The organism is Leifsonia xyli (assembly GCA_001647635.1).
GTDB lineage: Bacteria > Actinomycetota > Actinomycetes > Actinomycetales > Microbacteriaceae > Leifsonia > Leifsonia xyli_A.
In genome coordinates, this window is sequence record CP014761.1 from 2,115,856 (window position 1) to 2,171,300 (window position 55,445).

At 71.7% G+C, this 55,445-nt stretch carries 59 protein-coding genes and 4 pseudogenes (2 of these 63 only partly in view); 25 read left to right on the plus strand and 38 right to left on the minus strand.

Annotated elements, in window-relative coordinates; genetic code table 11:
• A protein-coding gene (locus A0130_10335) for an NAD(P)-dependent oxidoreductase (protein ID ANF32018.1) crosses the window boundary here: on the plus strand, positions 1–107 show its 3' end. 790 nt of this gene lie to the left of the window's left edge; the window shows 107 of its 897 coding nt (coding positions 791–897); its start codon lies beyond the left edge, outside the window; the stop codon is at positions 105–107.
• A 582-nt stretch (positions 108–689) separates the two neighbouring features.
• Positions 690–1,517, plus strand: a complete 828-nt coding sequence (locus A0130_10340; protein ANF32019.1) for a hypothetical protein — start codon at positions 690–692, stop codon at positions 1,515–1,517.
• A 4-nt stretch (positions 1,518–1,521) separates the two neighbouring features.
• On the opposite strand, the gene A0130_10345 is transcribed toward A0130_10340, so the two are convergent.
• The 10 genes and pseudogenes from A0130_10345 to A0130_10390 all read right to left on the minus strand — a co-directional run bounded on the left by A0130_10345 (position 1,522) and on the right by A0130_10390 (position 10,380).
• Entirely contained in the window at positions 1,522–2,034 is a 513-nt protein-coding gene (locus A0130_10345; GenBank protein ANF32020.1) for a sodium:proton antiporter, read from the minus strand.
• Between the two features lie 186 nt (positions 2,035–2,220).
• Entirely contained in the window at positions 2,221–2,427 is a 207-nt protein-coding gene (locus tag A0130_10350; protein ID ANF32021.1) for an iron-binding protein, read from the minus strand.
• Positions 2,424–3,431, minus strand: a complete 1,008-nt coding sequence (locus A0130_10355; GenBank protein ID ANF32022.1) for a hypothetical protein — start codon at positions 3,429–3,431, stop codon at positions 2,424–2,426. Before A0130_10355 ends, A0130_10350 begins: the two co-directional genes overlap by 4 nt.
• A gap of 85 nt (positions 3,432–3,516) precedes the next feature.
• On the minus strand, positions 3,517–4,479 hold the full coding sequence (locus tag A0130_10360) for a hypothetical protein (protein ANF32023.1): 963 nt from the start codon (positions 4,477–4,479) through the stop codon (positions 3,517–3,519).
• Positions 4,480–4,483: 4 nt separating this feature from the next.
• Positions 4,484–4,828 (minus strand): hypothetical protein, encoded by a 345-nt coding sequence (locus A0130_10365; GenBank protein ANF32024.1) that lies wholly within the window; start codon positions 4,826–4,828, stop codon positions 4,484–4,486.
• Positions 4,815–5,219 (minus strand): hypothetical protein, encoded by a 405-nt coding sequence (locus A0130_10370; GenBank protein ANF32025.1) that lies wholly within the window; start codon positions 5,217–5,219, stop codon positions 4,815–4,817. Before A0130_10370 ends, A0130_10365 begins: the two co-directional genes overlap by 14 nt.
• A complete protein-coding gene (locus A0130_10375; GenBank protein ANF32026.1) occupies positions 5,216–6,448 on the minus strand; it encodes a hypothetical protein in 1,233 nt (410 codons plus the stop codon). Before A0130_10375 ends, A0130_10370 begins: the two co-directional genes overlap by 4 nt.
• Positions 6,445–6,852 (minus strand): hypothetical protein, encoded by a 408-nt coding sequence (locus A0130_10380; protein ANF33390.1) that lies wholly within the window; start codon positions 6,850–6,852, stop codon positions 6,445–6,447. Before A0130_10380 ends, A0130_10375 begins: the two co-directional genes overlap by 4 nt.
• Before the next feature lie 123 nt (positions 6,853–6,975).
• Positions 6,976–7,281, minus strand: a complete 306-nt coding sequence (locus A0130_10385) for a hypothetical protein (GenBank protein ID ANF32027.1) — start codon at positions 7,279–7,281, stop codon at positions 6,976–6,978.
• A gap of 169 nt (positions 7,282–7,450) precedes the next feature.
• Positions 7,451–10,380, minus strand: a pseudogene (locus tag A0130_10390) (hybrid sensor histidine kinase/response regulator).
• A gap of 68 nt (positions 10,381–10,448) precedes the next feature.
• On the opposite strand from A0130_10390, the gene A0130_10395 reads away from it, so the two are divergent.
• Both A0130_10395 and A0130_10400 read left to right on the plus strand, forming a co-directional pair.
• Entirely contained in the window at positions 10,449–10,832 is a 384-nt protein-coding gene (locus A0130_10395; protein ANF32028.1) for a hypothetical protein, read from the plus strand.
• Positions 10,833–10,849: 17 nt separating this feature from the next.
• Entirely contained in the window at positions 10,850–11,497 is a 648-nt protein-coding gene (locus tag A0130_10400; protein ANF32029.1) for a hypothetical protein, read from the plus strand.
• A 4-nt stretch (positions 11,498–11,501) separates the two neighbouring features.
• Here the strand turns inward: A0130_10400 and A0130_10405 are convergent, their stop codons facing one another.
• Complete coding sequence (locus A0130_10405; GenBank protein ID ANF32030.1) at positions 11,502–11,720, minus strand: hypothetical protein; 219 nt, start codon at positions 11,718–11,720, stop codon at positions 11,502–11,504.
• A gap of 227 nt (positions 11,721–11,947) precedes the next feature.
• Between A0130_10405 and A0130_10410 the strand changes: the two genes are divergently transcribed.
• The 3 genes from A0130_10410 to A0130_10420 are packed head-to-tail and all read left to right on the plus strand — an operon-like array spanning position 11,948 to position 16,080.
• The gene (locus tag A0130_10410; GenBank protein ANF32031.1) at positions 11,948–13,123 is read left to right on the plus strand and encodes a hypothetical protein; all 1,176 of its coding nucleotides are present in this window, start codon (positions 11,948–11,950) and stop codon (positions 13,121–13,123) included.
• Positions 13,120–14,331, plus strand: coding sequence for a peroxidase (locus A0130_10415; protein ID ANF32032.1), 1,212 nt, complete (start codon positions 13,120–13,122; stop codon positions 14,329–14,331). Before A0130_10410 ends, A0130_10415 begins: the two co-directional genes overlap by 4 nt.
• A 60-nt stretch (positions 14,332–14,391) precedes the next feature.
• Positions 14,392–16,080 (plus strand): phospholipase, encoded by a 1,689-nt coding sequence (locus tag A0130_10420; GenBank protein ANF32033.1) that lies wholly within the window; start codon positions 14,392–14,394, stop codon positions 16,078–16,080.
• A 49-nt stretch (positions 16,081–16,129) separates the two neighbouring features.
• Here the strand turns inward: A0130_10420 and A0130_10425 are convergent, their stop codons facing one another.
• The 5 genes from A0130_10425 to A0130_10445 are packed head-to-tail and all read right to left on the minus strand — an operon-like array spanning position 16,130 to position 18,572.
• Positions 16,130–16,393, minus strand: coding sequence for a hypothetical protein (locus A0130_10425; GenBank protein ANF32034.1), 264 nt, complete (start codon positions 16,391–16,393; stop codon positions 16,130–16,132).
• A 40-nt stretch (positions 16,394–16,433) separates the two neighbouring features.
• A complete protein-coding gene (locus tag A0130_10430) occupies positions 16,434–17,288 on the minus strand; it encodes an NAD(P)-dependent oxidoreductase (GenBank protein ID ANF32035.1) in 855 nt (284 codons plus the stop codon).
• A gap of 1 nt (position 17,289) precedes the next feature.
• Positions 17,290–17,655, minus strand: a complete 366-nt coding sequence (locus tag A0130_10435) for a glyoxalase (GenBank protein ID ANF32036.1) — start codon at positions 17,653–17,655, stop codon at positions 17,290–17,292.
• Positions 17,656–17,691: 36 nt separating this feature from the next.
• Positions 17,692–18,096 (minus strand): NTP pyrophosphohydrolase, encoded by a 405-nt coding sequence (locus tag A0130_10440; GenBank protein ANF32037.1) that lies wholly within the window; start codon positions 18,094–18,096, stop codon positions 17,692–17,694.
• 26 nt (positions 18,097–18,122) lie between these two features.
• Positions 18,123–18,572, minus strand: a complete 450-nt coding sequence (locus A0130_10445; protein ID ANF32038.1) for a hypothetical protein — start codon at positions 18,570–18,572, stop codon at positions 18,123–18,125.
• Between the two features lie 91 nt (positions 18,573–18,663).
• Between A0130_10445 and A0130_10450 the strand changes: the two genes are divergently transcribed.
• Complete coding sequence (locus A0130_10450; protein ID ANF33391.1) at positions 18,664–19,572, plus strand: 5'-3' exonuclease; 909 nt, start codon at positions 18,664–18,666, stop codon at positions 19,570–19,572.
• Positions 19,573–19,578: 6 nt separating this feature from the next.
• On the opposite strand, the gene A0130_10455 is transcribed toward A0130_10450, so the two are convergent.
• Together A0130_10455 and A0130_10460 are read right to left on the minus strand one after the other, a co-directional pair.
• Positions 19,579–20,784, minus strand: a complete 1,206-nt coding sequence (locus A0130_10455) for a hypothetical protein (protein ANF32039.1) — start codon at positions 20,782–20,784, stop codon at positions 19,579–19,581.
• An 88-nt stretch (positions 20,785–20,872) separates the two neighbouring features.
• Entirely contained in the window at positions 20,873–21,802 is a 930-nt protein-coding gene (locus tag A0130_10460; GenBank protein ANF33392.1) for an aldo/keto reductase, read from the minus strand.
• Between the two features lie 83 nt (positions 21,803–21,885).
• Between A0130_10460 and A0130_10465 the strand changes: the two genes are divergently transcribed.
• Positions 21,886–22,158 (plus strand): TetR family transcriptional regulator, encoded by a 273-nt coding sequence (locus A0130_10465; protein ANF32040.1) that lies wholly within the window; start codon positions 21,886–21,888, stop codon positions 22,156–22,158.
• 9 nt (positions 22,159–22,167) lie between these two features.
• Complete coding sequence (locus A0130_10470; protein ANF32041.1) at positions 22,168–22,707, plus strand: hypothetical protein; 540 nt, start codon at positions 22,168–22,170, stop codon at positions 22,705–22,707.
• 9 nt (positions 22,708–22,716) lie between these two features.
• Here A0130_10470 and A0130_10475 read toward each other — a convergent pair.
• Positions 22,717–23,015: pseudogene (locus A0130_10475) on the minus strand (hypothetical protein).
• A 50-nt stretch (positions 23,016–23,065) separates the two neighbouring features.
• On the opposite strand from A0130_10475, the gene A0130_10480 reads away from it, so the two are divergent.
• Positions 23,066–23,626, plus strand: coding sequence for a hypothetical protein (locus tag A0130_10480; protein ANF32042.1), 561 nt, complete (start codon positions 23,066–23,068; stop codon positions 23,624–23,626).
• A gap of 89 nt (positions 23,627–23,715) precedes the next feature.
• The gene (locus A0130_10485) at positions 23,716–24,228 is read left to right on the plus strand and encodes a hypothetical protein (protein ANF32043.1); all 513 of its coding nucleotides are present in this window, start codon (positions 23,716–23,718) and stop codon (positions 24,226–24,228) included.
• On the opposite strand, the gene A0130_10490 is transcribed toward A0130_10485, so the two are convergent.
• Genes A0130_10490 through A0130_10500 form a run of 3 tightly spaced genes read right to left on the minus strand, consistent with a single transcriptional unit; the run spans position 24,225 to position 26,539 of the window.
• On the minus strand, positions 24,225–25,040 hold the full coding sequence (locus A0130_10490; GenBank protein ID ANF32044.1) for a hypothetical protein: 816 nt from the start codon (positions 25,038–25,040) through the stop codon (positions 24,225–24,227). The genes A0130_10485 and A0130_10490 overlap by 4 nt on opposite strands.
• A 46-nt stretch (positions 25,041–25,086) precedes the next feature.
• Positions 25,087–25,875: a methylase gene (locus tag A0130_10495; GenBank protein ANF32045.1), complete on the minus strand. Its 789-nt coding sequence runs from the start codon at positions 25,873–25,875 to the stop codon at positions 25,087–25,089.
• A 43-nt stretch (positions 25,876–25,918) separates the two neighbouring features.
• A complete protein-coding gene (locus tag A0130_10500) occupies positions 25,919–26,539 on the minus strand; it encodes a flavodoxin (GenBank protein ID ANF32046.1) in 621 nt (206 codons plus the stop codon).
• An 87-nt stretch (positions 26,540–26,626) separates the two neighbouring features.
• Here A0130_10500 and A0130_10505 point away from each other — a divergent pair, with 87 nt between their 5' ends.
• From A0130_10505 to A0130_10525, 5 genes are all read left to right on the plus strand, one after another.
• Entirely contained in the window at positions 26,627–26,965 is a 339-nt protein-coding gene (locus A0130_10505) for a hypothetical protein (GenBank protein ID ANF32047.1), read from the plus strand.
• Between the two features lie 82 nt (positions 26,966–27,047).
• Positions 27,048–27,329, plus strand: coding sequence for a hypothetical protein (locus tag A0130_10510; protein ID ANF32048.1), 282 nt, complete (start codon positions 27,048–27,050; stop codon positions 27,327–27,329).
• Positions 27,330–27,399: 70 nt separating this feature from the next.
• Positions 27,400–28,911 carry an FAD-dependent oxidoreductase gene (locus tag A0130_10515; protein ID ANF32049.1) on the plus strand — a complete coding sequence of 504 codons (1,512 nt, stop codon included), beginning with the start codon at positions 27,400–27,402 and terminating at the stop codon, positions 28,909–28,911.
• 323 nt (positions 28,912–29,234) lie between these two features.
• Positions 29,235–29,624: a hypothetical protein gene (locus A0130_10520; GenBank protein ANF33393.1), complete on the plus strand. Its 390-nt coding sequence runs from the start codon at positions 29,235–29,237 to the stop codon at positions 29,622–29,624.
• Positions 29,625–29,697: 73 nt separating this feature from the next.
• Positions 29,698–30,555, plus strand: coding sequence for a hypothetical protein (locus A0130_10525; protein ID ANF32050.1), 858 nt, complete (start codon positions 29,698–29,700; stop codon positions 30,553–30,555).
• Positions 30,556–30,564: 9 nt separating this feature from the next.
• Here the strand turns inward: A0130_10525 and A0130_10530 are convergent, their stop codons facing one another.
• The 9 genes from A0130_10530 to A0130_10570 form a co-directional block, all read right to left on the minus strand.
• Positions 30,565–31,518 carry a glycosyl transferase gene (locus A0130_10530; protein ID ANF33394.1) on the minus strand — a complete coding sequence of 318 codons (954 nt, stop codon included), beginning with the start codon at positions 31,516–31,518 and terminating at the stop codon, positions 30,565–30,567.
• A gap of 8 nt (positions 31,519–31,526) precedes the next feature.
• Positions 31,527–32,174 carry a hypothetical protein gene (locus A0130_10535; GenBank protein ID ANF32051.1) on the minus strand — a complete coding sequence of 216 codons (648 nt, stop codon included), beginning with the start codon at positions 32,172–32,174 and terminating at the stop codon, positions 31,527–31,529.
• Positions 32,167–32,616: a hypothetical protein gene (locus tag A0130_10540; protein ID ANF32052.1), complete on the minus strand. Its 450-nt coding sequence runs from the start codon at positions 32,614–32,616 to the stop codon at positions 32,167–32,169. The genes A0130_10535 and A0130_10540 overlap by 8 nt, the downstream gene beginning before the upstream one ends.
• Positions 32,597–33,079, minus strand: a complete 483-nt coding sequence (locus tag A0130_10545; GenBank protein ANF32053.1) for a hypothetical protein — start codon at positions 33,077–33,079, stop codon at positions 32,597–32,599. Before A0130_10545 ends, A0130_10540 begins: the two co-directional genes overlap by 20 nt.
• Positions 33,080–33,157: 78 nt before the next feature.
• The gene (locus A0130_10550; GenBank protein ANF32054.1) at positions 33,158–33,472 is read right to left on the minus strand and encodes a hypothetical protein; all 315 of its coding nucleotides are present in this window, start codon (positions 33,470–33,472) and stop codon (positions 33,158–33,160) included.
• Between the two features lie 74 nt (positions 33,473–33,546).
• Positions 33,547–35,100, minus strand: coding sequence for a hypothetical protein (locus tag A0130_10555; GenBank protein ANF32055.1), 1,554 nt, complete (start codon positions 35,098–35,100; stop codon positions 33,547–33,549).
• Positions 35,097–36,362, minus strand: coding sequence for a 6-phospho-beta-glucosidase (locus A0130_10560; protein ID ANF32056.1), 1,266 nt, complete (start codon positions 36,360–36,362; stop codon positions 35,097–35,099). The genes A0130_10555 and A0130_10560 overlap by 4 nt, the downstream gene beginning before the upstream one ends.
• A 35-nt stretch (positions 36,363–36,397) precedes the next feature.
• Entirely contained in the window at positions 36,398–37,330 is a 933-nt protein-coding gene (locus A0130_10565; GenBank protein ANF32057.1) for a hypothetical protein, read from the minus strand.
• 77 nt (positions 37,331–37,407) lie between these two features.
• Positions 37,408–38,442, minus strand: a complete 1,035-nt coding sequence (locus tag A0130_10570; GenBank protein ID ANF32058.1) for a hypothetical protein — start codon at positions 38,440–38,442, stop codon at positions 37,408–37,410.
• Between the two features lie 353 nt (positions 38,443–38,795).
• On the opposite strand from A0130_10570, the gene A0130_10575 reads away from it, so the two are divergent.
• The 3 genes from A0130_10575 to A0130_10585 all read left to right on the plus strand — a co-directional run bounded on the left by A0130_10575 (position 38,796) and on the right by A0130_10585 (position 42,130).
• Positions 38,796–39,764, plus strand: coding sequence for a spermidine/putrescine ABC transporter permease (locus tag A0130_10575; protein ID ANF32059.1), 969 nt, complete (start codon positions 38,796–38,798; stop codon positions 39,762–39,764).
• Positions 39,764–40,732 carry a sugar ABC transporter permease gene (locus A0130_10580; protein ID ANF32060.1) on the plus strand — a complete coding sequence of 323 codons (969 nt, stop codon included), beginning with the start codon at positions 39,764–39,766 and terminating at the stop codon, positions 40,730–40,732. Before A0130_10575 ends, A0130_10580 begins: the two co-directional genes overlap by 1 nt.
• Positions 40,733–40,864: 132 nt before the next feature.
• Positions 40,865–42,130: an MFS transporter gene (locus A0130_10585; protein ANF32061.1), complete on the plus strand. Its 1,266-nt coding sequence runs from the start codon at positions 40,865–40,867 to the stop codon at positions 42,128–42,130.
• 139 nt (positions 42,131–42,269) lie between these two features.
• Here A0130_10585 and A0130_10590 read toward each other — a convergent pair whose 3' ends face one another.
• Positions 42,270–43,640, minus strand: a complete 1,371-nt coding sequence (locus A0130_10590) for a sugar ABC transporter substrate-binding protein (protein ANF32062.1) — start codon at positions 43,638–43,640, stop codon at positions 42,270–42,272.
• A gap of 483 nt (positions 43,641–44,123) precedes the next feature.
• On the opposite strand from A0130_10590, the gene A0130_10595 reads away from it, so the two are divergent.
• From A0130_10595 to A0130_10605, 3 genes and pseudogenes are all read left to right on the plus strand, one after another.
• Complete coding sequence (locus A0130_10595; GenBank protein ANF32063.1) at positions 44,124–44,897, plus strand: ABC transporter; 774 nt, start codon at positions 44,124–44,126, stop codon at positions 44,895–44,897.
• Positions 44,879–46,449, plus strand: a pseudogene (locus A0130_10600) (transporter). Before A0130_10595 ends, A0130_10600 begins: the two are co-directional and overlap by 19 nt.
• Before the next feature lie 453 nt (positions 46,450–46,902).
• Positions 46,903–47,433, plus strand: coding sequence for a hypothetical protein (locus tag A0130_10605; protein ANF32064.1), 531 nt, complete (start codon positions 46,903–46,905; stop codon positions 47,431–47,433).
• A gap of 66 nt (positions 47,434–47,499) precedes the next feature.
• On the opposite strand, the gene A0130_10610 is transcribed toward A0130_10605, so the two are convergent.
• The 5 genes and pseudogenes from A0130_10610 to A0130_10630 form a co-directional block, all read right to left on the minus strand.
• Positions 47,500–48,057 carry a hypothetical protein gene (locus tag A0130_10610; GenBank protein ANF33395.1) on the minus strand — a complete coding sequence of 186 codons (558 nt, stop codon included), beginning with the start codon at positions 48,055–48,057 and terminating at the stop codon, positions 47,500–47,502.
• 174 nt (positions 48,058–48,231) lie between these two features.
• Positions 48,232–50,085, minus strand: coding sequence for a hypothetical protein (locus tag A0130_10615; GenBank protein ANF32065.1), 1,854 nt, complete (start codon positions 50,083–50,085; stop codon positions 48,232–48,234).
• 179 nt (positions 50,086–50,264) lie between these two features.
• Positions 50,265–52,727: pseudogene (locus A0130_10620) on the minus strand (glycoside hydrolase family 38).
• A gap of 104 nt (positions 52,728–52,831) precedes the next feature.
• The gene (locus tag A0130_10625; GenBank protein ID ANF32066.1) at positions 52,832–53,416 is read right to left on the minus strand and encodes a sugar isomerase; all 585 of its coding nucleotides are present in this window, start codon (positions 53,414–53,416) and stop codon (positions 52,832–52,834) included.
• A complete protein-coding gene (locus tag A0130_10630; protein ANF32067.1) occupies positions 53,409–54,407 on the minus strand; it encodes an ROK family protein in 999 nt (332 codons plus the stop codon). Before A0130_10630 ends, A0130_10625 begins: the two co-directional genes overlap by 8 nt.
• Before the next feature lie 143 nt (positions 54,408–54,550).
• Between A0130_10630 and A0130_10635 the strand changes: the two genes are divergently transcribed.
• Positions 54,551–54,934 (plus strand): transcriptional regulator, encoded by a 384-nt coding sequence (locus A0130_10635; GenBank protein ID ANF32068.1) that lies wholly within the window; start codon positions 54,551–54,553, stop codon positions 54,932–54,934.
• Complete coding sequence (locus A0130_10640) at positions 54,931–55,425, plus strand: polyketide cyclase (GenBank protein ANF32069.1); 495 nt, start codon at positions 54,931–54,933, stop codon at positions 55,423–55,425. Before A0130_10635 ends, A0130_10640 begins: the two co-directional genes overlap by 4 nt.
• On the opposite strand, the gene A0130_10645 is transcribed toward A0130_10640, so the two are convergent.
• Positions 55,422–55,445: the 3' end of an alpha/beta hydrolase gene (locus A0130_10645; GenBank protein ID ANF32070.1), read on the minus strand. The gene runs 738 nt beyond the window's last position; the window shows 24 of its 762 coding nt (coding positions 739–762); the start codon falls outside the window, past its right edge; its stop codon occupies positions 55,422–55,424. The genes A0130_10640 and A0130_10645 overlap by 4 nt on opposite strands.

Genomic DNA, 55,445 nt, shown 5'->3' on the forward strand with positions numbered 1-55,445 from the left:
GTCAGCCGGCGGAGCTCGCGCCCGCGTACGTCTTCCTGGCGTCGCCGGAGTCGAGCTACGTCATCGGCGAGACGCTGGCGGTGACGGGCGGTATGCCGACGCCGTAGGCGGGCGGCCCGTCGAAACGGAGGAGAAACGGTGGGTCTAACCGCCGGGTCTCCTCCGTTTCGTGCGTTTGGGCGGCGTGGCGGTGGGCGACTCCTCCGTTTCGAGCCGGTTGAGCCGCCCCGGGCGGCGGGGATGTACCGCGTTCGGAAGGGAGGAGATGAGCGCCTCCGCTGGCCTGATCGACCACAGCGGGAGGAGATTCGGGCCGGCTGGACGCCGATGTCCTCCTTTTCGAGCGCCGCGCGGGAGGAGCGGGCGAGTCGAAAGAGAGCAGCGGGTGGAGTAGAGCGGGCAGCGGTCGGGCGCGCGGCAGGGAGGATGCGCGGGAATCTGCCCTCTGCATCCCCTGCCAGCTGGCGTACAGCCCCTTCGGCCCGAGCCTGCCGTGATTGATGTGGTCGTCGGTGCGGCCGCGGATGCCGACCATCCGCCCGTCCTTCACGGCGATGTCGCAGCCGCAGCCGTTGCTGCACAGCACGCAGGCGCTGCGCACGGCGCGCGTGCGGTGGGCGAACGCGGTCTGTCACGCCGGCGCATCGCGGCATTACACTTCCGGCGCCGGGCCCAGGATTGGTGGAGCGATGAGCGAGAACGCTGCGGTGAGAACCGACATACGGAGCCGCGTGGAGCGGTGGTACGACGCCGAGGTGGTCAAGCCGCTGGCCGACTTCCAGAATCCTCGACAGGAGTGGCGGCGCCTCGTCTCGGAGGTGTTCGGCACCTTCCTGCTGGTGATCGTCGCGGCTGGCGGCGGGATGGTCGGGCACGCCTACCCCGGAACCATCAGCCGAGCCGCGGCGGTGGTCGCGCCGGGGCTCATGGTCCTGGGCATCATCCTCTTCATGGGCAAGGTGTCCGGGGCGCACCTCAACCCGGCGGTGTCGTTGGCGTTCGCGCTGCGCGGCGACTTCCCGTGGTGGCGGGTGCCGGGGTACATCATCGCCCAGCTCGGGGGTGCGGCGCTGGCCGCCTGGTTCCTCCAGGCGACGCTGAACGTCTCGGCGAAGTACGGGTCCAACTACCCTGCGAGCCAGGCCTCGGACTGGCAGGCGTTCCTGTTCGAGGCGCTGCTCACGCTCGGGCTCGTGAGCGTCATCCTGGGCACCGCATCCGGCGCGCAGAACGTCGGCGTCGTCGGCGCGATCGGCGTCGGCAGCTACATCGCCCTGGCCGGGCTGTGGAGCAGCCCCGTGTCGGGGACATCCATGAACCCGGCCCGCACCTTCGGGCCCGACCTGCTCTCGCTCGACTTCTCGTCGTACTGGGTCTACATCGTCGGACCGCTGGTGGGCGCGGTGGTCGCCGTGGGGCTGGCGTTCGTCCTCCGCGGGTACGGCGGCGGCCGCAGCGGCTCGGAAGCGGCGCAGGGCGTGCTCGAGACGGAGACGTTCCGCCCTGACAAGGCCTGACCGGTCAGCGCCCCTGGATGTGGCGGTTGTGCTGACTCCGGATCACGAGCGGCAGCACCACCCAGATGACGATCAGCACGACGAAGACACAGCCCGCCGCGATGATGCCGGCCGGCGGGACCAGCAGAAAGTCGACGATGAACAGCACGATGCCGGTGAAGAGGAGGGATGCGGCCGCCAGGCAGATGATGAGCAGCTTGCTGCCCAGCCCCACCAGCTCGGCCTTCGCCTTCTGACGGAACAGCAGCCGGTGGAGGGCGACCGGCGCCAATGCGAGCAGCGTGACCGTCACGGCCAGGAACACCAGGACCAGGTACACGACCACGTCGAACGGGTGGAGTTCCTTGAAGCGCTGCTGGAACGGCAGCGTCAGAAGGAATGCGGCGAGGATCTGCGTTCCCGTCTGGAAGACGCGGAACTCCTGCAGCAGCTCGTTCCAGTTGCGGTCCGCCCGCTGCGTCGCCGTCTCGTTGCGGCCGTCGCCCGGGTCGGCATCGACACCCTCCGCCCCGCTCATGCGATGCGCTCGCGGAGGCCGGTGGTCTCTTCCGTCATGCAGGAACCCTAGCCGTTGTCGGAGTCGCCCTCATCACCCTCGGCCTGCGACGGCTTGTCGACGATCTGCTGCTCCGCCTTCGTGTCGTCGTCGTGGCGGTCGCCTTCGGTGTTCTGGGGGTCGGACATGGTGTTCCCTCTCTCTCGGTCACGTGTCCGTGCGGAAGTGCACGGCCTTGTGGCTGCCGTCGCAGAACGGCTTGATGGTCGAGACCCCGCACCGGCACAGCGCCACCGTGCGACGGTGCTGCTCGATGGGCGTTCCGTCGGGGGTCGTCAGGTCGATGTGCCCGCGGACGAGGAGCGGTCCATCCGGGCAGGCGACGATGACCGGCTCCTCCTCGTGCGCGGTCATGCGGGCACCGCCACGGGCTGGCGCAGCGAGCTGCGGCCCGCCTCGAAGCTGTCCAGCAGATGCTGCCCGGCGAGCCCGTCGACGTAGAGGCACGCGGCCGCGCCGAAGACGATGTCGGGCAGGAGCTCGGGATGCTGCTCCGCCAGCCCGCCCGCGAGGTCGCGGCCGGCGATCTGCTCGTGCACCGCATCCGCCTCGACGTGCTCGTCGTAGTACCAGGTGACGTCCTCGCCGTAGCCGAGGCGGCGGAAGCCGTTGCCGTAGAAGCGGTTCGGGATCGACGACGTCATCTCGAACGCCGCCAGGTGGCCGGTGATCGCGCCGCGCAGGCTGCGGTTGAGGCCGAACATCGACATCATCGTGAACGACGCCAGCGTGATCGCCGGCACGTTGTCGATGTAGGCGCCGTAGGCGTCGTCCAGGCCCAGGTTGCGCATCGTGCGGCCGAAGATCTCCGCGTGGATCCGCTCCGGCCGCCCGGCGCCGTACTCGTCGGACTGCACCTCGACCAGCGCGGCCTTGGCGCGGCCGGTCAGGCGCGGGATGGCCCACGAGTGCGGGTCCGCCTCCTTACGCGTGTAGATGGAGCGGTGGATGACGAACTCGTGCGCCTGCTCCTCGGTCGCCTTCTTGGCGAGGAACCGGGACAGGCTGGGGCCGCCGTCCTCCCCGGTCAGATCGAACAGGTACGCGGCGACGGCGTCGGCGGTCGGCTCCGGGAGGTCGCCGACGGGGACGCGCTCGCGCAGCTGCCGCTCGAACTCGCGCTCGATCGTGCGGCGCGTGCGGAGCAGTTCTGGATGCCACTCCCACTCGTCGTCGGCGTCGACGGTGTCGCCGTAGTGGAGGCCGTAGAGGATGAACAGGGTCAGCTGGAGGTCCTCGTCGGTGAGGAGGTCGGGGTGGGCGTCGAGCGCCTGGGCGGTGCGGTCGGCGACGACGACGACCAGCTCGCAGGCGGCGGACGGAGCGGTTTGCAGCGCCTCCAGCAGCGCCTCGCTCACCGACCCCCTCGGGGTGATGCGTGGTGTCATATCCCGAGGCAACCGGCGCCTGAGAGGACATTCAAGTGGTTGCCAGAGGGTCGTTTCAGTGCTTGTGTCTCGCCCGACGCCGGCGCAACTCGCGGAGAGGAGTAGCCGCGCGCACGAGGCGGCCGTCGGAGTAGCGGACGCCGCCGCGCAGCCGTGCGCCGAGCGCCAGCCAGACGCAGACGGCCCGCTCCGTGAGCCACGCGGGCGCCCACAGGGCGGCGGTCGCGGGGAACAGGCGCCGGCCGCCCGCACGAAGGCGGCCCGCCTCGGCGAGCGCCACGACGGCGGCCGCGCCGGCCAGGATGCGCCCCGGCCGCCGCACGGACAGCAGCACCAGCGGAAGGATCGCCAGCTCGGCGAGCAGCCGCGCGGGCTGCGCGAAGTCGTCGTAGGCCTGCCGCACCCGTTGGCGCACGAAGTGCCGCAGCGTGGGAGGGCGCCGTGCGACGCCGATCCGGTCGGCGGTCACGACCCGGCCGCCCGCGGCGACGACGGTGCGGATGAGCTCCAGGTTCTCGAACAGGACGTCGCCGTCGTAGCCGCCCGCGTCCACCAGCAGCTGCCGCCGCACGGCGAGCGTTCCGGGGTAGTCGTGTCCGAGGGCCCGGTTCAGGAGGCTGCGGCCGGTGTCCCAGCGCGCATGCCAGGGCGCCGGCACGAACACGTTCTGCGGGCGGACGAGGTCGGCCGCGTCGAGCATCCCCACCACGGCACGGAGGGCGCCCTCGTCGTACCGAACGTCGTCGTCCGCGATCACGACGCGGTCGTGGCGCGCGGTGTGGACCCCGGTCATCACGCCCGCGACCTTGCCGTTGCGTCCAGGACGCGGTTCGACCGGGAGGTGCCGGACGCCGGCCGGGAGGGCCCGGGCATGGGCCGCGAACAGGTCGGGCTGCGACCCGTCGACCACCGTCACGTCGAGGAGCTCGCGGAGCCCGTCGAGGTAGGCGACGAGCTCGTCCAGCCCGTCATCGGACGCCCAGCGCAGGGGCAGCACGTACTCGGCGTCGATCCTCACGCGGTCACACCTCGGAGTCGTCGAGACGCGGCGAGTACACGGTCGCGCCCGGCCGGAGGCGGATGACGTCGTCGGTGAAGGAGGCGAGGTCCGTCCAGAGCACAAGGACCGACCCGCGGGCGCGCCAGCGCAGGTAGCGGGCGATGAGCGCGGGCGCATCCACGCCGGTCCGTTCGTAACCGGCGAACGAGCTGTGCGAGTGCGGGCTCACCACCAGCCCATGCAGGCGGGCCGCGGCGAGCATCCCGTCGGGCGGTCCGTCGAGGACGAAGCGGGCGTCGACCACCTGGCCGAGGCGCTCGCCGTCGGCGGCGAGCACCGGGCTGCCGAGCAGGTCACTCAGGATCATGGCGACCTCCCGGGATGCGACCGATGACGTGGTCCCGCATCCACCGCTCGGTCCAGCTCGCGTCGAGCGAATCGGCCGGGACGCCGACGCTGACGACGATGCCGCACTCGGAGACGACGCGCCACGGGATGCGGATGAACCGCGACTCGGGCAGCCGGCCGCCGAAGACCCGGGTCAGCAGGATCGGCCCGGTGAGCAGCGCCTCGATGACGGGCGGATGGTCGGGGTCGAGATGCGCGAGGTCGACAGGCGTCGTGATCTCCACGTCGTCGACGGTGCTCACCGGCACGGCCTTCGGGTCGAGGATCTGGCGGTCGAGCAGGTCCAGTCCGGCGTCGAGGATCTGCCCCGCCACCTTCGGGGGCCGCGGCAGCTCTCGGTGCTCCGTCATGCGCCCGCTCCCGTCACGATCATCAACGGGATGGCGGCGACGGAGGCGATCAGGATGATCCCGAGGAAGATCAGACCGAAGACGTTCGTGACCCGCCCGTTGACGTGGTCGCCCATGTACTTCGGATCGTTCGCCACGATGAGGATCGGCAGATACGTCAGGGGAAGGGCGATCGCCGAGAACACGACGGAGAACTCGGTCACCTGCACGGGATCCACGCCGGTGAAGAGGATGCCCAGAGCCACCACCAGGGACAGGATCATCGCCGCGTGGAAGCGCGACGCCGATGCCGGACGCCGGAACTTGCCCCACGGCCAGCCGAAGAACTGGGCGAGCGTGTAGCCGCTCGACAGCGTCACCTCGAGCGATGCGCCGAACGTCGCAGCGACGAATCCGAGGATCGCGACGATCAGCCCGATCTTGCCGAACGCCTGCGCGATCGGCAGGGCCGTCTGGTACAGCGACTCGACGGCGATCCCCTTCGGCAGCAGCACGACCGCGGCGCAGGCGGCGATGGACAGGGACAGCAGCGCCCCGAGCGGGAACCCGACCAGGACGTTGACGCGCGACTGCGCCAGGTCCTTCGGCTTCCACTTCTCCTCGACCGCGCCGGACGAGAAGAAGAACACCTCGTACGGCGTCATCGCGGCGCCGAACAGCGCGACCGCGTAGTACCAGTACGTCGCGGGCGACTCGTCGGTGTGCGGCGACGGCTGCAGCAGCGCCTGCGATCCGAGCGCCGACCAGTCGGGATGCAGCGCGAACAGGGCGACCGCGAAGACGACGAGTGCCAGGCCGAGGAGGCCCGTGACGTTCTCCATGATCGAGAACTTCACCCGCCACACCACGATCCAGACCGCGATCGCGGCAACGGGGAACCACAGTGTCGGCTCGATGCTGGAGGCGAGCTGCATCGCCAAAGCGATGCCGCCGATCTCCGCCGCGAGAGTCAGCAGGTTGATGAGGAACGAGGCGGAGAGGTTGGCGAGCGCCATCCGCGCCCCCAGCCGCTCCCGGATGATCTCGAAGGTGGCGCGCCCACTGACCGCAGCCACGCGGCCCGACATCTGGGCGAACAGGCAGATGCCGACGGTGCCGAGCACCAGCACCCAGGCCAGCGTCAGCCCGAACCGCGAGCCGACCACGCTGCTGGTGACGAGATCCCCGATGTCGACGAAGCCGCCGATCGCGGTGAGGACGCCGAGCGCGACGGCGAAGAGCGCCTTCACCGGCTCTCCAACCGCTTGGAGATCGCGTCCAGCTGCTGCGCGAGACGGTCGAGTTCGTGGCGCTGCGCCTGGAGGGCGTCGCCGGAGGCCCGGTTGGCCGCGACAGCGCGCTGCGCGGAGGCGACCTCGTCCTGCGCCGCCCGGATGTCGTGGAGCACGCGGTCGCGGCTGGCCCCGATGCCGCCCAGCGCCGTCGTCGTGGCGACGACCCGCGCCTCGGCGGCGAGCTTGTCGGCGGCGTCGGAGAGGCCGGTGTCGAGGACCGTGCCGAGGAGGCGGTCGTTCTGATTCAGCCCGAGCACGAGACCGGCGGATCGGGCGCTCGCGGCAGCCGATCCGGCCGACTGGGACAGTCTTCCGGAGGCGGCGGCGTCGGCCGAGCACCCGGCGAGGGCGCCGGCCATGACAAGGGCGACGAGCGCGGCGGAGGCCGTGCGCGCCGACGGAGGACGGTGGATCACGCCCGTGACTGTACGCGCGCTGTGAACTCGGTGACAGTGCCGCCCGGCGGGGCTCTCTGAGAAGAACTACAGATCCGACGCCGCGCTAGCCGGCTCGTCCCGCCGGAAACCTGCTGTCGCCTCCTCGTATGTCGTGTGGCGCCGGGCGGGGTGCGATTCGGCCGGCGGCGGCACGTCGGCCTTGCTCAGTGCGTGGAGCACCAGTTGTTCGACGAGCGTCGCGGCCGTGGTGTCCCGCGAGCGGGCGATCCGCACCAGCGCGGCGTACTCCCGCTCTCCGAGACGGATCGTGAGGGGCATCCCGGCCGGGGCGCGACCCGGCCCGTGTACGGACGCGGGCTCCGTCGCGTCGGGTCCGTGAGATTCCTTCATGTCTGAAGCCTCTCATAGGAGAGCGCTCTCGTGGCGCTTTTTCTTCGTTTCGCGCACAGTTCGGCGGTGTCGTCATTGCACCTCGAGCCGTGCACCCCGGATGATCGATCCCGTCGCGTGTCCGGAGCAGCCCCGTCCCCCCGGTCCCTGGCTGATCCGCCCGCGGCACTCATTCGGCGGGATCCTGGTCTTCGGGTGACCAGGATCCCGCCGTCAACAGGTCGAGGCCCTCTTGAAGCCGTCCTCTCACGTCGGCGACGGGGACCACGCCGCCTCCGAGCGCCAGCGCCATGGAGGCCGAGGAGGCCGCGCCGACGATGCGGTGGATGCGCGGCTCGCGCGCCCGCTCGCCCAGCCTCTCCAGTGCGCGCTCGGCCGCCGCGCCCAGTCGGTCGGCCAGGCCGTCGGGATCGCCGGGGACGATAGATGCGCCGGAGAGCGCCGCGATCCCCTCGCGCAGCGCCGGCTCGAGCTCCTCGCGCAGGACCGCGTCGGCGTCTGTCACGACGGCGCCTGACGCGAGGCGGCGCGTTCGTTCAGCGCCGCATCCAGTGTCGCCAGGAGCGCCGCCGGGGTGAACGGCTTCGCCAGGAAGTGCGCGCCGTCGCGCTCGACCGCCGCGCGGGCGCCGGGACCGGGCAGCAGTCCGCTCATCAGCACCACGGCGGCCCGCGGCTGTTCGGCCGTCAACCGGCGCGCGATGGCGTCGCCCGCGACACCGGGCATCATGACGTCCGTCAGCACGGCGTCGAACCGGCTCCCCTGGGCGAGCAACTCGAGCGCCTGCCGCCCCTGAGCGACCTCGGTGACGAAGCCGCGCTGATCCAGCGTCTCCCGGATGAGCTCGCAGATCGCCGGCTCGTCGTCGACGACCAGCACGCGTCGGCCGCGGCCCGGACCGGGCGCCGGCGGCTCATCACGCGGAGGCCAGGCCTCCGCCTGCGCCACCGGCGGCAGCTCGAAGGCGATCGAGGTGCCGCGACCCGGCGCCGTCTTGACCTCGAGCTCGCCGCCGTGCGCCTGCACGATCGCCGCGGAGGTCGGCAGGCCGAGGCCCGTCCCGCTCTCCTTCGTGGTGAAGAACGGCTCGAGGATGTGCCCGACCGTGGCCTCGTCCATCCCGGTCCCCGAGTCCACCACCTCGATCCGCACCTTCCCGTCATGGTCGCCGGCGCGGATCGTGAGGACGCCGCCCTCCGGCATCGCGTCGCGCGCGTTGGTGACGAGGTTGACGAGCACTTGGAACAGCTCGGTCTCGTCGCCTGACACCGCGGGCAGTCCGTCCGCCGCCTCCACCCGCAGCTCGATCGACTTCGGCAGTGTCTCGCGGCAGAACCGCGCCAGCTCCCACAGCAGCGGGCCGACCTCCACCGGCGCCCGCCGTCCCTGCGACCCGCGGGCGAACGACAGCACCTGCCGGATCATCGACGCACCGCGCTGCGCGGCCGCGTCCAGGGCGTCGAGCATGTCGCGACGGCGGGGGTCCTGCTCGTCTTGCCGCAGCAGCTGCACCGACATCAGGATGGGCGTCAGCACGTTGTTGAGGTCGTGCGCGATCCCGCCCGCGAGCGTCCCCAGGCTCTCCAGCCGCTGCGTCCGGATGCGCAGCTCCTGCTCGCGACGCTGCTCCGTGATGTCGGAGTTGACCGCGAACACGGTGACCTGGCCGTCCTCGCCGCGCGACAGCTGCCAGCGGCAGTCCACCACGATCAGCGCGCCGTCGGCCCGCCGCTGGCGCAGCTCGCCCACCCAGAACCCGTCCCGTAGCAGGGCGGCGGCCGCGAGGTCGAACTCGCGCGGGTCGTCGTAGAGCAGGTCCCGCACCGACCGGCCCACGGCCTCCGCCGCCGGGATGCCGTAGATCGTCTCCGCGCCGTGGTTCCAGTACCGGATCACGCCGCCCAGGTCGCGGACGATGATGGCGTCGCGAGCGGCGTCCAGCAGCGCCGCCTGCGCCTCCAGGCGCCGGGTGTACTCGTCGAGCTTCTCCCGCGCGCGCTGGTCGTCGGTGACGTCACGCACGATGATGGCGATGCCCTCCTCTGTGGGATGCGCGTCCACCTCGAACCAGCAGCCCCAGTCGGGCACGAACGCCCGAGCCGTCCCGACGACGCCGCGGTCCATCGCGTCCCGGTAGATCGTCTCGAACGGGCTGCCGTGCGTCGTGGGGAACATCTCCCACAGCGTGTGGTCGCGCAGACGCGCCTCGTCGATCCCGGCGAGCTGGAGCGCCCACGAGTTGGCGAAGGTGAAACGCCAGTCGCGGCCGACGAACCCGATCGCGTCGTGCACCTGGTCGAGGGACCTGCGCAGCAGCCGCGCCGCCGCCCGCTGCTCCTCGCGGTGCCGCACCTGCGCCGTCACGTCGTGGAACGCGCCGTGGAGGCGGGCGATGCGGCCGCTCTCGTCGCGCTCGGCCTCACCGACGAGGTGCGCGTGCACGGTGCGCCCCGCCGCGTCCACGATCGTCGCCCGCAGGTCCAGCGGCTCGCCGTGGTGCATGGTCCGCTCGAACGCGTGGGCCACCGCTTCGCGGTCCGCCGGTTCGAAGAGCGCGAGCGAGTCCTCGGGCACGCGTCCCTGCTCGATCCCGAGCAGGCGGAACAGCTCCTCGCTCCACTCGATGCGGCCGGTCTCGACGTCGACGGTCCAGCCTGCGAAGCCGGCGATCCGCGCGGCCATCCGCACCAGCGCCTCGTTGCCCGCCGCCGCCGCGGCCGCGCGCTCGACGTCGCCGATGTCGCGCGCGATGGCCAGGACGGCCGCCACGTCGTCGCCCTCGCCGCGCAGCGGGATGAGCGTCACGTCGAGAAGGCGGACGGTGCCGTCGGGCCTGACGATACGCGTGACGTAGCGCCGGTTCTGGCCGGTGACGGCCTCCCGGAACCTCGCCATCGTGGACTCGACGTAGTCGGGGTGCAGGAGACGCGAGAACGGCATCCCGAGGAGGTCCTCGGCGCGGAACCCGGTGAGGTCGGCGAGGGTGGCGTTCGACTCCACGAAGACGCCGTCCTCGTCGACCACGCAGACGCCGTCGGGATGGCCGTGGAACAGGGCGTCGAGGCCGTTGATCCGCAGGGCTTCAGCCGGGGTGGTCATGGCAGGGTTCGGATCTGGCGGGGCATGCAGGGGATTGTAGGCGGATCGGGCGGCCTACACTGACCGACATGAGCGAGTTGCAGCACGGGACGCGCGTCCTCGTCGTCGACGACGACCCGCTGATCCGCCTCACGGTCGAGGCCGCGCTCACCGCGCACGGGTACCGCGTGACGACCACCGGCGACCCGCGGACCGTGTCCCAGCACGCGGAGGCCGACGTCGTGCTGCTCGACGCCATCATGCCGGACTGTTCGCTCAGCGAATGCCTGACGCTGCTCGGTCGCCGGGACGACGGGAGCGCCCGGCCGATACTGGTCATGAGCGGCTCCCTGGCCCCGCCAGAGGAGCTCGCCGGAACCGGGATCGGCTATCTCGCGAAGCCGTTCCCCCTCACCGAGCTCCTCGACGCCGTCGACGGGCTCGTGGCGTCCACCTCTGGGACGGTGACATAAGGGGCAGGAGCCAGCAGATGACCGACACCTCCGCACGGACGCGGACACTGAGAGCCGTGGTGGCCGACGACGACGTCTTCACGGCGTCGATGGTCGCGTCCGCCCTGCGCTCCACCGGCATCGAGGCCTCGCAGACGACGTCGGCCGAGGAGGCGTGGGCGACGATCCTCCAGGTCGAGCCGAACGCCGTCGTGACGGACCTGGACTTCGGCGGCGGCGGCTCCGGCGCGGAGCTGCTGTGGCGCGTGCACCGTGAGCTGCCGTGGGTGGGACTCGTGGTGCTCACGTCGCACCTGTCGCCCGAGCTCGCGGTGGGCGATGACGCGCTGCCCCCCTCGGTCGTGTACCTGGTGAAGTCGCAGGTGAAGGATGTGGACGTGCTGGTCGCCGCGGTCGACGCGGCGATCGTCGGCGGCGACCACCGGCCGGCCGAGCCGACGGGCGACGTGCGCACCGTCACGCGGGCGCAGGCCGAGGTGCTCCGGCTCGTCGCCTCGGGAGCGTCCACGCGCCGCATCGCGAGCGAGCGCGGCACCAGCGTGCGCGCGGTGGAGACGATGCTCGCCCGCCTGTACACGGCGCTGGGAGTGGATGCGGACGAGCAGGCGAACCCGCGCGTCACGGCGGCGCGGATGTGGCAGCAGGGACGCGTGCGGATCCGCTAGCGCGTCAGCCTCCCGCGAGCATCCGCAGGAATCGGCGCAGGGCACTGTCCGATCGCGCGTGCGACGCCTCGGCGACGTCCTCCTCCGGGTTGTCGGCGTAGCCGGTGTAGCCGCAGGACTGGCACACCAGGAGGTCGGCGTGCACGGCCAGGCCCGCGCCGAAATAGGGGTTGCGCACCAGGCGCGCAGCACCACGGCACTGCGGGCAGCAGGCCTCGCGCATGGCGCCCCTTCCGACACTCCATCATGCGCCCGGGTTAGCCGGATCGCCGTGTCCCCTGTTCGCGGCGCGAACGCGCTGGGCCGCTGTCTGTCCCCCTTCCGGGGGCGAGGCGATGACGGTCGGGTGAACTCCGGGTGAAGGCCGATCCGCGGGCTCCGGCGCGCTCCTAGGATCGCTCACGCCGGGCGTCGCCCGGACCACGAATCCCCCTCTGGAGGCATCCGCCGATGTCGACTCGCGCCCGGCTGACCGCGTTCTTCGCGGCTCTTGCCGCGCTCGTCGTGGTGGCGTCGGTTCTCGCGATCGTGCTGAGGCCCGTCGCGAGCGGGGCGGCTGCGCCCACAGCGTTCGAGATCAGCGCCGGGCTCGACGACTGCGGCGCGGGATGGGGAGCGGCCGACTCCGTCCCCGGCGGCGATCAGACCTTCACGGTGACGAACACGACGGTCGGCGGCATCGAGGTCTACCTGCAGTCGGTCGACAGCAAGCGGGTGTACCTCGATCTCGAGAGCCTCGGGGCCGGCGCTCATGCGACCGTTCGGGCCTCGCTGGGCGCGGGCCGCTACCGGTTCGTGTGCCTGCCCGCCGACGCCGATCCGGCCCGGGGGCCGACCGTGGTCGTCGGGAAAGCTCCACCGGGTTCCCCGCTGACCCCGGGCATCGTCCCGGTCACCCGCAACGACCTCATCCCGGTCGCGAAGGCCTATACCGCCTGGGTCGCCGGCCGGATACCTGCGCTCCAGCGCGAGGTCGCCGCGGTGGCGGCCGACGCCGAGGAGGGCGACTTACCGGCCGCGAAACGCGACTGGCTGACCGCGCACACCACCTATGAGACCCTCGGCGGCGCCTATGACGCCTTCGGCGACCTGGGCGACCAGCTGGACGGACTCCCGCGGCACGGACTGACGGGCTTCCACCTGGTCGAGTCGCAGCTCTGGCACGGCGCACCCGCCGCCGAGGTCGCCGCCTCAGCGCAGACCCTGGTCGCGCTGACCGGCAGGCTGCAGGCGCAGTTCGCGGACGCGCAGCTCGACCCGGGCGAGGTCGCCCTGCGGGCGCACGAGATCGTCGAGGACGCGATCCAGGACGGGCTCACCGGTGCGACCGACGCGGGCTCCGGCACCGAGCTCGCCGGCATCGACGCGAACCTCACCGGCGCGGCGGCGGCGCTCGCCCCGCTCCACGACGTGCTCGCCGACCGCTACGACGGGCTGGCCGAGACCCAGCAGGCGCTCAGGCAGGCGCAGACGCTGGTCGAGTCGTTCCGGGCGGCGGACGGCTCGTGGACGCCGCTCTCGGCCCTTGACCGCCCCGCACGGGAGCGCGTGGATGCGGCCCTCAGCCGCACGGCCGAACTCCTCGCACCCGTCGCCGCCATCTGCGACCCCCGGAGGGACTCATGACCCCCATCGACCGCCGCGGCTTCCTGCAGGCGTCTGCCGCGACCGCGGTGGCCGCCGGCGCGGGGATCGCCGCAGCCCCCGTCCGCCCGGCCGCCGCCGCGCATCCCGCCGCCCTCCCGTTCCACGGAGCGCACCAGCAGGGCATCCTCACACCCGCACAGCGCGCCGCGAGCTTCGTCGCCCTGGATGTGACCGCCGGCTCCCGCGCCGAACTCGCCGACCTGCTCAAGACGATCACCGAACGCGTCCGCTTCCTCACCACCGGCGGGACGCCTCCCGACCCCGGGCTCGCCGGCCCGCCGCGCGATTCCGGCGTCCTCGGGCCGACGGTCGTGCCGGACGGCCTCAGCGTCACCGTATCCGCCGGCGCCTCCCTCTTCGACGACCGGTTCGGGCTCGCCGGCGCCAAACCGGCCCGGCTGCGGACCATGGACGCGTTCCCTGACGACGCGCTGCGCCGCGACGTCTGCGACGGCGACCTGCTGCTGCAGGTCTGCGCAGCCGACCGGGATGCGGTCACCCACGCCGTCCGTGAGATCGCCCGCGCGACCCGCGGTGCGATGCAGGTGCGCTGGCGGCAGGACGGCTTCGTCTCGCCGCCGCGACCCAGCGGCACGCCGCGCAACCTCATGGGCTTCAAGGACGGCACGAGCAACCCCGACACGAGCGACGCCTCCCTCATGTCGCGGCTGGTCTGGGCGAAAGGCGGCGGCGGCGAACCCGCCTGGGTCGCGGGCGGCAGCTACCACGTCGTCCGGGTCATCCGGATGCTGGTCGAGTTCTGGGACCGGGTCAACCTCCACGAGCAGGAGAACATGATCGGCCGCCGCCGCGACACCGGCGCCCCCCTCACCGCCTCCGCCGAGTTCGACGACCCGCACTTCGAGAACGATCCCACCGGCGACGTCATCCAGCTGGACGCGCACATCCGGCTCGCGAACCCGCGCACGGGCGACACCGCCGACCAGCGGATGCTGCGCCGCGCCTACAACTACGACGGCGGTCTCGACGCCAACGGGAACCTCGACATGGGGCTGATCTTCGTCGCCTTCAACCAGGACCTCGACCGCCAGTTCGTCACCGTCCAGAAGCGGCTGACAGGTGAACCACTGACCGACTACATCCAGCCGTTCGGCGGCGGGTACTTCTTCGCGCTCCCCGGAGCCCGCGACTCCTCCGACTGGCTCGGGCGCACCATGCTCGCCTGACCACCGGAGGCCGCCCGTCACGACCGTGACGGGACCACGAAAGAACAGGAAGAAGGAATCGTGTTCAGACCCTCACGTCTGCGCCGCTCCCCCGTCGCCCTCGCCGGCGTCGCCCTCGCCGGCGCCGCGGCGCTCGCGGGCGCCGGGATCCTCGCGGGCGCCCCCGCTTCCGCCAATCCCGGCGGCCAGCACGGCGACCACTCCGACCAGACCCTCACCCCGATCAAGCACCTCGTCGTGATCTTCGACGAGAACATCTCGTTCGACCACTACTTCGGCACCTACCCGAACGCGGCGAACACCGACGGGACGCCGTTCACCGCGGCGAAGAACACCCCGAAGGCGAACACGCTCGCAAGCTCCGGGACGCTCACGAACAACCCCAACCTGTACCCGCCCCAGCGGCTGACCCCGGCGCAGGCCGTCACCTGCGACCAGAACCACAGCTACAAGGCGGAGCAGCAGGCGGTGGACGGCGGTGCGATGGACCAGTTCGTCCAGAAGACCGAGACCGACACCTGCACCGGCGCGTACGGCGCTCCCGGCCTGGTCATGGACTACTACGACGGCAACACCGTCACCGGCCTGTGGAACTACGCCCAGAACTACGCGATGAGCGACAACAGCTGGGACACCACGTTCGGTCCGTCCACGCCCGGCGCGCTCAACCTCATCTCCGGCCAGACCCACGGCGGGACCGCGTACGACCCGAAGACGGGAGCGGTGCTCACCGCGTCCACGGCCGTCCAGTCGCCGAATGCCCAGGGCGTCGGCACCGTGATCGGCGACCCGGACCCGGCCTACGACGACTGCTCCGACAACGACCACACCTCGACCTCCGCGGTCGTCGGGATGTCGGGCAAGAACGTCGGCGACCTGCTGAACCAGCGCGGAGTCAGCTGGGGCTGGTTCCAGGGCGGCTTCACCCCGACCACCGCCTGGAACGGCCAGGCCGGCTCGTACGCGAAATGCGACGCCACGACCGCGAACATCGCGGGCGCGACGCCGAAGGACTACTCGCCGCACCACTCCCCGTTCCAGTACTACAAGTCCACCTCGAACCCGCACCACCTGCCGCCGACCTCGGTGAAGGCGATCGGGCACACCGACCAGGCGAACCACCAGTACGACCTGACCTCGTTCGACGCGGCACTGAAGGCGGACAACCTCCCGGGCGTCTCGTTCCTGAAGGCCCCGGAGGCGCAGGACGGGCACGCCGGGTACTCGAACCCGATCGACGAGCAGAAGTTCCTCGTCAACGAGATCAACGCCATCCAGAAGTCGAAGAGCTGGTCGAGCACTGCGGTCGTCGTCGCCTACGACGACTCGGACGGCTGGTACGACCACGTCGCGCCGAAGGTGACGAACGGCTCGAACGACGCGGCCGTCGACTCGACGATCTGCACGGACGTCAAGCACGTCGCCGGCGGCTACGCCGACCGCTGCGGCCCGAGCCAGCGCCTCCCGCTGCTGGTCGTGTCGCCGTGGGCCGCGCAGAACCGCATCGACCACACGCAGACGAACCAGGCCAGCATCCTGCGCTTCATCGAGACGAACTGGCTGACCGGACGGATCGGCGACGCATCGTTCGACACGAGTGCGGGGTCCCTGGGCGGACTGTTCGACTGGTTCCACCCGCAGCAGCGCGAGGTGCTGCTCGACCCGGCGACCGGCGCGGTGTCGTCCATTGTTCCGACGCGCCCGCACTGGCCGGTGCCGCCGCGCGGCGGCTGGGCCACACAGCCGTAACCGGCTGACCAAGGAGGCGGTCCGCGGCGCGCGGGCCGCCTCCTTCGCGTCACCGGGTGGGCATATGGGAGAACGCCTGCAAGAAGAAGGAGAGCCAGACGATGAAGAAGGCGACCTGGAACAGCGTGAAGACGGAACCGATGAACACCGCCGCCCGCGCCAGGCCGCGACCGCTCTCGCCGCTGGTGCGGGTCTGATTCAACCCGATGGCGCCCAGAACGATGCCGACGACGGGGACCACGAACGCGGCGATGAAGCCGATCAGGGCCATGAGGTTGGTCTTGGGCGGCGCCGGCTGCTGAAGCGAAGTCACCCGCCCTGTCTACCCCTTCGAGAGGACCTCTCGCACGCCCCTAACTGAGGGTGTCGCGGAGGAGCTCGTCGAGCGAGAGCGGGCGGCGGCCGGTGACGCGCTCGACGTCGCCGGAGACGCCCGCGAGCTCGCCGTTGGCGATGGCCGTGTAGGTGGACACCCACGCGTCGACCTGCCAGTCGGGCGCGCCCCACTTCTCCCGGGACGCGTAGGCCTCCGGGATGGTCTCGTCGTGGAACGACACCGGGCGGCCGGTGTGCGCGGACAGCTGCTCGGCGACCTCCGCGAGCGTCAGCTCCTCCGGGCCCGTCAGGTCGTAGGTGACGTCGAGGTGGTCGGCGGGATGCTGCAGCGCCTCCGCGGCGACCCGCGCGACGTCCGCCCGGGCGACCATCGCGGCACGCCCGTCGCCGGCCGGTCCCCGGATGACGCCGTCGTCGCCGACCAGGAACTGCGCGAAGTCGAGGTAGAGGTTGTCGCGCAGGAACGTGTACCGCATCCCGGACTCCCGGATGCGCTGCTCGGTGGCGTAGTGATCGCGAGCCAGGGTGAACGTCGCGTCCGGCGCCGCGCCGAAGAACGACGTGTAGACGACGTGCCGCACTCCCGCGTCGACGGCTGCCTCCACGAAGGCGAGGTGCTCGCCCAGCCGCTCCTTGTTCTCGGCGGCGGACACCATGAACAGGGTCTCGATGCCGTCGAGGGCCGCGAGCACCGTATCCCGGTCGCTGTAAGCCGCGCGGGCGACGGAACTGCCGGGATAGCGCGGCGCCTTCTCCGGCGAGCGCGCGAGCATCCGGAACGGCACACCGGCGTCCGCCAGGATGTCCGCCGTCATGCGGCCGACGCCCCCGGTGACGCCGGTCACGGCCAGGGTGGGTGCGGGTTCGCTCATCTCAGCCCCAGCATAGGCAGAAGGGGTGCCCGGAGGGATCCCCGTAGACCTGGAATCCCTCGCTCGCGTCGAGGTCGTCGGCCGCCCGGAGCAGGGTCGCGCCGACCGAGACGGCGTGGTCGTGCGCCTCGCGGATGTCGTCGATGTAAAGATCGAGGTGCAGTTGCTGCTGCGGGCCGTCCGGCCAGGCCGGCGGCTCGTGGGTCGGCGCCAGCTGAAAGGCGAGCCGCGGCTCGCCGTCGACGTAGACCGTCCGCCAGTCGTCCCCCTCGCCGCGCGACTCGCCGCCCATCAGCGCCGCCCAGAAGGACGACTCGCGCTCGAGGTCGGCGGTGTCGAACACAACGATCTCACGTCTGATCCGCATGGCGGCATCCAACCGCAGGCCACCGACACGGGTGCGTCAGTCGATCAGGTCCAGCTCCACCAGACGGCGCAGCACCTCGGTGCCGGCGGCCGGACAGCGGTTCGCGTCCGCGCTCGTGGTCCAGTGCACCGCGCCGACCTCGGCGGACGGCACCGGTTCGTCGTCCGTCCAGCCGCGGAACACCCGCATGTGCACCATCCGGCCGTCGGGCTCGCCGTGCGCCTGCGTCCGCACCTCGAACAGCTCCTCCAGGTCGTCGGCGCGGAACGGGAGCGAGACCTCCTCGAACGCCTCGCGCGCGGCCGCTTCCGCTGCCGTCTCGCCGGGATCGACCTTGCCCCCGGGCATGTAGTAGACGTCCCGCCCGCGGGCGGTCACCATCAGCACGCGGCGGTCGCGCACCACCGCGACGGCGGAGACGATGATCGGATCGGCGGTCACCCTCCGAGGCTACCGGCCTGTGCAGGTCACGGGGTCTCGGCGACCTGCTTCAGCTTGCGCAGCCCCTTCTCGAAGTCCCCGCCGACGAGATTGTCCAGGTTGACGAACCGCGTGTAGAGCTTGCGCGGCGTCTCCATCCGCCAGACCACCCGCGTGCCGTCGCCCTCCGGCGTCAGTACGAATCGGAGCTCGTTCGACGAGGGGAAAGGCCGGGTGAACTCCAGGTGGATGCCGACGCCGTCCGGTTCCACCGCCGTGATCCGCATCGTGCCGGAACCGGCCTTCCGGTTGCCCGACCACGCGTAGGTCGATCCGACCGCGCCCGGCTCGCCGCCGTACTCGCGCTTCAAGTCGGGGTCGAGGTCCTCCCACGGCGACCACTGCGTCCACTCGGGCAGGCGGGCGATGTGCGGCAGCAGCTGCTCGGGGGTGGCGCTGATGCGCGTGGTGCGTTCGACGATGACGGTTCCGGCCATGACGCGAACACTATCGCCCGCGGGCTGTGTGCGGGGAGGTGTGCCGCGCGGCGCCCTCGCGTGGCAGGATCGTCGCGTGACCGGCCGAATGATGCTGCTCGACAGCGCCTCTCTCTACTTCCGTGCGTTCTACGGCGTGCCCGACACGGTGAAGGCGCCCGACGGCTCGCCGGTGAACGCGGTGCGCGGCTTCCTCGACATCATCGCCAAGCTGGTGACCGACTACCGCCCCGAGTCGCTGGTCGCCTGCTGGGACGACGACTGGCGCCCGCGCTGGCGCGTCGACCTCATCCCGAGCTACAAGGCGCACCGCGTCGCGACGCTCGTCCCTGGCGGCGTCGACGTGGAGGAGGTGCCGGAGGCGCTCGTCGCCCAGGTGCCGGTGATCCGCGAGGTGCTGGGTGCGCTGGGCATCCCCATCGTCGGGGCGCCGCTCGCCGAGGCCGACGACGTGATCGGGACGCTCGCGACCCGTGCGGCCGGACCGGTGGACGTCGTCACCGGCGACCGCGACCTGTTCCAGCTCGCCGACGACGAGCGTGACGTGCGGATCGTGTATACCGCGCGCGGCATGAGCAACCTCGAAGTCGTGACGGACGCGGTGGTGCAGCAGAAGTACGGCGTCCGCGGCGACCAGTACGCCGATTTCGCGGCGATGCGCGGCGACACGTCCGACGGGCTCCCGGGGGTTGCGGGTATCGGCGAGAAGACGGCGGCGGCGCTCCTCGCGGACTACGGCGACCTCTCCGGGATCATCGCCGCCGCCGAGGATTCCGCGAGCGGCATGAAGCCGGCGGCCCGAGCTCGCTTCGCCGCCTCCCTCGACTACCTGGCGGTCGCACCGACGGTGGTCGAGGTCGCCCGCGACCTCCCGCTCCCCGACGTTGACGCCCGGCTCGCCCCGCTCACCGACGAGCAGCGCGAGACGTTGCGCGCGCTGTCCGAGCGGTACGGCCTCGGCGGTTCGCTCGACCGGCTGCTGACCGCGCTGAACGGCTGAGTCCGCTCAGGTCTCGGGCGGCTCCCACCGCCACAGCTCGCGCTGAGCGAGCAGGGCGAGCTCGCGCAGCACGTCGAGGTCCGCCTCCCCGTCCGCCCGGTCGCGAGGCGCGCGGCCGAACACGCAGAGCGCGCCGATCCGCGTGCCGTCCGGCGCCTCCACCGGGTACCCGGCGTAGTAGCGCAGCCCGGCGGGACCGGTGACGAGCGCGTTCGCGGCGAACCGCTCGTCCTCCTCCGCGTTCGGCACGACCATCCCGTCCTCGGACTGGATGGTGTGGATGCACGCCGACTGCTCGATCGGGATGCTGTCCAGCATCGCGCCCGTCGAGGCGAGCGGCCACTCGCTCCGGTCGTCCAGGACAGTGAACATCGCGATCTCGGTCCCGAGCGTGCGCTTCGCTGTGCCGACGATGCCTTCGAGTCGGGGGTCGCCGCCGCGGCGGCTGAGCTTGAGGCGCTCGATAGCCTCGACGCGATCGGCGCCGTCCGCGGCGGGCACAGGTCGCTGCGTCTCCCGCTCCTGCAGCGCCGGCGCCAGCGCATCCACGATCTGCCGCGCCCAGAACAGGTAGTCGGCCGGCGTCCGGCGCCGCCGCGACTCTGTGTGCTCCGGCGCCGCGAGGCCGACGTAGAGAGCGCCGGTCTCGCGACACACCCGGCGGGCGACGGCGTTGAGCCGGTGGGCGTGCTGATCGGCGATCCGGCCGCCGGCATTGTCGTAGGGCCGGATGGACAGGATGGGCTGAGCGCCCAGCCACACCACCGTCCGCGGTCCGCAAGAACGCGCATGCTCGAGCAGCCGTCGGAGCTCCGCCGCCCAGCCCGAAGGCTTGGCCATGCGGAGCGCGTCGGCCACCGCACCGCTCAGCACCACGGCGTCGTAGCGCTCGAATCCGGCGTGGTCGAGCAGCCGGCCGAGGCGCGTGACACCGGCGGAGGGATGCGGCACCACATCCACCACCGCGCCGTGATCGGTGGCCGCGGCGAGCGCACGTGCCACCGCACCGGGCAGGGCGAGGTCGTGACTTCCGACGCCCCAGCCCATGGCGGGCCCGGAGCCGACGAGCAGGACGCGGATGGTCCTCCGCCCGGCGGCGTAGGCCTGACGCCCGTCCACCGGCCGAACCAGGCGCGAGCGGACGACCGCGACGTGGGCGCGCCAGAGCCGCATCGCCATCCGGTGCGACAGCGGCACACGATCGTCGACCACCTACCGACCGTAACCGGTCGGGATGCGTCCGGCGGACCGGGCGGCGGCGGCGTGTTCGCTGAGCCGACGCCCGGTCCGGGCAGGGCGGTTACGGGAGGGTGTGCCCCGCTGCCGTGAAGAGGCGGTACCACTCGGGACGCGTGAGGGGGATGTCCGACCCGGCCGCCGCGTCGCGCACGCGCTGCTCGTTGGTCGTCCCGAGGATCACCTGCATCCCCGCGGGGTGCCGCGTGATCCACGCCACCGCGATGGCCGTGGGCGTGACGTCGTACTTCTCGGCCAACTCGTCGATCGCGTCGTTCAGCTCGGCGTAGTCCTCGCGGTCGCCGAGGAAGACGCCGTCGAAGAAGCCCTTCTGGAACGGCGACCAGGCCTGCAGCACGATGTCGTGCAGGCGGGCGTAGTCCAGGATGCCGTTGTCGCGGTCGATGGACTGGTCGAGCCCCGCCATGTTGGCCGCGACGCCCTGGGCGATGATCGGGGCGTGCGTGATGCTCAGCTGCACCTGGTTGGCGACCAGCGGCTGCGAGATCGACCGCTGCAGGAGCTCGATCTGGCCCGGCGTCTGGTTCGAGACGCCGAAGGCGCGCACCTTGCCCGCGCTCTGGAGCTCGTCGAAGGCCAGGGCGACCTCGTCGGGCTCGACCAGCGTGTCCGGGCGGTGGAGCAACAGGATGTCGAGGTAGTCGGTCTTCAGCGCTGCCAGCGACTCGTCGACCGAGCGCAGGATGTGCTCGCGCGAGAAGTCGAAGTATCCATCGCGGATGCCGACCTTCGACTGGATGACGACCTGGTCCCGCTCCGAGGCGGGGATGGCGCCGGCGTCGCCGAAGCGGCGCTCGCAGCCGTCGGTCTCGCCGCCGTAGATGTCGGCGTGGTCGAACATCGTGATCCCGGAGTCGCGAGCCGTGCGGACCAGGGTACGGATCTGCTCGTCGTCGAGGGACGAGATGCGCATGAGACCGAGGACGATGTTCGAGGCCTCGATGTCGGTGCGGGGGAAGGTGAACGTCTTCATGCCTTCCATCTAACTCCTCGTCAACCCCCTGACGGCGCGGGTTTCCGCGCCTACATTGCTTGATGGCAGTAAAGGAGCCACCGATGACCATGACGCCTGATTTCCATGTCGCTGTCGACGACTTCGCCAAGGAGACGGGCCTCCGCCGCATCCCGCCGCAGACGCCGGGGTACATCGTGAACGCTCTGGGCCGCGACTTCCGCGTCACCGACGAGATGGCGCGCATCTTCCTCAACCAGGTGGAGCGCGTCGCCGCGTCCGATGCGTCGGCCCTCGTCGTGCTGCGTCACGATGCCGGCCTCGAGCTGCTGCTGGTCACCGACGACAACTCCTTCTCCATCCGCACCCTCTCGTAGGCTCGTCCCGTGCAGGACGGGACCGACGACGACGCGGAAGCGATCGGCCGCATCCAAGCCTCGATCCAGGAGGCGGTGGCCGCGCTGACCGCTGCGGGAGCCCGACAGGAGGCGCTGGCGGAGTTCATCCCGGCGCGACGCACGCTCGGCATCCGTCGGGAGCCTGCCCTGCGCCGGATCGGCAGCGTGTGGCGGCTCGGGGTGTTCCTGCTCGACGACGCCGGGACGCTGTACGCGACCGGCACGCTGGTGCGGGCCACGCCGCCGGGGCGGCCGCAGTACCAGTCGCAGTCCGCGGAGCATCGGCGCGCCCTGCGGGCGGCCGCCAAGCGCGGGCATTTCCGCGACGGCGAGACGGTCGACTTCGACGCGGTCCCGATCCCCCTGGATGCGGACGCCCTCCGCGCCTCCACCGGCCCGCTGTTCCTCCGCGACGGCCGGGCGCTGGTCCGCTGGAGTGCGGCGGCCGACGACGCGCACTCGCGCGCCTTCGACGCGTACCTCTCCGAGCGGGTGGACCTGCTGGCCCACCCGCCCGAGGGAGCGTAGAGGGGCGGCTCAGACGGCGGGGGACGTGGACGCGCCGCCCTCGTCGCTGCCGCTGCCCTTGCCGGTCACCTGGTCGATCTTGGCCGACGCCTTGTCGGTCACCTTGCTGACGGTCTCGCTGACCTTGCCCCCGACGTCGGATGCGGCGCGCCCGGCGAAGTCCTTCACATCGCCCTTCACGCTCTGCAGGGTGTCCGAATCCGCGAACCCGCGCCACTTGCGGCGCAGGTCCTCGTACGCACCCCGCCCGCGCGCGACCCGATGATGAACCCGACGGCGACTCCTGCGGCAAAAGTGATGATCTTCATGGCGTGCACCGTACGCGCGGAGGCCCGGGCGCGACAGTGCCCGCCACCGCGTGGAGCACAATGTCAGCGTGGACGGGCGACGAGAGCACGGCACGGCCATCCTGGTCGAGGGCGCCAGCGATCGCGCCGCGGTGCTGGCGGCGGCCGACCTGCTCGGGCTCGACCTCGCCGCCTCGGATGTCGCGGTCGTCGCCATGGGCGGCGCGATGAGCATCCGCCGGTTCGTGGCCGAGCTGGGTCCATCGGGCGACGGCCTGCGCCTGCGCGGTCTGTGCGACGCGCGCGAGGCGGGGTACTACCAGCGGGCCGGTCTGCCGGACACCGCGATCTTCGTCTGCCGGCCCGACCTCGAGGCGGAGCTGCTGCGCGCCCTCGGCCCCGACCGCACCTTCGCGGTACTGGAGCAGGAAGGGGACCTGCGGCTGTTCCGGATGTTCCAGCAACAGCCCGCGCAGCGCCCGCGCTCGCTCGACCAACAGCTGCACCGCTTCCTGGGCACGACCTCCGGCCGCAAGGAGCACTACGGCGCCGTGCTGACCGGCGCCCTTGCCGCCGACGAGCTCCCCGCGCCGCTCCGCGGCATCCTGCGGTCGCTCCCCTTCCCCTCGTGAAGTGCAGGTACTCGCGCACCTCAGCGGCGTGTCGACCGCAGTTACCTGCCCTTCAGTGGAGGGGTGCGGGGCACGGATAGGGTGAGAGGATGCCCACGACCGACCCCGCGCTGCTCGCGCGCCTCGCCGAGCTGTTCGCCGCCCGCGACCGGGCCGACATGCAGCCCACGATCGACGCCCTGCTCGCGGTGTTCGCCGAGCATCCGGACGACCCGCACGTGCTCTACGAGGTCGGCGGCGCCTACGACACGGCCGGCGAGGAGGAGACGGCGGCGGGCTACTACGAGCGCGCCCTGGAGGCCGGGCTCGACGGCGACACCCTGCGTCGCTGCCTGCTGCAGTACGGCAGCACCCTCCGCAACCTCGATCGCTTCGACGACTCGCTCGCAGTTCTCGACCGCGCGCTGACGCTGTTCCCCGAGTCGGAGTCGGTGCGCGTCTGGCACGCGCTGTCGCTGCACGCCGCCGGCCGCAGCGACGCGGCGGTCGCCGAGCTGATGGAGGTGGCGGCCGACCGCATCCGCACGCCCGACCTGCAGCGGTACGAGGCAGCCATCCGCGGAAACGCGGCGTACCTGCGCGAGGTGGATGCGGGGCGCTAGCCCCGCCGCCCCGACCCCGGCCGGGTTACGCGCACCGCGAGCGCGATGAGCAGCAGCAGCGCGGCCGCCGCGAAGGCGGTGATCGCGACCGGCGCCGATACCAGGGACCCGGTCAGCCGGGACACCCCGATCCACGCGAGGCCCCAGGCGGAGGCGACCGCGGGGGCGAAGCGTCCGCGGTCCCAGATCGCCAGCGCGCCGCCGATGACCGTGAAGACCACGAGGAGGGCGATCGCCCATGCGTGGGGGCTCGCGCCGAAGCCGTCGAAGCCGGTCTTGAGAAGCCACGAGGTGACGTTCGCGACCGTCGCGATCATGACCCAGCCCAGGTAGAGGCCCATCACGCCGTCGAACAGGACGGCGTCGGCAGTCGACTCCGACGGGTGGCGGCGCAGGATGACGAAGGTCACGATGAGCACGACCAGCAGGGCGAGGATGGCCACGACCGAGAGGCCGAGCTGGCCGGCCTGGACGGACAGGATCCACGCGGCGTTGAGGAGCAGCGACGCGAGCACCCAGAAGCCGGCGCGGCGCTGGCGCTCCCGGGCGGCCTGCGACGGCAGGGCCTGCCAGATCGCGTAGGCGACGAGGCCGGCGTAGATCACCGACCAGATCGCGAAGGCCGGACCGGCGGGAGCCAGGAGGGTCGCGTCCGCGCTCAGCGCTCCGCCCGCCACCTCGGGGATGGGTGTGCCGCCGGCGGCTCCTGAGCCGACGAAAGCCCCGATGATCGCCACGACGGTCCCGGCGATGACGAGGGTCTGGCGGACGCGGTCGGCCGGCATGGGCCGCGCGGCGGCGAGCGTGCTCATGCCCCGTACGGTAGTCCGCAAACCGGCGACGCTGAAGGGAGGCGGGTCAGCACGGGGCGACGCCGACCACCATCGTGGAGCCGGTCTCGTCGTCCGCGTCGACCGTCGTGTCATTCCCCGCGGCGGCGAACAGGGCGGCGGAGGTGGCGGCCTGGGACGCGCCCGCCTCGATGAGCAGAATGCCGCCGGGAGCCAGCCACTGCGCGACCTCCGCTGCGATCCGGCGGTGCAGGTCGAGGCCGTCGGCGCCGCCGTCGAGCGCCACCTGCGGCTCGTGATCGCGGGCCTCGGGCGGCATCAGCGCGATCGCATCGGTCGGAACGTAGGGCGCGTTCACCGCGAGCACATCGACGTGGCCGCGGAGAACGGACGGCAGGGCGGCGAACAGGTCGCCCTCGAAGACGCGGTCGGCGGGGAGGTTGCGCCGTGCGCACCGCACGGCGGCCGGGTCGATGTCGGCGGCGTAGACCTCGGCGCTGGGCGCCGCATCCCGGACCACGGCCCCGATCGCGCCGATCCCGCAGCACAGGTCGACCACGACAGCATCCCGGCCGGCGGCGAGCGCGTCCGCGGCGAGGTCGGCGGCCCGCAGCGCCAATCGGGAGGTCCGCCGGCGCGGAACGAAGACGCCCGGGTCGACGTGCAGGCGCAGACCGCAGAACTCCACCCAGCCGAGCAGCGGCTCCAGCGGCTCGCCGGCCACCCGCCGGGCGACCAGGGCTTCCAGCTCCGCCGGGGAGACGGCCGCCGCGGTCAGCAGCAGGGCCTCGTCCTCGGCGAAGACGCATCCGGCCGCGCGCAGTCGCGCGACGATCACGGGGTCGGGTGCGGGCACCCGGCCATGCTAGCCGGGCGCCGTCGTCGCAGGGCCGCCGGGCTCAGGCCGAGCCGAACGGTTGCGAACGCAGCACGCGCGCGAGATGTGCAGCGTTGTGCGCGACGGTCGCGTTCTGGCCGGCCACGGCCTCCGGGGTCTCGTCGAGGTCCTTGTAGTCGACGGTCTGCATCGCCTCGCCGTTCCAGTAGGTCGATCCCTGCGAGGGGATGCTGAAGCCCACGTCGTTGAGGCCCTGGAAGAGGTCCGCGATGATGCCGTGCGCTCCATCCTCATTGCCGACGACGCCGACGATCGCGACCTTGCCCTCGACGAGAGGACGGCCGTTGTCGTCGGTCTCGGACAGTTCGGCGTCGAGGCGCTCCAGCGCGCGCTGCGCGACGGAGGAGAGGTGGCCCATCCAGGTCGGCGTCACCATGACGAGGATGTCGGAGGCGAGGACCTGCTCCCGGATCTTCGGCCAGTCGTCGCCGTTCCCCTCATCCGCGGAGACGCCGGGCTTGATGTCGTAGTCGACCAGGCGCACGGCGGTCCCGGTCACATCGTGGGTGGCCAGCTCGTCCAGCAGCTGCCGGGCCATGAGCTGGCTGCTCGACTCCCCCGGCGACGGCGTGAGCGTGCACACGAGGGCCAGAGCGGTCAACGGACGGGTGTGATCGGTCATGCGGTGGAGTGAACGCGCAGGCTCCGCGGAGCGCAAGCCATTCGCAGGCAACCTTGACCTCCGGCACGAGGGATGTATTGATGGACTATGAAACGCATCCACTACGCGAGCGGCTCGCTGCTCACCGGCGACGACATCGCCGACGTCTTGGTGCGCTTCGCGGCCGCCCTGGCGCACCGGAACGACTCGGCCGAAGTGCACGCGCCCGCCATCGTCGACGGCGACCAGACCGGTGAAGTGCTCATGCTGCTCGGACCGGCCAGCCAGATCCTCGCCGAGGACGAGCACTTCGACGGAGGCGAGCTGCGCGACGAGGAGTTCGTGACCGAGTTCGAGGGCAGGATCGCTGCGCTCGGGCCCACGCGCGCGACCTTCGTCGAACACGGGACCGACGACCTCCCCGATCTCGACTACGACCTGCTGTGATCCGCCCGATGCGTCACTGCACTGGCGCTCTCACGGGCACCGCGTACTATCGGGCGAGTAACAGAGGACCGGGGAGAGGGTAATGCAGGTGTTCCACGTCTACATCGACGACCTGAGATTCACCTTCGTCGACCGCACCCCGGTCGAGGAGCTGAAGAGCAGTATCGTCGCGGCGAGCAGGAACGACGGCGACTTCGTCTCCATCACCCAGTCGAGCCGGCCGCCGACCGAGATCTTCGTCTCGAGCCAGACAAAGGTGCGCATCGAGACGGCGACCATCCCGCGCGATCCGGTCTCCACCGGGGCGACCGCCGGAGAAGACGACGACGACGCCTTCTGGTTCGACTTCGACTCGCTCGCCTGAACGGCGGGACGCGAACACCCGCCCGAGTCAAGCACTACCGCCGACCTCTCCGGCAGGGGATGCTCGTGTCATGCCGACGACGTCCCTCTGGCTCCAGACCGCCCCGCCGATCGCCACCGACCCCTTCGAGTGGGACGGCCACTACGACACGATCGTGGTCGGCGCCGGCCTGACGGGGCTCGCGACGGCCCTGATGCTGGCCCGTTCCGGGATGCGCGTGTGCGTGCTCGAGGCCCGAACCGTCGGCGCGGTCACCACCGGCAACACCACCGGCAAGGTGAGCCTGCTGCAGGGGACGACGCTGTCGTCCATCCGCCGGCACTCCTCCGACGCGGTGCTGCGCGCCTACGTCGACGGGAACACGGCGGGGCAGGGCTGGCTGCTCGACTTCTGCGAGGAGCAGCGAGTGCCGTACGAGGTCCGGGACGCGGTGACCTACGCGACAACGCTGGACGGGCTCGACAAGCTGGACGCGGAGCTGGCGGCCGCGCGCGGCGCCGGACTCGACGTGGCGGAGGAGCGCAGCACGGAGCTGCCCTTCGCGGTGGAGGGGGCGTTGACGCTCGCCGGCCAGGCGCAGGTCCACCCGCTGAAGGTGCTCGCGGCGCTGGCCGCCGAGCTGCGGCGGCTCGGTGGACGCATCGTCGAGGGCGAGCGGGTGACCGACGTGTCGGCGGCGAAACCGGCGGTCGTCACCAGCACCTCCGGCACCTCGCACGCCGACCACGTGATCCTCGCGACCGGAACGCCCATCCTCGACCGCGGGCTGTACTTCGCGAAGGTGGAGCCGATGCGGTCGTACGTGGCCGCGTTCCGGGTGCCGGGCAGCATCCCGCGGGGGATGCATCTGTCGGCCGACGCGCCCACCCGTTCGCTCCGGACGGCGACGGCCGCGGACGGCGGCGAGCTGCTGCTGGTGGGCGGAAACGGGCATCCCGTCGGTCGCGCGGACTCACCGGCCGAGAAGATCGCCGACCTCACCGCTTGGGCGGAGCGGATGTTCCCCGGTGCTGAGCGCACACAGTGGTGGGCGGCGCAGGACTACCGCTCGGCGAACCGGGTGCCGTTCGTCGGCTGGCTGCCGCGCGGACGCGGGAGGGTGTACCTCGCGACCGGGTACGGCAAGTGGGGGATGACGAACGCGATCGCCTCGGCCCTCAGCCTCACCGCCGACCTCACCGGCGAGACGCTCGAATGGGCGCGCGTGCTGCACCACCGCGTCACCCGACCGGTCGACATCGCCTCCGGTGTCGCCATGAACGCGGGCGTGGGGAAGGCGGCCGTCACCGAGTGGGCCTCGGCCACGACCGGACCGGAGCTCCCGGACGCGCCGGTCGGCGAGGGCACCGGCACCGTCGGCCGCCGCGGTCGCACACCTGTCGCCGTGTCGACCATCGACGGCGAGACCTGCGCCCTGTCGGCCGTATGCACCCACCTCGGCGGGGTGGTCCGGTGGAACGACGCCGAGCTGTCGTGGGACTGCCCGCTGCACGGCTCGCGCTTCGCTCCGGACGGTTCTGTGCTGGAAGGTCCGGCGACCCAGCCGCTCGCCCCGGCGCCCGACGCGCCGGAGCGCCCATGACGGGACTCTAGTTCTGAGAGCCTGCTGGGAGTAGGTTCATAACATGACGAATCCTGACGACGAGAGCACGCCGCGCCCGGCCGGACCCACCGGGGCAGGCGAGCCGACGACCCCGCCGCCCGCTTCGGACGTTCCGGCCGCGGCCGACGCGCCGACTCCTCCCCCGCCGCGACCGGCCAGGGCTTCCCGGCCGCGCCGCCGCCCCTCCCGCCTACCCGGCCGGTGCGGGTGCGCCCGCCGGCGGCCCGGTGGTCGCCCCGACCGCTCCGCCGACCACCGTGAACATCGCGTTCTGGCTGTACGTGGCCGGCGCCGTCCTCAGCGTGATCAGCGGCATCATCACCATCGCGACGATCGGGTCCCAGCGCGCCCAGTTCCTGGATGCGGTCCGCAACTCCAGCCAGACCGGCAACGCCAACCCGAACGCCGTGGTCGACGCGGTCATCGCCGGCGCCACCGTCTGGGCCATCGTGACCCTGATCTTCTGGGCCGTGGCGTTCGTGCTCTTCGCGTTCTTCATGCGACGGGGCGCCAACTGGGCGCGCATCGTGCTCACGGTGCTCACCGTCCTGTCACTGCTCAACATCATCAACGGCTTCGGCACCGGTGCCCTGCAGGTCATTGCGACGATCGTCGCCACCGTCCTCATCTGGCTTCGGCCGTCGAGCGAGTACTTCGCCGCGGTCAAGGCCTCGAAGGCGCCGCGCGCCTGACACCCTCCTCTCTGCGGCCCGTGGACTCCGGTCCACGGGCCGCAGTCGTTCCCGGCACGCGTACACTCGCGGCATGGACCTGCGGGATGTCGCCGGCGAGCTCTACGCCGCCGCGCCGGGCGACTTCATCGCGAAGCGGAATGCCGCAGCGGCCGGGGCCGACCGGCCGACCGCGAAGCAGATCAAGGCGCTGCGCAAGCCGTCGGCGTCCGCCGCGGCGATCAACGCGCTCGTGCGCGACCAGCCGGATCTCCTTGGCGACGTGCTGGACATCGGGGCGAGGATGCGCGACGCCTTCGCCTCCCGCGACCGGGCCGAGATCCGGTCGCTGACCCAGGAGCGGCAGCGGCTGCTGCAGCGGGCGACGGACGGCCTCGACCTCAGCCCGTCCGTGCAGCGCGAGGTGGAGGAGACGCTGCAGGCGGCCGTCATCGACCCGGCCGCTGCGGCGGCGGTGCGCAGCGGGATGCTGGTACGCGCGCTCGAGTCGACCGGGCTGGAGCAGGTCGACGTGTCGGACGCGGTGGCGCTGCCCGTCGAGATCGAGGACTTCCCGACGCCCCGGCCGGGACGAAAGAAGGCCACCCGGGCGGCGTCCGAGGATGCACCCGAGACGGAGGCCGTGGAGGCCGGGCCCGACGAGTCGCCGAGCGAGCGCCGCGAGCGGCAGCGCCGCATCCGGGCCGCCGAGAAGGCGGTCGAGCGCGCCCGCGCCGACGCCGACGCCGTCGACGACGAACTGGACGAGACCGTGGACCGCCGCGGCGACCTGGAGGCGGAGCGCGACCGCCTGCAGCGCACGCTGCAGCGGCTGATGGACGACCTCACCGAGACGCGCGCCTCCGAGAAGGAGCTGCGCTCGCGGCTGTCCGACGCGCAGCGCGCCGTCCGCGAGGCCGAGCGCGAACTGCGCGACGCCCGCGCCGACTGAGCGAGCCGGTCAGCCGACCCAGCGGGCGAGGAGCTCGTCCCAGTCGGCCTGGAAGCGGCCGAGACCGAAACGCTCCAGCGCCCACTCGCGGGCCCGCTCCCCGGCCTCCATCCCGCGGCCGGGGTCGTCGACGAACGCCCGGACCGCGTCGTGCAACTCGGTCACATCGGTCGAGATCGCCCCGACGCCCGGGACCACCGCGCGACGCGCATCCGTCGTGTCCAGCGCCACCACGGGCACCCCGGCGGTCATCGACTCGAGCAGCGAGAGCCCGAGCGACGTCCATCGGTTCGGGTGCACGTAGACGCGACGGCGCCCGATCTCCGAGAACAGCCGCGGCGCCTCGATGTCGCCCGCTGCGACCACGCGGTCGGCTCCGACGCCGAGCGCCTGCGCGAGCCCGTCCACCTGCATGCCGAACACGTCGACCGGCGCGACGGCACTGAACCCGCCGAGCAGGTCCGATCCCGTGACCCGCCAGCGGCGCACCGGCTCGTTGATGACGGCGGCGGCGCGCGGCAGCTCGCCGGTGAAGAACCGGCCGTAGTCGACGACGCCGTGCTCGATGACCTGCGTACGAGTGGACCCGGTGTCCCAGAACAGCGCGTTGAAGTGCGTGACGTGCGCGATCAGCAGGTCGTCACGGTCGGCGAGGGGATGCCGGGAGCGCGGCACGTCCTCCTGGGGCGTGTTGTGCTCCACGAACACGACCGGCACGTCCACGCCCGGCGTGCGCCCGGTCAGCCGCTCGACGAGGTCGAACTCCTCCAGCCGCTGCAGCACCACGGCGTCGAAGGGTGTCTCGGCCAGGTCGGCTTCCGGCACCTCGACAACGTTCTGCGGCCAGTCGCGACCGCCCACGCCACCCTCGCCGGCGGCATCCACCGGCAGGAGGTAGGTGTGCCGCCCGCGGACGAACGCGTCCATCCAGCCGCCGTGGACCTGCCAGACGAGCAGCCGCAGCCCGCGGCTCACAGCTGCGTCCCGGAACCGGGGTGACCCAGCTCCAGCGGGCCGGTCAGCGGCGCCGGCTCCCGTTCCTGACCGGCGGCCACGCCGGCGTGCGTGTGGCCCGCCACCCCGTGGGCGGCGGTGTGCGGCTCCTTCTGCGGGCACAGCCTGCCGCAGTACGAGCAGATATAGCCGTCGCCCGTCCGCGCCTCGCCGTTGAGCCGGTACTCGAGCACGTCGCCGTCGGCATCGAGCACGAACTCGACGAACGCGGGTCGCTCCAGGGAGGGGATGGGCACCCGCATCGCCGCGAACGGCTCGCCGTCGTCATCGAGCGGCACCCACAGCTTCTCGGGCGACGCACCGAAGATGGAGCCCGCCTTGTCGACGCGTGCCGGCCGGTGGTCGTCCCGCACATGCAGGATGTGGCCGGCGCGGATCATGTCGCGCGGCAGCGCCTGGTACAACTCGGGCACACCGTAGGCGATGGTGCCGCGGCGCAGGCGCGAGAAGCCCTCCTCGGAGTCGTCGCCCATGACCACGAACGGGGGAGCCTCCGAGCTGCGCAGCACGATCACGGTGCCGCCCGACGGGCTGTCGGAGATGAGCTGGAGCACTGCCGTGGCGTCGACGAGCGAGGCCCCGCCGGTCGGGACGGTCTCAGGCATGCGCCACCGACACCAGTTCCGTCTTGCGGCGGCCGAGCTCGGCGTCGAACCGCGCGCCCCAGACGCGGTCGGCCTGCTCGATCAGGCACTCGGCCAGGCGTCCGACCACCTCGACGTCGGCGAGCAGAGTCTCGCCGTCGGGCGCGTGACCGACCTCCCGGCCCCGCAGCAGCCACGCGAACCGCTCAGGTCGGGAGCCGTCCTGCGGGGCGTGCCGAGGGGCCGGGAGGCGGCTGATCTGGCGGGCGACCCACTCGATCCTGGGCAGCGTCCACCACTCCTCCGCGTCGAGGGGATGCGCGGGGAGGCCCGGCATCGACAGGCCGCTCTCCGCATCCATCGAGCCGGACTCGACATCGGCGGCGTATCCCGCCGAGAAGCGCACGTGCAGACCGGGTCCGTCGTCGAGCAGGCGCTCGACCTCAGAGAGCTGATAGAGCACGGGATCCTCCGGTCGGGACGGGCTCGTCGCGGCCGGCGACGCGGTAGCGGCACTCCATGCGGGTGCGGGAGACGAGCTCGTAATCGTGCCACGACGGCCGGTCGAGCGAGGGGATGGGGATGCGGACGCGCGCGGGCGCTTCGGCGTCCGCGTCCAGCGGGACGAACACGACCACGTCCGACGCCCCGAACACGGACGCCGAACAGGCGAACCGGCCCTGTGCGTAGCCGTCGGCGGTCACCACGACGGCGGGCTCGGACTCCACCGGGAAGTCGTCGCGCGGAAGCTCGCGGTAGGGCTCGGCGAGCCCGTGGACGCCGGGGCCGCGGCGCATGCGCACGAACAGGTCGCGGCCGCCGAACACGTCCAGCCGGAGCGAAGAGGGGACTGGCCCGTCGACCAGCACCGCCACCGGCGTCCGGGCACGGCGCGGCAGCATCATCAGCACCGCTGTCGCCGTCATATCGCGCATGCAAGCAAAGCTATGTCGGCGGTGACCCGAAAAGCAGGGGATTGACGATCGCCCGCGGGAGTGCGGGCGTCAGGGGATGTGGTGGCCGATCTCGTCCTCGGACATGATCACCATGCCGCCGGTGCGCTGCGACGTGTGCATGAGCGCCTCCAGCCACTGCGGGTTGATCGCGGGCGGGCGGCTGCCGCTGAACTGGAAGGCGAGCGGGACCTCCCGGCTGATCCAGAGCGAGACGCGGCCCGAGCCCTGCTCGACCGGAACGTCCCAGTTCAGCAGAAAACTCTCGTGGCGGCGGAGCTTGGCGACGATCGCGAGCTTGACGTGGCTGAGCACGCGGTCGTCGAGATCGTATTCCTGGCCCGCGCCGTAGACGAGTTTTCCCATAACCGACATAGTGCCTTATCGGTGCACCGAAATCCTCTCGTGTCAGGGGGATTGACACCGGTACCAGAGCGTGGTTAAACCGGTTCGATCCGCGCCCCGCCATCGCGGAGACGAGCCTGCACAATGTCGAGCGGAGCGTCGTGGACGGCCACCCCGAGCGACGCGGCGAGCGCGGCCGCCGTCCCGGCCGCCTGACCCAGCATCATGTACTGCGGCTCCATCCGGACCGACGCGAAGGCGACCGCGGAGGCCGACAGGCAGACGGGGACCAGAAGGTTCGACGCGTCCTCGCGACGCGGCAGCAGAGCGGTGTACGGGATGCCGTAGACGGGCACCGGCACCGACAGGTAGCCCTCCGTGAAGACGGTGCCGATCGGATCCGGGTGCTCGTACACCCAGCGCCAGACCCGCTGCACCTCGCGAATGTCGATGTGGTACGAGCCGAGGGCGACCGTGTCGGCGGGAACAGCGCCCGCGAGCAGGTCGTGCTCGGTCAGGACGCGGGAGCCCACCATGCGCCGCGCCTCGCGCACGTACAGCTGGTGCGGGAGGTGGCCGGTGTCGGCGAACTCCGCCCTCGGCAGCCCCCAGCGCGACAGCTCGCGGCGGATCGCGGCCGGCACAGCGGGGTCGTGCGACAGGAAGTACAGGAACCCGCGCGTGTGCGAGAGATGGTGCTGCCGGAGCTCCTCGCGGCGCTCCGGCGAGGCGTCCGGGTACTCCCACGCCGAGCCGTCGAGCACGCTCAGCGAGACCGGTCCGAGCGAGTTGCCGTCCGCCATCCCGCCGGGGAGGTTCGGCTCGAGACCCAGCATCCGTCCGGCCGTCCGCTCAACGCCCTCGCGTCGGTCGCGGGCGAACAGGCGGCGACCCAGCTCCCAGTACTCCTCGTCGTAGTCCTCGGGACGGCCGAACGGGATGCGGTCGGCCGCGGTGGTCAGGCACACGCGGTAGCCGTACGACATCACGCCACCGTCGCCCTCGCCCAGCTGGGCGAGCGACCGGTCGTGCAGCTGCGGCAGGATGCGGCCCTCGGTGCGCCCGGTCGGGTCGCCCGCGAAGGGCGAGATCCACGGCGGCATGGCGTGCATCCCGGGCACCAGCTCCTGTCGCCCTGCGAAGCGCTCGCCGTGGAGGGAGCGGTCCTCGCGGCCGACGCAATACGGCACGCCGGCCGCCGCCAGCAGGTCGCCCTCGTAGCTCGCGTCCACGAAGACGGACGCCTCGAGTCGGTCGCCCGCGGTGGTGGTCAGCGCCCGCAGCTCGCGCCCGTCGCGGCCGTCGCCCGTCTCGACGGCATCCTGACGCGCGTCGAACGCGACGTCGACGCCGGCCTGCTCCAGCCACCGCCGGAAGATCGCCTCGGCGACGTGCGGCTCCGGACCGGCGTAGCGGCCCGGGGTCGTGCCGTAATGCGCGGCGATGTCCGCCCGCAGCCGGGCCGCCGCTCCGCCGAGCGTGCGGACGTCGCCAATGTCGGTGTAGCCGAGTCCGCCGGATGTCATCCCGCCGAGGTGCCGCCCGGGTTCGAGGAGGACCACCCGCGCGCCGCCCTCGGCGGCGGCGACCGCGGCCGCGACCCCAGCCGAGGTCGCACCGTAGACGACGACGTCGGCGGACGGGCTCATGCGCTCGCGAACTGCGGCAGCAGCTCGCCGCCGGTCTCGAAGAGGCCGCGCTCGAGAGCGGTCACCAGGTCCCACTGCTGGACCAGCGGATGCGCGAGCAGGGCCTTGCGCACCAGCCGTCGATCACCGGTCACGGCGGCGCGCGCGGCGAGCCGCTCGTACGCGCTCACGTGCTGGATCAGGCCGAGCAGCTCGGGCGCGACCGGCTCCTGCGGCAGCGGCGTCGCGCCGGCCGCATCCACCCGGCAGAGCGTCTCGATCACGTCGTCGTCGGCCAGCCCCGCGATGAGCCCGCTGTTGCGCACGTTCACGACGTGGTTGTCGCCGGTTCCTCCGACGAGCGACGCGAGGAGCGCCGTCGCCGCCTCGCTGTAGAAGGCGCCGCCCCGTGCCTCCAGCTGCGGCGGCTTCGTGTCGACGCGGGGGTCGGCGTACAGCTCCAGCAGCTCGCGCTCCACATCGGCGACGACGGTCGCGCGCGGGGTGCCCGCATTCATCTCGGCGACCGTCGCATCGTGCGCGTAGTAGTACTTGAGGTAGTAGGACGGCAGCACGCCCAAGTCGCGGATCAGCTCGCCGGTCACGCCGCCCCGGCGGCCGAGCTCGTCGGACCGCTCCGCGATCATCGCGGGCAGCACATCCACTCCGTCCACCCGGATGTGGCGCACCCAGGACAGGTGGTTGAGGCCCACCGGGTCGACCTCGACGCGGTGCGGCTCGACGCCGTGCTCGCGCGCGATCCAGCGCTGCACCCCGATCGCGAAGTTGCACAGGCCGATCGCGTGGTGCCCGTCGTCGAGCAGCGCCCGCGTGTTGATGCCGACCGGGTTGGTGAAGTCGACCACCCACGCGCCGGGGTTCGCGCGCTCCCGCGCCTCGCGGGCGATGTCGAGCACCACCGGGACGGTACGCAGCGCCTTGGCGAGGCCGCCTGCGCCGGTGGTCTCCTGGCCCACGCAGCCGCAGGCGAGCGGAAACAGTTCGTCCTGCAGGCGCGCCCGCTGCCCGCCGACGCGGAGCTGGATGAGGACCGCGTCAGCGCCGGCGATGGCCGCGGTGCGGTCGGTGGTCAGGGTGACCGGCACCTCCGCGCCCTGCCGCGCGAGCATCCGGCGCACCATGCCGCCGACGATCTCGAGGCGCGGGCCGTCGATGTCCATGAGCCACAGCTCGTCGACCGTGAGGCGTTCGCGCTCGTTCCACAGGCCCGAGACGAGCTCGGGCGTGTAGGTGGAGCCGGCGCCGATGACCGTGACCTTCATCGCGGGTCCTTTCTGCAGGGTTCGGGGTCGTGGAGTCAGCGGGAGGCGGCGCGCTCGCGGAGCGCCCGCACGAGCCCGTCGACCGGACGGAAGGCCAGCGGCGCGGGCTCGAAGCCGCGCTCTCGCAGGCCGTCCGAGACGGCGGCGAGGAAGCCGGGGTCGGAGAACAGGCCGCCGGCGAGGACGGCCGGGGTGCGGGACCGGGCGGGCGCATCCTGGCCGAAGGCGGCGCGAGTCACCACGCCGGCGAGCAGCAGCGCCTCACCGGCCGCGCGGGCCATGAGCTCGCTCGCGACGCTGTCCCCGTCGGCGGCCGCCCGGGCGACGACCTGCGCCAGCGCACCGACCGCATCCATCGTCACGACGCCGTCGCGGATGCCGCGCGCGAGGGCCACCGCATCCGTCGCCCCTGTCGCCGCGAGGACGAGCGGGAGCAGGTCCGTCGCCGGGCCGCGCCCGTCCTCGGCGCGGGCGGCCGCGCGGACCGCCTCACGGCCGAGCGCATGGCCGCCGCCCCAGTCGCCGCTCACCCAGCCCAGCGCGGGGACGGTGGCGAGGCCCCGCGGCCCGCAGGCGACGGCGTTGAGGCCGGCGCCGCAGACGATCGCGAGCGCGTCACCCAGGCCGCCGCCCGCATCCAGCACCGCGACGACGTCTCCCACCGCCTCGACGGAGGCGTTCGGGAAGGCCGCCGAGAGCGCCTCGGCGTAGGCGACCTCGTCGCCCGGGAAGTCGAGCCCGGCGACGGCCGCCGACACCTCGCCGACGAGCAGCGGATCGACGCCGGCCTCGGCGAGCAGGGAGGCGACGACGCGCGCGACCGAGGCGGGGCCTCCGCCGCTGCCGGGGCCGATCCTTCGCGTGCGCTCGGGAAGGCCGACCGCGGCGCGGTCGAGCACCACGACCTCCGTCTTGGAGTTGCCGCCGTCGATCGCGACGGCGAACGGCGGGTGGACGCGGTCTGGCATGCTGCCATCCTGCCGCAGATATGGGATCGTTTCCACCCGGCCTGGCGAGCCTGTGGAGAACCGTCGGAACGGGACCGTTACAGCGCGCGTGGGGCGGCCGTCGAGCCGCGCGGGCGCACCTGCGCCTCGAGCACCGTGGTCTGCGGCTCGGCGCCCGGGTCCTTCAGCCTCTCCAGCAGGCGGTCGAGCGCCGTCTCGCCAAGGGAGACCGCATCCTGCGCCACCGCGGTGATTCCGGGGCTGACCATGCTCATCCACTCGGAGTCGTCGAACGACACGACGCTGACGTCCTCGGGGATGCGCAGCCCGAGGTCGTTCGTGGCGCGCCAGACGCCCTCCGCGAGCAGGTTGTTGGCGGCGAAGATCGCGGTCGGATGGTCGCGACGGGCCAGGATGTCGATCGCCGACTTGCGGGCGCCGTCCGCGTCCCAGCCGGTCGAGATCACCAGCGACGGGTCCGCGTCGATGCCCGAACCCTCGAGCGAGCTGCGGTAGCCCGCGGCGCGCTCGCCGCCGGTGGTCCACGTCGTCTCGTCGATGAAGAGGGCGATGCGGCGGTGGCCGAGGTCGATGAGGTGGTCGGTCATGCGCTTGGCCACGCCCGCGTTGTCGATGATGACGGCGTCGCAGCGGCCGGCCGAGAACTGGCGGTCGGCCTCGATGACGGGGATGTGCTGGCGCACGAGGTAATCGGAGACGTCGCCCGACAGCGGGGTGACGATCACGCCGGCGACACGGGTGGCGACGAACGCGCGCGCCGCATCCATCTCGGCCTCGGTGGACCCCTGGTCGTCGACGAGCATCATCGTGTAGCCCTCGCGGCGGGCGCGAGACGCGATGCCGGCGGCGAGATCGGCGTAGAAGGCGTTACGCAGGTCGGAGACCAGCACGCCGATCGTGCGGCTGTCCTGCTTGCGGAGGCTGCGGGCCATCGCGTGCGGCACATAGCCGAGGGATTCGGCGGCAGCGAGCACACGTTCCCTCACGCCCGCGGCGACGTACCCCTCGCCGCTCAGGGCACGGGATGTCGTCGACTGCGACACTCCTGCCGCCACGGCGACGTCCTTCAACGTCGCGCGCCGTGGAGCCCCCTCCGCATCGTTCCCGATCATCGCACCTCTCCCCCGGGCGCCGGAGCGCCGGACGCCCGGCGAAGTCCACCATAACGGTCGAGGCGGCGTCCCGGCGCGCCGGAGGCCCGGTGACGCTGCCCCCGTCCGGGTGTACCGTGCGCCGCAACACGCAGAACCCCCGCCGGCACGTCCGCAGCCAGTGACCGGTCCGCATCGCGAGAGGCCTCCCGCCCGGGAAAGCACTGGGCGCGGTTGCACCGCCCGCTCACGAGGACTTATAGTCGCTGCTATGTGGTAACGATGCCACACCGCGCCGATGGTGGCGGGGGACGGATCGAAAGGGTGGCGATGAGGATCACCGAGCTCGATGACGCGACACGGGGAGGCCGGTGATGGCCGTTCTCACCGACGCGTCTGGTGGCAAGACCCGGACGGGTGACCGCAAGCCGGAGAAGAAGCGGGCCACGAAGTACAACAGGCGCGAGGCGATCGCGGGCTATCTCTTCATCAGCCCGTGGATCATCGGCTTCCTCGTGTTCACACTCGGCGCGATGCTATACAGCCTCTTCATCTCGTTCAGCAACTACAACCTGGCGACGAACAGCGCGAGCCCGGCCGGCGTCGACAACTACGCCGAGCTGTTCAACGACCCGAAGGTCGCGCTGTCGCTGGGCAACACGCTCTTCTACGCGGTGATGGCCGTTCCGCTGGAGATCATCTTCGCGCTCCTCCTGGCCCTCCTGCTCAACTGGGTGGGGCGCGGGGCCGGCGTCTTCCGCACTCTCTACTACCTGCCGAAGATGACCCCCGCGGTCGCCACGGCCTCCATCTTCCTGCTGCTGCTGAACGGCAACACGGGTGCGATCAACCGCTTCCTCGCGCTGTTCGGCATCGAGGGCCCGCAGTGGCTGATCGACCCGAACTGGGTGAAGCCGTCGATCGTGCTGATGACCCTGTGGGGCGTCAGCGGCACGATGGTGATCTTCCTCGCGGCCCTCAAGAACGTGCCGCAGGACCTCTATGAGGTGGCCTCCCTGGATGGCGCCGGCGCCGTCCGCAAGTTCTTCACGATCACCATCCCGATGATCTCCCCGGCGATCTTCTTCAACGTGGTCGTGCTCACGATCGCGGCGTTGCAGGTGTTCGATCAGGCTTACCTGCTGTTCTGGCGAGATCAGACGAACGCCTCGCCCGACTCGTCACTGTTCTACGGCGTCTATCTGTTCCAGCAGGCCTTCCGGCAGTTCAACTTCGGCTTCGCCGCGGCGATGGCGTGGCTGCTGTTCGTGATCATCCTCCTGATCACCCTGGTCCAGGTGAAGGTCAGCAACCGCCTCGTCTACTACGAAGGAGACAAGTGATGTCGTCCGCGACCCAGTCCGCACCGGCCGCGGCACCGCTCGCCTCCGAGCTGCAGACCGCGCAGGCCCAGACCGGCAAGACGTCCGGCAAGGGCGACAAGCCCGTGGGCAGCCGCTGGTACCGCCCGAAGTCGATCGTCGCGAAGACCCTGCTGTGGATCGTCGCGATCGGATTCGCGCTGCTGTTCCTCTATCCCTTCGCCTGGCTGCTCGCGGCGAGCCTCAAGCCGCGGCAGGAGGTGTTCGACAACTCGCTGTGGCCCAAGACATTCACACCGCAGAACTACGTCGAGGTGTGGAACCAGCTGCCGCTGCTCTCGTGGATCGGCAACAGCGTCATCATCGCGGTGCTCGCCGCCGGCCTGGTGGCGATCTCGAGCTCGATCGTCGCGTTCGGCTTCGCCTACTTCAAGTTCCCGGGGCGGACGCTGCTGTTCGGCCTGGTGCTCGCGACGATGATGCTCCCGGGCGCGGTGACGATGGTCCCCCAGTACCTCATCTGGAAGAACCTCGGCCTGGTCGGCACCTGGATCCCGCTGTTCGGCATGAACCTGTTCGGCTCGGCGTTCTACATCTTCCTGCAGCGGCAGTTCTTCATGGGGCTGCCGCGTGAGCTGTTCGAGGCCGCCCGCCTCGACGGCGCCAGCTACTGGAAGCTGTTCACGCGGATCGCGATGCCGCTCAGCATCCCGTCGTTCATCATCATCTTCCTGTTCGAGTTCCAGGCCAGCTGGAACAACCTGCAGGCGGCGCTGATCTACCTGAACGCGGGAGGCGTCGACGGCTTCACCGTCCCGCTCGGCATCTCGTACGCGATGACCACGTTCAGCCCGACCAACGGCGGGCACGGCGACTACCAGTTCGTGATGGTGGCCGCCCTGATCGTGACGCTGCCCATGCTGCTGCTGTTCGGCTTCGGCCAGCGGTACTTCATCGAGGGGGTGGCGACCCAGGGCCGCAAGGGCTGAGTCGCATCCCGATTACCGGGCGCGTTGGACATCGTCCATCGCGCCCGGTAACATTTAACCCCCTAGCGACGATTTCCGGATCGAGCCGGCGGGTGGGAGGACCACCTGTTCCGGATTCGAAAGGCCCACGTCGTGACCTCCTCTCCCTCTCCTTCGTTGTTCGCGTCCCGCGACTTCCGGCTGCTGCTGGCCGGCCAGACGACCAGTCAGCTCGGCGCGCAGATCGCCGGCGTGGCGCTTCCGCTGCTCGCGGTGGTGACCCTCCACGCGACCCCGTTCGAGGTCGGGATGCTGGGCGCCGCATCCACCATCGCCTTCGCCGTGCTGGGGCTTCCGGCCGGGGCGTGGATCGACCGCGTCCGCCGGCGGCCGGTCCTCGTCGCGAGCGACCTCGTGCGCGCGGTGCTGCTCGCGACCATCCCGCTCGCCGCGCTGCTCGGCGTGCTGTCGATGGGGCAGCTGCTCCTGGTGTCGCTGCTGACCGGGGTGGCCCGCGTGTTCTTCGACGTCGGCTATCGCAGCTACCTGCCCGCGGTGATCGGCCGGGACAGGGTGCTCGCCGGCAACTCGTCGCTCGAGTTCGTGCGCGCCTCCGGTCAGGTGGCGGGACCCGCCCTCGGCGGCGTGCTGGTGTCGCTGATCGGGGCGGCGTCGGTGCTGCTGGTGCAGGCGGGCACGTTCGCGGTATCGGCGTTGTGCCTGGTCGGCATCCGGGCGCCGGAGCCTGCGCCCGTCGCCTCGTCGGGGCGCCAGCGCCTGCGGGACGGGATCGCCGAGGGGCTCGGCTTCGTGTTCCGGTCGCGGGTGCTGCGGGCGACCGCGACTGCGAGCGCGCTGAGCAATTTCTCGTTCGCGATCGCCTCCGCCGTGAATATGGTGTTCCTGTCGCGCACCCTGGGCCTCTCGCCGGCGCTGATCGGCCTCGTGATCGCCGTGGGGTCGGTGACCGTGATGGTCGGCGCGGCGTTCACCACCCGCCTGTCGCGTGCGGTCGGACCGGTGCGGATCGTGTGGCTGTCCCTGGCGGTGACCGCGCCCCTGTCGCTCCTCGGCGCCTTCGCCCAGCCGGGATGGTGGACGCTGCTGATCGTCCTCGGAATCGCCGCCGGCGAGCTCGGACAGATCGTCTACGCCATCACGCAGGTGAGCCTGAGGCAGCAGGTCTGCCCGGACCGCATCCTGGGCCGCGTGAACGCGACCATGCAGGTGGTCGTGATGGGCCTGTTCCCCGTCGGGGCGCTCGTCGGCGGCATCCTGGGCGAGGTCGTCGGTCCGCGCTGGACGCTGGTCGTGGCCGGGACGCTGCTCCTCGCGTGCCCCGTGGTGCTGTGGTCGGCGCTCCGCGGCGCCCGCGAGGTCTCCGACCTCCCCGACGCCGCCCCCGCCGCGGTCCCATGACCACCCGAAGGGCAGGTACTTGCGGCGACCGGCGGCGTGTCGACCGCAACAAGCTGCCCTTCGGCGGAGGTCGGCGGAGGTGGGCGGGGACGCAGAAGGGGCGGCCTCCGCGAGGAGGCCGCCCCTGGGGAGAGTGGCGTTACTTGCTGCTCTTGGTGGACTGGTCGTAGGCCTTCAGGGCCGCCGTCTGCGCGTCCTTGAGGGCCTGGCTGGCCGACGCCTGACCCAGGAGGTACTTCTGGATCGCGTTCTGCAGCTCGGTCTGGATCTGCTGGCCGGCGGGCGACGCACCGAACGACTTGCCGCTGCCGACGACGTCGTAGTAGGTCGAGATGGCCTTGTCGAAGCCCGCGTTGCCGGACGGCTTCACGTACTTGTCACGGAGCGTCTTGTCGGCCTCCGGCGAACCGGTGAAGAGGCCGGTGTTGATCGCACCCGGGGTCTTCTCGATCGTCTTGGCACGGGCCGCGCCCGCAGCCTCCCAGGCCTGCAGGCTCGTCAGGTCGAGCGCCCAGGCGCACGCGGCGTCCTTGTTCTTGGCGCCGGTCGGGATGACGAACGACGTGCCGGAGGCGACGGTGAAGGGCTGGCCGCTGCTGTCCTTGAACGGCACTGCGCCGATGTCCACCTTGTCGACGAACGGGGTCAGCACGTTGACGTACCACTGGGCGTTGACCTCAGCGCCGACCTGGTCCTTCACGTACTGGTTGTTCTCGCCGAAGAAGTCGAAGGAGTCGGTGAAGCTCTTCATCTTCGCGTACCCGCCCTGCGCGTCCGCGATCTGCTTCAGGACCTCGAGGCCCTTCTCGTTCTTCGGGTCGTCGAGCGTCGGCTTGCCGTCGCTGCCGATGACCTGGCCGCCGTTGGCGAGGAGCCACAGACCGGCCTGGCCGGAGGCCTGCGGGTCGAAGCCGAGGACGCTCGGGTTGCCGCCCGAGGCCTTGTACATCTTCTTGACGGCTGCGACGAGCTGCTCCGGCTTGGAGGTGTCGATGTCGGCGTCGGTGACCCCGGCCGCCTTCATGACGCGCTCGTTGGTGATGATCGCCGGCGGCTGGTAGAACTGCGGCACCGCGTAGATCTTGCTCTTGTAGGTGATGTCGTCGACGACCGAGCCGTAGTACTGCTTCTGCGGGTCGACGTTGTGCACGGAGTAGCACTGGTCGAGCGGCTGGATGAGGCCCTGCGCCGCGTAGGTCGCGACGAACTGGCGGTCCATCTGCACGACGTCCGGCACGTTGCCGCTGGCGACGCGGGTGGTGAACTTCTGCGCGTCGAACGGCGTCTGGTCGATCTTGATGGTGACGCCCTTGAGCTGTTCCTTGGCGTAGTCGATGCGGGAGGTGCCGACCTCGTCGGCGTTGTCGAAGCCCCAGGCGTTCAGGCTGCCCTTGACGTCCTTCGAGAAGTTCCCGCCGGAGGAGCTGCCGCCGCTGGAGCTGCACCCGGCGAGGAGCGCCACCGACGCGGTGATTGCCATCGCGGCGAGGGCGGTGTGCCTCTTGTTCATCTGATTTCCCTTCAGTGGTGTCGCAGCGGGCGTCCTCGCCCGAGCGAAGAGGTACGGGATTCCCACTGCCGGGGTCTGAGGCGACAGTATGGAAACCTTCCCACATCGCACGCTAATGCAGCGGTACGGGTCTTCACAAGGGGAGCGGGCACACGGGGCCCGTTTTCGTTACTTGATCGTTTCTTACGCTCAGGCGAAACGGTTGTGAAGCCCCCGAGACATATGGCAACGATGCCACATCGTGAACGAATGGAGGCGCCGCCGCCAACCTGGGAAACCCCTCAAAAGGGGCACACGCACCGAACCGATCCACCCCGCGCTCCGGATGAGTGTCCGGTGGCAGGCGTTTCCCTCCCCTCCCACTGACGGATGCGGCGCGCCGGATGCGACCAGGGGCGCCGCGGCGCGCCGCATCCCGAATCCCGGCGCGGCTAGGGTGGACGCACCGGCGCGTTCGAGGTGCGAACGCCCGGACGTGAGGGGGTGCGCGTGGCCGAGGACGAAGCTGTCGCGATCAGGATCCGCGGGCTGCACAAGCGGTTCGGCGAGAAGGTCGCGGTGGACGGGATCGACCTGGATGTGCCGTCCGGCAGCTTCTACGGTCTGGTCGGACCGAATGGCGCCGGAAAGACCACGACGCTCAGCATGGCCACCGGGCTGCTCCGCCCGGACGCCGGGCAGGTGCTCATCCACGGCGTCGACATGTGGCAGCGGCCGCTGGTCGCCAAGGCGATGGTCGGCGTGCTCTCGGACGGCGTGCGGCTCTTCGACCGGCTGACCGGCCAGCAGCTGGTCGAGTACGCGGGACTGCTGAGCGGGATGGACCGGCCGACCGCCCAGCAGCGCACCGCCGACCTGCTCCAGTTGCTCGATCTGCAGTCCGCGGGCGGCACGCTCGTCGTCGACTACTCGGCCGGTATGACGAAGAAGATCGCCCTGGCCGCCGCTATGGTCCACGCACCGCGGGTGCTGGTGCTGGACGAGCCGTTCGAGTCTGTCGACCCCGTGTCGGCGGCGAACATCCGCGACATCCTGCGCACCTACGTGCAGGGCGGCGGCACGGTCGTCGTGTCCTCGCACGTGATGGACCTGGTCGAGCGGATGTGCGACCACGTCGCCGTCATCAGCGCCGGCCGCGTGCTGGCCGCCGGCTCGGTGAATGACGTCCGCGCCGGGTCCACGCTCGAGGACCGCTTCGTCGAGCTCGTCGGCGGGCGCCGGGTCGGGGAGGGGCCGGAGTGGTTGCGACACTCGTAAGGCTGCGGCTGCTCGTGCTGCGGAACTCGTTCCGTCGCAGCACCAGCCAGCTGGTGGCCGTCATCATCGGCGCCGTGTACGGCGCAGGGGGCCTGCTCGTCGTTCTGGCCGCGCTCGTCGGTCTGTCGTTCGCTCCTCCCGAGGTCGCGACCACCGCCGTCGTGCTGGCCGGATCGGCGGCCGTGCTCGGGTGGGCCGTCTTCCCGCTGCTGCTGTCGGGCGTCGAGCAGACGCTCGATCCCGGCCACCTGGCCGTGTATCCGATCGGCCTCCGACCCCTGATGCTCGGGATGCTGCTGAGCGGAGCCGTCGGCGTCGCGGGCGCGGCGACCACCATCGCATCCCTCGGGACCGCGCTGCCGTGGCTGCGGTCGCCCGGCGTTGCGCTGATCGCGCTGGTCACCGGGGCTCTTGGGGCCGCGACGTGCATCGTCGTGTCGCGGGCGGTCACCTCGGTCGCGAGCGGCCTGGCCTCGGGGCGGCGGTTCCGAGAGGCGAGCGGGCTGCTCATCCTGATCCCGCTCATCCTCGCCGGGCCGATCGTCATCGGCATCACCAGCGGCCTGCGCAGCTCGGCGGACGCGCTGCCGTCCATCGCCGCCGGCCTCGGCTGGTCGCCGCTCGGAGCGGCGTGGGCCGTGCCGGGCGCCGTCGCCGCGGGCGACCCGCTCGGCGCGCTGCTGCGGCTGCTGGTCGCCGTCGCGACCTTCGTCGTGCTGTGGTTCGTGTGGCGCTGGGGACTCGCGCGCTCGCTCGTGACCCCGGTCCGCGCGTCGTCGCGGGTGCGGGCCCCGGGGACGTCGGGGCTGTTCGGGGTGCTTCCCGGGACCGCCGCCGGCGCGATCGCCGCGCGGTGCCTGACCTACTGGTTCCGCGACCCGCGCTACCTGCGGCAGCTGCTCGTCATCCCGCTGCTGCCGGCCGTCATGTGGTTCTACTCGAGCATCAACCACTCCACCGGCTACATCTTCGCCGTCGGCCCGGTCGTCGCGTTCGCGCTGGGGATCGGGATGATCGCCGACGTCTCGTACGACTCCACGGCCTTCGCGCTGCACGTCTCCAAGGCGGTGCCCGGACGCGCCGACCGCTGGGCCGCGCCTCCGCGCTGCTCTCGTTCGCCGTGCCGGCCGTCGCGATCATCACGCTGGGCTCGGTCGCGGCCGAGGGCGACTGGCTGCCCGCACCCGGCCTGCTCGGACTCACGCTCGGGATGCTGCTGAGCGGCGTCGCCGTGTGCTCGGTGACGTCGGCGCGGTTCGTGTTCCCGGTGCCCGAGCCCGGCGACAACCCGTTCCGGTCGCGCCCCGGCGCGAACATCTCGCTGCTCGGGCCGACGTTCGCCGCGTGGGGGGTGATCGCGGTGCTGTGCCTGCCGGAGGTCGTGCTGCTCGTCGTCTCCCTCGTGACGCGCGAGGCGGTGTGGGGCTGGCTCGGGCTCGCGGCGGGCGTGGTCCTCGGTGCGGTGCTGCTCGTCGTCGGCGTCCGCATCGGCGGCCGCGTCTTGGACGTTCGCGCCCCGGAGCTGCTGCAGCAGCTCCGCAAGGACGGCTGACGGCTCCACCGCCCTGCAGTTGACGCAACACGCCGCAATGCGTGCGTTTGGGACGGCGTGTTGCGTCCACCAGGAAGCGGTCGAGGCGGCGTGGACGGCTGCCGCCCGGTTCACCCATCCAGTGGGCCCAACACGCCGCTATGCGGATGGGCGTAACGGCGTGTTGGGACCGGTGGATGCAGCAATGCCGACGGCGTTGCAAGCGTCGCCGGGTGACGGGCGATCCGCCACCTGGTGGGCGTGAATTGCCGTCAGGCGGATGGGCGTGGTGCGCCCGCGCCTCTCGTTGACGCAACACGCCGCGATGCATGCGTTGGCGACGGCGTGTTGCGTCAACCGAAGGGGCCGGGACGGCGTGGCCGGCGGCCGACCGGTCCACCCGACTAGTGGGCCCAACACGCCGTCAGGCGGGTGGGCGTGACGGCGTGTTGGGACGAGTAGGTGCGGCGGCGGTTGAGCGCGTGCGAGGGTGGACGGGTGGAGGAGACGGAAGCGGCGGGCGCGGACTGGCGGCCGGTGGTCGCGGCGTTGGCCAACGGCGACGCGCGCGCGGTGTGGGCTGCGGTCGTGGCGACGGGCGAGACGGACGCGGGCCTGGGCGCCGCGCGGACGCGGCGAGCGCTGGATCTGCTTGAACGGGTCGGGCTGGTACGACGGGTCGGCGACTCCGTGGTGGCGGATGACGGCGTGTTCCGGAACCTCCTCGCCGCGTCGGCCGCGGTCCGGCCCCGGCCGACCGGGGTGGGGCAGTTCCTGCGGGCGGACGGGCGGATCGACCGGTATCCGTCGTCGGCGGACGACCGGATGGCGCTCCTGCGCATGGTCGCGGAGTCCGTGCTCTCGGACGGCGAGGTCGTCGGTGAGCGGGCGCTGACCGAGCGGCTGGCGGAGCGCAGCGACGACCCGGTCGCCCTGCGGCGCTACCTCGTGGACGCGGGGCTCGTAGTCCGCACCCGCTCGGGCTCGGAGTACGCGCGCGGGTGAGCGACGGGGCGCAACACGCCGCCACGCCGTGGCGATAACGGCGTGTTGCGACCCCTGGCCGCGCGGCTAGGCGTGCGCGCGCCTCTGCATCTTGACGGCGTTGCCGCAGCCGGCCATGGTGCACCAGCGGCTGGAGCGGTTCTTGGAGTAGTCGTAGTACGCCCAGCGGCAGGTCGCGCGGTCGCAGACCTTCAGGCGCGACCAACTGCCGTCCTCGCGGGACGCGCGCACCGCGTCGAGGACGCCCGCCAGCGCGTTCAGGACCCGATCGCCACCGGCGGGAGCGAGGGACAACGCCCCTGAGGTGCCGAAGGTCACCCGCACCGGCAGCTGCGCGAGCGCCTGGTCGAGCCGGCCGGCCGCTGCGGCGTCGACGTCGTGGCCGGCGTGGCCCGCCAGGACGCTGCGGAGACCTTCGCGGACCGTCTTCGCAAGCTCGAGGTCGTCCTCGGAGGCGGCTGCGTCGCCGCTGAGCAGCTCGCGTGCACGCAACCATGCCGTGAGGTCGGCCGGGCGCTCCCAGCCCTCCTCGTCCTCCTGGTACTCGACGGTGTTCACGAAGTCGCGGACGAGACGCAACGGGACGGGGATGACCTCGTCCTCGCGCTGGAACGCCGCAAACAGGTTTAGCCGGGGTGGAGGTCGACGTGGATCAGACAGCACCGTGGATATGGATCCGCTATCGGGCGATGCGGGCACGTCGATTCGCACGGCGCGCGGGCGGCGACCGGTGGATGGACAGCATCTCACCCTGGGCCTTCTGGGGCCTGCACCGCTGAGCGGGCCCCGCGATGCGCTTCAGCGGGCGAGCGTCTGCTCGCACGCGAGCAACGTCACGCCGACGCTCCAGGCGTGCGAGAGGGTGAGCAGCATCCCCTTCGGCTGGAAGCACGCGGTCTGGTAGTAGCGCTCGCTGACCATGCCGCGGTAGGCGTTGAAGTCGCCGTCCTCGCGCGCGATGAACTGGCGGAAGCACGCCAGCGTCTCGTCGGCGCGCTCGGCGTAGTGCGGGTCGCCGAGGGCGGCGGAGAGCTCGCGCAGTTCGGCGGTGCACACCAGGCCGTACGCGTGGAGGTGCTGGTTCGACGGCGACGCGTTGTCCGCGCCGCGGGTGCGGAAGCCGTAGGCGCCGAGGAGCGTGTGCTGGGGGAAGGCGACGTCGTAGGTGTAGCGGAAGGTCAGCATCCAGTCGGCCGCGCGGCGGGCGACGTCGAGCCAGTGCGCGTCGCCGGTGGCGCGGTGCAGCGCCACGTAGGCCATGACCGCCGCGTAACCGTCTTCGGAGGTCGGGGCCAGGTCGACGTCCTCCGGGGCGCCGTGGATGAACTCGCGGTCGACGAACTGCTCGTAGTACCGGCCTGCGGCGACGGCGGCGGGGAGGTAGCGCTCGTCGCGGTCGGCGGCCTCCACAAGCGCCGCGATCCAGGTGAGCCCGGACGCTCCGGACCAGGACAGCACCTCTCCGGTCTCGGCGTGGTGGACGGAGCCGAGATTTCCGTCGGCGCGCTGGCGGCCGACCACCACATCCAGGTTGGAGTGGATGGCAAGCTCCCACTGCGGGTGCGCGTCGAGCGCCTGCGCGCGCAGCAGGAACAGGGTGGCCTCGGCGAGCGTGCGCGAGTGGAGGCCGCGCTTCAGCTCGGTCCAGCTCTGGGTCCAGCCGTAGTCCCGGTACCAGACGCCCCAGAAGCTGCCGGAGGGCGAAAGGGAGGCGGTGATGAAGTCGATGACGCGGCGCGCCGCGTCCACGTCGTCCGGGCGGCCGGTGCGGAGCCCGTGCGCCAGCAGCGCGTACGCCCACGGGATGCCGCTGACCCAGCCGACGTGCATCGCCTGTCGGTCGACTGTGAGCCCGTCGCGGCCGCTGACCTCGCGGTCGAAGCCGACGGTCTCGAGCAGGACGCCGGGGTCCGGGTCGTAGTGCCAGGTGCGGAGGCCCTCGGCGGTCAGGTCGGCGGCGGTGGCGACATCCATCCACGGCGACTGCGGAGCGTTCTGCGCGGTCTCGGCGTGCAGGGCCCGCAGCACCGGGGCGTAGGCGTGGCGGGAGGCGTCCAGCGCGAAGACGCGCACGGACAGCTCCACGGTCTCGCCCGGCTCGAAGCGGTGGGTGGCCTGCTCAGCGGGACGCGGGTGCGCGTCGCCGTAGTAGGTCACCGGGAACTCGTGGAACGGGAAGCGCAGGCTCACCGTCGCGTCGCCCCACGTCGCGTCGTGCGCCAGGCCGAGGCCGGTGAGGCCGAGCGCCGACGTCTCGCCGGTCGCCAGCGCCACCCCGCCGCGGCCCGGACCGGCCCAGGCGAAGACGGCGGGCGTCGCCGCGCGGTCGGCGCGGAACTCCCACGTGTCGCTCACCAGCGCGTCGTGCTGCTCGCGCGTGTCCGCGCCGACCTCGAAGCGCGGGAAGGCGCGCGTGTTCGCGGCCGGCCGGTTCTCGCCGTAGAACGCGCCCGGGATCAGCCACCACGGGTCGTCGGCGCCGTGGACGGGCGCCTCCACGAGCACCGAGCCTTCGGCCGGCGCGGCGCCGGTGAAGGACGCGCGGATGGTGAGGTGCCAGCCGATCGGCGCGTCCGTCCACTCCTCTTCCAGGTGGAGGTCGTCGGCGGTTGGTCCGACGGCGCTGACGCGGACTTCGGGGCGCGGGCTCACGGCTGCGGAGGCTGCGAGGTCTGCGACCGTCCGGGGTCCTCCTGCGAGGTCTGCGCCTCGGAGGTCTGGGACGTCACAGGCGACTCGGGCACCTCGGACGAGGACGTGGACGTGGACGCCGACGTGGGTGCATCCGACGCACCCGACGCCGCCGGCGCGGATGCCACGTGCGCGCCGAGCGGCCGCTCGATCAGGTCGACCTCGCGCACCGGCTGCGCCGGGTCCGCCGGCACGACGAACGTGCGCAGTTGCGACGGCCCGAAGTCCTCCTCGATGACACGTCCGAGCAGGGGCAGCTCGATGCGCGACCGTCCGGCCTCGCCGCGGGTCTCCACCGCGCGGACGACGACGTCCGCGCCGCCGGGCGCCTCCGTCGCATCCTCGGTGCCCTTGAGCGCGGTGATCATGACCGAGGAGCCGCCGTCCGCCGCGAAGGAGTTCACCGGGGGAAGCGCGCCGTCGTGGAACGACTCCTGCTGCGCCCGCACCGGGTTGCCGAGTTCGAGCGCGCGGCGGATTGGGTCGGCCTCGCGCCAGTCGCCGGCGTGCGGCACGAGCTCGTAGCTGAAGCGCTGGATGCCCTGGTCCTGGAACGAGTAGATGCCCTCCGGGTCGAGCAGCCGCGGGTCGTGCCACGAATAGACGGGGCTGCGGACCGCGGTGACGCCGATGCTCGGCTCGTCGCCGGGCGAGACGTCGTAGGCGTGCTTGTTCGTCGTGATGACGGTCAGGCCCGCGGCCTCGCCGCCGACCGTGCCGGTGAGGTCCACCCACGACTGGGCCGGCTCCTCCGCGCCGTCGACCGGTCGCTCGAGGTGGCCGAACGGGATCTCGTAGGTCGCGGTCGGGTCGTCGAGCACGGTCGGGAAGCGCAGCTTGAGCAGGTGCGCCTGCTCCCGCCAGTCGAGCGTCACGTTCACCCGCAGCACGGGCGAGTCGTGGTCCAGGATGAGCTCCTCGACCAGGGTGGATGCGCCCCACTCCCGCTCGACACGGACCCGCGAACGCAGCGGGCCGGTCTCGCGGACCACGATGCGCTTCAGCGCCATGGTGGCGCCCGGCCAGGCATACGAGATGACGCGGTGGCCCCAGGTGTCGGTCGGGTCGTCGTTGATCTGGGTGTGCTGCGCGCCGTCGACGCCGGCCATCACATCCACGCCCGTCGCCTTGACGAGGTAGGACGAGATCCAGCCCGTCTCCTGGTCGATGCGGATGCGCACGTGATCGTTCTCGAGGGTGTCCTCGGTCACCGTGAGGCCGCCGGACGAGGCGCCGGGGCCGCTGCCGGGCCGGAGTCGGTACAGACGGTAGCCGAGCGCGGGCACCTCGGCGCGGAACACGACCGCGCCACGCGACACGTCATCCGTCGTCGCCGTCGACTGCGAGTTCTGGAACACAACGGGCTCACCGGTCTCGTCGACCACGTGCACGCCGGCGCGCTGCGCGCCGTACTGGAAGTCCACATCCACCGCCACCGCCCAGGGGTGCGGGTTGAACACGAGCACCGGCTGCGTGCCGTCCTCGCGGTCGACCTGCACCTGGCGGGCGAGGACGTTGTGCGCGCGGGTGATGATCCGCTTCGAGATCGACACCGCCTCGCCCAGCTGGTCGCGCGCGTCGTCGTACGACGGCTCGATCGCCGAACCGGGCAGGATGTCGTGGAACTGGTTGAACAGCACCTGCTTCCAGGCGGTCTCCAGCTGTTCGCGCGGGTACTCGATCCCGTCGTGCGCGGCGACGACGGCCGCCCAGCGCTCGGCGTTCAGCACGGCGAACTGCGCCCGCCGCTGCCACGCCTTGATGCCGGAATGGGCGGAGTAGCAGCCGGGCGCGTGGTGCTGCAGGTCGTCGCGCCGCACCGGCAGGCCGTCGAGGAACGCCTCGCCGCGGCCGAGGACCTCGTCGAAGTAGGTGCGCGGTGAGGACATCGTCATCCTTCCGAAGGAGCCCATCCGGTCGTAGCGGTGGATGGACTCGATGTTCGCGATGGTCGGGCCGCCTCCGTGGTTGCCCACGCCGTAGAACACCATGGCGGTGGCGTTCTCGCCGAAGCCGACCGTGCGGTCGAGCGCTGCGAGCGACTTCTCGGTCTGGCCGTCGACCGACCCGGGCGGGCTGCCGTACTCGAACGGGATGCGGTACGCGAGCACGCGCGAACCGTCGGGCGCCTCCCACCAGAACAGGCTGGGCGCGAGGTCGGACTCGTGGGGGCCGGGGCGCAGGAACGTGTACGAGTCGAGGCCCTGTCCCTTGAGGATCTGCGGGAGCATCGCGTTGTGGCCGAACGGGTCGACGTTCATGCCGACCGTGGCCGGGATGCCGAAGCGCGACTCCAGGTAGCGCTGGCCGTAGAGGCCCTGGCGCACGAAGCTCTCGCCCATCGGCATGTTGTTGTCGGGCTCCACCCACCAGCCGCCGACGTTGACCCAGCGGCCCTCGGCGACGCGTCGCTTGATCTGCTCGAACAGCTCCGGATCGGACTCCTCCACCCAGCTGAGCAGCACGATCTGGTCGCAGGTGAAGACGAAGTCGGGGTACTCCTCCATGCGGTGGATGGCGGACCAGAAGGTGGCGCGCGCCTCCTGGTAGCCCTCCTGCCACGGCCACAGCCACACCGGGTCGAGGTGCGCGTTGCCGATCATGTGCAGGGTGCGCTGCGGGGTCGCGGTCGGGCGGTACGCGGGGGCGAGGTCGCGCGGCTGGGTGCCGGCGGGCGCGTTGGCGACGGGTGCCTTCGGGGCGTCGGTCACAGTGCGTACTCCTCGTCGCCGTCGGCCCACGCGTCCACGATCTCGGACAGCACGTGGAGCATGAACGTGTGGAACTCCTGGATCCTCGGGGTGGTGGTGGACGGGCTCAGCAGCGCGAAGTCGGCGAACTGCTTGGCCGGTCCGCCGTCGCCTCCGCCGAACAGCACCGTCGTCGCACCGGCCGACTTCGCCGCTTCGAGCGCTGAGACGATGTTCGCACTCCGTCCGCTCGTCGTGAAGGCGGCGACCACATCGCCGGGACGCGCGAGCCCGAGCACCTGCCGCGAGAAGACGTCGTCGTAGGAGTAGTCGTTGGCGATGCAGGTCATCGTGGTCGGGTCGGTGCTCAGCGTGACGGCGCCGAGCGGGCGGCGGTCGCGCTTGTAGTGGCCGATGATCTCGCCCGTGAAGTGCTGGGCGTCGGCCGCGCTGCCGCCGTTGCCGAACGTATACAGGATGCCGCGCTCGGCGAACGCGTCGCACAGCACCTTCCCGACCTCGCGGAGGGCCGGCAGCAGCGTCTCGCCCTGCTCGGCGACCTGGATGTGGGCCTGCAGCTGGTCGCGCATCCACTCAGACATGCGGGGCTCCCTTCGCGCTGACGCCCGCGCCGGCGAGCTGGTCGAGGCGGTCGAACGCGACGGCTCCGGCGCCGACGACGCAGACGACGTCGCCGAGGCCGGCGAGCACCACGGTCGAGGCGGCGGCCGCGGGCGGCATCGCGTCGGCCGCGACGCGCTCGCGGACGGGCACGAGCAGCGCGTCGCCCGAGCGGGTCACGCCGCCGCCGAGCACGACGAGGTCGGGCTCGAAGACGTTGACGAGGTCGGTGAGGGCGGTGGAGAGGACGTCGACGGTCTCGTCCCAGAGCTCGGTCGCCAGCGCGTCACCCGTGGCGGCGGCCGCGACGACGTCCTCGGCGCGCACGACGGGGAGCTGCGCGAGCGACGACCCCGCCCCGCGCTCCGCGACGGCCTCCCGGGCGCGCTGGGCGATCGAGGTGCCGGAGGCGTAGCCCTCGAGGCAGCCGCGGCGGCCGCACAGGCAGGGCCGCCCGCCGGTGCGGACCATGACGTGGCCGAACTCGCCGCCGTTGCCCGCGGCTCCGCGGTGGAGGCGGCCGTCGATGACCGCGCCGCCGCCGATGCCGGTGGAGATCGTCAGGTACACCATGGTGTCGGCGTCGCGTGCTGCGCCGTAGCGGAACTCGCCCAGGGCGCCGGCGGTCGCGTCGTTCTCGAGCACGGCCGGGACGCCGAACTCGCGCTCGGCGAGCTCGACGATCGGCAGGTCGATCCAACCCGGGAGGTGGAGCGGACCGGTCAGGACGCCGGCCTTCGCATCCAGGGGACCGCCGCACGAGATCCCGACGGCCTCGACCGGGAGGCCGGATTCGGCGATGGCGCGCTGCCCCATGGCGAAGAGTCTGGGAACGATTACACCCGAACCCTCGTCGCGGCGCGTGGGTTCGACGGTGAGTGCGTGGGTTCGTCCGTCCTCCGTGACGACACCGACGGCGAGCTTGGTGCCGCCGATGTCGAGTGAGAGGACGGCGCGGAGGCCGTTTGCCATCATGTCCTTCCGGGGATGCACGACCGCGCCTGCGCTGGTGGATCGTGTGGGATCGTTCCCACAGATACTAGGGCGCGGCGGGCAGGCGGGTCAACACGGCAGGGGGTTGTGCGGCGCGGCGGCGGCCGCTAACGTACAACCAAATGGTTGTAGATGAGCTGACGGACGCAGAGGTCGACCGCATCTTCCACGCGCTGGCGGATGCGACCCGGCGAGACATCGTCGCGCGGTCGCTGGCCGGCGAGCACTCGGTGAGCGAGCTCGCCGGGCGGTACGACATGAGCTTCGCGGCGGTCCAGAAGCACGTCGCCGTGCTCGAACGCGCGGGACTCGTGCACAAGCGGACGCGCGGACGGGAGCGGGTCGTCACGGGCGACCCCGAGACCATCCGGCGGGCGTCCGCGCTGCTCGACGCCTTCGAGCAGCTGTGGCGCCACCGCGATGCGGCCATCGACGGCATCCTGGCCGCGGAGGCCGGGAAGAGACGAACCACCCGCACCACCGAACGAGAGAGGAGCGACCGATGACGGTCATCGAATCGACCAAGGACCCGGAAGCGCTGACGCTCACCATCGTCAGCGAGTACGACGCCCCGCAGGAGCGGGTCTGGCAGCTGTGGTCCGATCCGCGGCAGCTGGAGCTGTGGTGGGGCCCTCCCGGGTACCCGGCGACCTTCGAGGTGTTCGAGTTCGAGCCGGGCGGACGCGCGACCTACTACATGAGCCTGCCCGAGGGCGGGAAGGCGTGGGGCTGGTGGCGGTTCGTCGAGATCGAGCCGACCGGCCGCATCGCGATCGACGACGGCTTCGCCGAGGAGGGCGGCGCTCCCGCACCCGGCGAGCCCGGCCGCATGATGGCCACCCTTGAGGAGCGCGACGGACGCACCCGGATGACGATCCTCAACCAGTTCGCGAGCACCGCTCAGATGAACGAGCTGCTCGAGATGGGCCAGGAGCAGGGCATGACGCTGGCCCTCGACCAGATCGACGCCATCCTCGCCGGCACCCTCACCCGCTAAGGGGCGTCGAGGAAGGCGAG

Excerpts from the sequence above, each read along its gene's own strand:
- A0130_10340 (ANF32019.1), top strand. The coding sequence starts at position 690 with ATGAGCGAGAACGCTGCGGTGAGAACCGACATACGGAGCCGCGTGGAG.
- A0130_10345 (ANF32020.1), bottom strand. The coding sequence starts at position 2,034 with ATGAGCGGGGCGGAGGGTGTCGATGCCGACCCGGGCGACGGCCGCAAC.
- A0130_10350 (ANF32021.1), bottom strand. The coding sequence starts at position 2,427 with ATGACCGCGCACGAGGAGGAGCCGGTCATCGTCGCCTGCCCGGATGGA.
- A0130_10365 (ANF32024.1), bottom strand. The coding sequence starts at position 4,828 with ATGATCCTGAGTGACCTGCTCGGCAGCCCGGTGCTCGCCGCCGACGGC.
- A0130_10370 (ANF32025.1), bottom strand. The coding sequence starts at position 5,219 with ATGACGGAGCACCGAGAGCTGCCGCGGCCCCCGAAGGTGGCGGGGCAG.
- A0130_10380 (ANF33390.1), bottom strand. The coding sequence starts at position 6,852 with ATGGCCGGCGCCCTCGCCGGGTGCTCGGCCGACGCCGCCGCCTCCGGA.
- A0130_10385 (ANF32027.1), bottom strand. The coding sequence starts at position 7,281 with ATGAAGGAATCTCACGGACCCGACGCGACGGAGCCCGCGTCCGTACAC.
- A0130_10395 (ANF32028.1), top strand. The coding sequence starts at position 10,449 with ATGAGCGAGTTGCAGCACGGGACGCGCGTCCTCGTCGTCGACGACGAC.
- A0130_10400 (ANF32029.1), top strand. The coding sequence starts at position 10,850 with ATGACCGACACCTCCGCACGGACGCGGACACTGAGAGCCGTGGTGGCC.
- A0130_10405 (ANF32030.1), bottom strand. The coding sequence starts at position 11,720 with ATGCGCGAGGCCTGCTGCCCGCAGTGCCGTGGTGCTGCGCGCCTGGTG.
- A0130_10410 (ANF32031.1), top strand. The coding sequence starts at position 11,948 with ATGTCGACTCGCGCCCGGCTGACCGCGTTCTTCGCGGCTCTTGCCGCG.
- A0130_10415 (ANF32032.1), top strand. The coding sequence starts at position 13,120 with ATGACCCCCATCGACCGCCGCGGCTTCCTGCAGGCGTCTGCCGCGACC.
- A0130_10430 (ANF32035.1), bottom strand. The coding sequence starts at position 17,288 with ATGAGCGAACCCGCACCCACCCTGGCCGTGACCGGCGTCACCGGGGGC.
- A0130_10435 (ANF32036.1), bottom strand. The coding sequence starts at position 17,655 with ATGCGGATCAGACGTGAGATCGTTGTGTTCGACACCGCCGACCTCGAG.
- A0130_10445 (ANF32038.1), bottom strand. The coding sequence starts at position 18,572 with ATGGCCGGAACCGTCATCGTCGAACGCACCACGCGCATCAGCGCCACC.
- A0130_10450 (ANF33391.1), top strand. The coding sequence starts at position 18,664 with ATGCTGCTCGACAGCGCCTCTCTCTACTTCCGTGCGTTCTACGGCGTG.
- A0130_10460 (ANF33392.1), bottom strand. The coding sequence starts at position 21,802 with ATGAAGACGTTCACCTTCCCCCGCACCGACATCGAGGCCTCGAACATC.
- A0130_10465 (ANF32040.1), top strand. The coding sequence starts at position 21,886 with ATGACCATGACGCCTGATTTCCATGTCGCTGTCGACGACTTCGCCAAG.
- A0130_10485 (ANF32043.1), top strand. The coding sequence starts at position 23,716 with ATGCCCACGACCGACCCCGCGCTGCTCGCGCGCCTCGCCGAGCTGTTC.
- A0130_10490 (ANF32044.1), bottom strand. The coding sequence starts at position 25,040 with ATGAGCACGCTCGCCGCCGCGCGGCCCATGCCGGCCGACCGCGTCCGC.
- A0130_10500 (ANF32046.1), bottom strand. The coding sequence starts at position 26,539 with ATGACCGATCACACCCGTCCGTTGACCGCTCTGGCCCTCGTGTGCACG.
- A0130_10505 (ANF32047.1), top strand. The coding sequence starts at position 26,627 with ATGAAACGCATCCACTACGCGAGCGGCTCGCTGCTCACCGGCGACGAC.
- A0130_10510 (ANF32048.1), top strand. The coding sequence starts at position 27,048 with ATGCAGGTGTTCCACGTCTACATCGACGACCTGAGATTCACCTTCGTC.
- A0130_10515 (ANF32049.1), top strand. The coding sequence starts at position 27,400 with ATGCCGACGACGTCCCTCTGGCTCCAGACCGCCCCGCCGATCGCCACC.
- A0130_10525 (ANF32050.1), top strand. The coding sequence starts at position 29,698 with ATGGACCTGCGGGATGTCGCCGGCGAGCTCTACGCCGCCGCGCCGGGC.
- A0130_10535 (ANF32051.1), bottom strand. The coding sequence starts at position 32,174 with ATGCCTGAGACCGTCCCGACCGGCGGGGCCTCGCTCGTCGACGCCACG.
- A0130_10545 (ANF32053.1), bottom strand. The coding sequence starts at position 33,079 with ATGACGGCGACAGCGGTGCTGATGATGCTGCCGCGCCGTGCCCGGACG.
- A0130_10550 (ANF32054.1), bottom strand. The coding sequence starts at position 33,472 with ATGGGAAAACTCGTCTACGGCGCGGGCCAGGAATACGATCTCGACGAC.
- A0130_10555 (ANF32055.1), bottom strand. The coding sequence starts at position 35,100 with ATGAGCCCGTCCGCCGACGTCGTCGTCTACGGTGCGACCTCGGCTGGG.
- A0130_10560 (ANF32056.1), bottom strand. The coding sequence starts at position 36,362 with ATGAAGGTCACGGTCATCGGCGCCGGCTCCACCTACACGCCCGAGCTC.
- A0130_10565 (ANF32057.1), bottom strand. The coding sequence starts at position 37,330 with ATGCCAGACCGCGTCCACCCGCCGTTCGCCGTCGCGATCGACGGCGGC.
- A0130_10570 (ANF32058.1), bottom strand. The coding sequence starts at position 38,442 with ATGATCGGGAACGATGCGGAGGGGGCTCCACGGCGCGCGACGTTGAAG.
- A0130_10575 (ANF32059.1), top strand. The coding sequence starts at position 38,796 with ATGGCCGTTCTCACCGACGCGTCTGGTGGCAAGACCCGGACGGGTGAC.
- A0130_10580 (ANF32060.1), top strand. The coding sequence starts at position 39,764 with ATGTCGTCCGCGACCCAGTCCGCACCGGCCGCGGCACCGCTCGCCTCC.
- A0130_10590 (ANF32062.1), bottom strand. The coding sequence starts at position 43,640 with ATGAACAAGAGGCACACCGCCCTCGCCGCGATGGCAATCACCGCGTCG.
- A0130_10625 (ANF32066.1), bottom strand. The coding sequence starts at position 53,416 with ATGTCTGAGTGGATGCGCGACCAGCTGCAGGCCCACATCCAGGTCGCC.
- A0130_10630 (ANF32067.1), bottom strand. The coding sequence starts at position 54,407 with ATGGCAAACGGCCTCCGCGCCGTCCTCTCACTCGACATCGGCGGCACC.
- A0130_10635 (ANF32068.1), top strand. The coding sequence starts at position 54,551 with ATGGTTGTAGATGAGCTGACGGACGCAGAGGTCGACCGCATCTTCCAC.
- A0130_10640 (ANF32069.1), top strand. The coding sequence starts at position 54,931 with ATGACGGTCATCGAATCGACCAAGGACCCGGAAGCGCTGACGCTCACC.